This is a genomic window from Kitasatospora sp. NPDC053308 (genome assembly GCF_055585785.1).
Window position 1 is genome coordinate 438,926 of the sequence record NZ_JBVJJY010000005.1, and the last position, 57,671, is coordinate 496,596.

General features: G+C 73.2%; 42 protein-coding genes, 1 pseudogene and 1 riboswitch (1 of these 44 cut by a window edge). Of the genes and pseudogenes, 35 read left to right on the plus strand and 8 right to left on the minus strand.

Annotation, left to right across the window (positions count from 1 at the left end):
* From ACZ6Y7_RS15230 to ACZ6Y7_RS15245, 4 genes are all read left to right on the plus strand, one after another.
* On the plus strand, positions 1–830 hold the 3' portion of the coding sequence (locus tag ACZ6Y7_RS15230; RefSeq protein ID WP_465758345.1) for a L,D-transpeptidase. Its footprint begins 418 nt before the window's first position; only the last 830 of its 1,248 coding nucleotides appear in the window; the start codon falls outside the window, past its left edge; its stop codon occupies positions 828–830.
* A 179-nt stretch (positions 831–1,009) separates the two neighbouring features.
* A complete protein-coding gene (locus ACZ6Y7_RS15235; protein ID WP_465758346.1) occupies positions 1,010–2,224 on the plus strand; it encodes a L,D-transpeptidase in 1,215 nt (404 codons plus the stop codon).
* Between the two features lie 139 nt (positions 2,225–2,363).
* A complete protein-coding gene (locus ACZ6Y7_RS15240; protein ID WP_402225165.1) occupies positions 2,364–2,909 on the plus strand; it encodes an ATP-binding protein in 546 nt (181 codons plus the stop codon).
* 494 nt (positions 2,910–3,403) lie between these two features.
* Positions 3,404–4,342, plus strand: coding sequence for a DMT family transporter (locus tag ACZ6Y7_RS15245; RefSeq protein ID WP_465758347.1), 939 nt, complete (start codon positions 3,404–3,406; stop codon positions 4,340–4,342).
* Between the two features lie 119 nt (positions 4,343–4,461).
* Here the strand turns inward: ACZ6Y7_RS15245 and ACZ6Y7_RS15250 are convergent, their stop codons facing one another.
* The 4 genes from ACZ6Y7_RS15250 to gcvT form a co-directional block, all read right to left on the minus strand.
* The gene (locus ACZ6Y7_RS15250) at positions 4,462–5,829 is read right to left on the minus strand and encodes an L-serine ammonia-lyase (protein ID WP_465758348.1); all 1,368 of its coding nucleotides are present in this window, start codon (positions 5,827–5,829) and stop codon (positions 4,462–4,464) included.
* A gap of 200 nt (positions 5,830–6,029) precedes the next feature.
* Complete coding sequence (gene glyA, locus ACZ6Y7_RS15255) at positions 6,030–7,310, minus strand: serine hydroxymethyltransferase (RefSeq protein ID WP_465758349.1); 1,281 nt, start codon at positions 7,308–7,310, stop codon at positions 6,030–6,032.
* Positions 7,311–7,394: 84 nt separating this feature from the next.
* Positions 7,395–7,772 (minus strand): glycine cleavage system protein GcvH, encoded by a 378-nt coding sequence (gene gcvH, locus ACZ6Y7_RS15260; RefSeq protein ID WP_465758350.1) that lies wholly within the window; start codon positions 7,770–7,772, stop codon positions 7,395–7,397.
* 99 nt (positions 7,773–7,871) lie between these two features.
* Entirely contained in the window at positions 7,872–8,993 is a 1,122-nt protein-coding gene (gene gcvT / locus ACZ6Y7_RS15265; protein WP_465758351.1) for a glycine cleavage system aminomethyltransferase GcvT, read from the minus strand.
* Positions 8,994–9,224: 231 nt separating this feature from the next.
* Positions 9,225–9,329, minus strand: a riboswitch (glycine riboswitch).
* A gap of 184 nt (positions 9,330–9,513) precedes the next feature.
* On the opposite strand from gcvT, the gene ACZ6Y7_RS15270 reads away from it, so the two are divergent.
* The 8 genes from ACZ6Y7_RS15270 (at position 9,514) to ACZ6Y7_RS15305 (ending at position 18,760) form a co-directional block, all read left to right on the plus strand.
* Positions 9,514–10,317 carry an enhanced serine sensitivity protein SseB C-terminal domain-containing protein gene (locus ACZ6Y7_RS15270; RefSeq protein WP_465758352.1) on the plus strand — a complete coding sequence of 268 codons (804 nt, stop codon included), beginning with the start codon at positions 9,514–9,516 and terminating at the stop codon, positions 10,315–10,317.
* Positions 10,318–10,433: 116 nt separating this feature from the next.
* Complete coding sequence (locus tag ACZ6Y7_RS15275; protein ID WP_465758353.1) at positions 10,434–11,378, plus strand: enhanced serine sensitivity protein SseB C-terminal domain-containing protein; 945 nt, start codon at positions 10,434–10,436, stop codon at positions 11,376–11,378.
* Between the two features lie 459 nt (positions 11,379–11,837).
* Entirely contained in the window at positions 11,838–12,827 is a 990-nt protein-coding gene (locus ACZ6Y7_RS15280; RefSeq protein ID WP_402225140.1) for an ABC transporter permease, read from the plus strand.
* Between the two features lie 54 nt (positions 12,828–12,881).
* A complete protein-coding gene (locus ACZ6Y7_RS15285; RefSeq protein WP_465758354.1) occupies positions 12,882–14,639 on the plus strand; it encodes an ABC transporter substrate-binding protein in 1,758 nt (585 codons plus the stop codon).
* Between the two features lie 98 nt (positions 14,640–14,737).
* On the plus strand, positions 14,738–15,748 hold the full coding sequence (locus ACZ6Y7_RS15290) for an ABC transporter permease (protein ID WP_402225135.1): 1,011 nt from the start codon (positions 14,738–14,740) through the stop codon (positions 15,746–15,748).
* Positions 15,745–16,815 carry an ABC transporter ATP-binding protein gene (locus tag ACZ6Y7_RS15295; protein WP_465758355.1) on the plus strand — a complete coding sequence of 357 codons (1,071 nt, stop codon included), beginning with the start codon at positions 15,745–15,747 and terminating at the stop codon, positions 16,813–16,815. The genes ACZ6Y7_RS15290 and ACZ6Y7_RS15295 overlap by 4 nt, the downstream gene beginning before the upstream one ends.
* Before the next feature lie 34 nt (positions 16,816–16,849).
* Positions 16,850–17,896, plus strand: coding sequence for an ABC transporter ATP-binding protein (locus ACZ6Y7_RS15300; RefSeq protein ID WP_465758356.1), 1,047 nt, complete (start codon positions 16,850–16,852; stop codon positions 17,894–17,896).
* Between the two features lie 204 nt (positions 17,897–18,100).
* A complete protein-coding gene (locus tag ACZ6Y7_RS15305; RefSeq protein WP_402225129.1) occupies positions 18,101–18,760 on the plus strand; it encodes a trimeric intracellular cation channel family protein in 660 nt (219 codons plus the stop codon).
* Here the strand turns inward: ACZ6Y7_RS15305 and ACZ6Y7_RS15310 are convergent.
* On the minus strand, positions 18,666–19,433 hold the full coding sequence (locus ACZ6Y7_RS15310; protein ID WP_465758357.1) for an IclR family transcriptional regulator: 768 nt from the start codon (positions 19,431–19,433) through the stop codon (positions 18,666–18,668). The two genes, ACZ6Y7_RS15305 and ACZ6Y7_RS15310, sit on opposite strands and share 95 nt — an antisense overlap.
* A 207-nt stretch (positions 19,434–19,640) precedes the next feature.
* Here ACZ6Y7_RS15310 and ACZ6Y7_RS15315 point away from each other — a divergent pair, with 207 nt between their 5' ends.
* Both ACZ6Y7_RS15315 and mnmA read left to right on the plus strand, forming a co-directional pair.
* Positions 19,641–20,822 carry a cysteine desulfurase family protein gene (locus tag ACZ6Y7_RS15315; protein ID WP_465758358.1) on the plus strand — a complete coding sequence of 394 codons (1,182 nt, stop codon included), beginning with the start codon at positions 19,641–19,643 and terminating at the stop codon, positions 20,820–20,822.
* 48 nt (positions 20,823–20,870) lie between these two features.
* A complete protein-coding gene (gene mnmA / locus ACZ6Y7_RS15320; RefSeq protein WP_465758359.1) occupies positions 20,871–22,007 on the plus strand; it encodes a tRNA 2-thiouridine(34) synthase MnmA in 1,137 nt (378 codons plus the stop codon).
* Positions 22,008–22,284: 277 nt separating this feature from the next.
* Here the strand turns inward: mnmA and ACZ6Y7_RS15325 are convergent, their stop codons facing one another.
* Entirely contained in the window at positions 22,285–22,797 is a 513-nt protein-coding gene (locus ACZ6Y7_RS15325; protein ID WP_465758360.1) for a hypothetical protein, read from the minus strand.
* Positions 22,794–23,729 (minus strand): class I SAM-dependent methyltransferase, encoded by a 936-nt coding sequence (locus ACZ6Y7_RS15330; protein ID WP_465758361.1) that lies wholly within the window; start codon positions 23,727–23,729, stop codon positions 22,794–22,796. Before ACZ6Y7_RS15330 ends, ACZ6Y7_RS15325 begins: the two co-directional genes overlap by 4 nt.
* A gap of 82 nt (positions 23,730–23,811) precedes the next feature.
* Between ACZ6Y7_RS15330 and ACZ6Y7_RS15335 the strand changes: the two genes are divergently transcribed.
* The 18 genes and pseudogenes from ACZ6Y7_RS15335 to ACZ6Y7_RS15420 all read left to right on the plus strand — a co-directional run bounded on the left by ACZ6Y7_RS15335 (position 23,812) and on the right by ACZ6Y7_RS15420 (position 51,290).
* Positions 23,812–24,336 carry an LOG family protein gene (locus ACZ6Y7_RS15335; RefSeq protein ID WP_465758362.1) on the plus strand — a complete coding sequence of 175 codons (525 nt, stop codon included), beginning with the start codon at positions 23,812–23,814 and terminating at the stop codon, positions 24,334–24,336.
* A gap of 13 nt (positions 24,337–24,349) precedes the next feature.
* Complete coding sequence (locus ACZ6Y7_RS15340) at positions 24,350–25,039, plus strand: SDR family oxidoreductase (RefSeq protein ID WP_465758363.1); 690 nt, start codon at positions 24,350–24,352, stop codon at positions 25,037–25,039.
* A gap of 69 nt (positions 25,040–25,108) precedes the next feature.
* Positions 25,109–26,119 carry a methionine synthase gene (locus ACZ6Y7_RS15345; RefSeq protein WP_465758364.1) on the plus strand — a complete coding sequence of 337 codons (1,011 nt, stop codon included), beginning with the start codon at positions 25,109–25,111 and terminating at the stop codon, positions 26,117–26,119.
* 19 nt (positions 26,120–26,138) lie between these two features.
* The gene (gene ligA / locus ACZ6Y7_RS15350) at positions 26,139–28,427 is read left to right on the plus strand and encodes an NAD-dependent DNA ligase LigA (protein WP_465758365.1); all 2,289 of its coding nucleotides are present in this window, start codon (positions 26,139–26,141) and stop codon (positions 28,425–28,427) included.
* Positions 28,428–28,812: 385 nt separating this feature from the next.
* Positions 28,813–30,366, plus strand: a pseudogene (locus tag ACZ6Y7_RS15355) (putative bifunctional diguanylate cyclase/phosphodiesterase); the annotation flags it as partial.
* Positions 30,367–30,784: 418 nt separating this feature from the next.
* A complete protein-coding gene (gatC, locus tag ACZ6Y7_RS15360; RefSeq protein ID WP_380654524.1) occupies positions 30,785–31,081 on the plus strand; it encodes an Asp-tRNA(Asn)/Glu-tRNA(Gln) amidotransferase subunit GatC in 297 nt (98 codons plus the stop codon).
* Positions 31,082–31,086: 5 nt separating this feature from the next.
* The gene (gatA, locus tag ACZ6Y7_RS15365; RefSeq protein ID WP_465758366.1) at positions 31,087–32,580 is read left to right on the plus strand and encodes an Asp-tRNA(Asn)/Glu-tRNA(Gln) amidotransferase subunit GatA; all 1,494 of its coding nucleotides are present in this window, start codon (positions 31,087–31,089) and stop codon (positions 32,578–32,580) included.
* Entirely contained in the window at positions 32,577–32,837 is a 261-nt protein-coding gene (locus ACZ6Y7_RS15370; RefSeq protein WP_465758367.1) for a hypothetical protein, read from the plus strand. The genes gatA and ACZ6Y7_RS15370 overlap by 4 nt, the downstream gene beginning before the upstream one ends.
* An 82-nt stretch (positions 32,838–32,919) precedes the next feature.
* Positions 32,920–34,431: an Asp-tRNA(Asn)/Glu-tRNA(Gln) amidotransferase subunit GatB gene (gene gatB / locus ACZ6Y7_RS15375; RefSeq protein ID WP_465758368.1), complete on the plus strand. Its 1,512-nt coding sequence runs from the start codon at positions 32,920–32,922 to the stop codon at positions 34,429–34,431.
* Between the two features lie 281 nt (positions 34,432–34,712).
* Positions 34,713–34,871 (plus strand): hypothetical protein, encoded by a 159-nt coding sequence (locus tag ACZ6Y7_RS15380; protein ID WP_402225094.1) that lies wholly within the window; start codon positions 34,713–34,715, stop codon positions 34,869–34,871.
* Positions 34,872–35,005: 134 nt separating this feature from the next.
* Positions 35,006–38,074 (plus strand): helix-turn-helix transcriptional regulator, encoded by a 3,069-nt coding sequence (locus ACZ6Y7_RS15385; RefSeq protein WP_465758369.1) that lies wholly within the window; start codon positions 35,006–35,008, stop codon positions 38,072–38,074.
* A gap of 468 nt (positions 38,075–38,542) precedes the next feature.
* Positions 38,543–41,476, plus strand: coding sequence for a putative bifunctional diguanylate cyclase/phosphodiesterase (locus ACZ6Y7_RS15390; protein ID WP_465758402.1), 2,934 nt, complete (start codon positions 38,543–38,545; stop codon positions 41,474–41,476).
* 325 nt (positions 41,477–41,801) lie between these two features.
* A complete protein-coding gene (locus ACZ6Y7_RS15395; protein ID WP_465758370.1) occupies positions 41,802–43,652 on the plus strand; it encodes an acetolactate synthase large subunit in 1,851 nt (616 codons plus the stop codon).
* 76 nt (positions 43,653–43,728) lie between these two features.
* The gene (gene ilvN, locus ACZ6Y7_RS15400) at positions 43,729–44,253 is read left to right on the plus strand and encodes an acetolactate synthase small subunit (protein WP_097236150.1); all 525 of its coding nucleotides are present in this window, start codon (positions 43,729–43,731) and stop codon (positions 44,251–44,253) included.
* A gap of 136 nt (positions 44,254–44,389) precedes the next feature.
* A complete protein-coding gene (gene ilvC / locus ACZ6Y7_RS15405; protein ID WP_449793135.1) occupies positions 44,390–45,388 on the plus strand; it encodes a ketol-acid reductoisomerase in 999 nt (332 codons plus the stop codon).
* A 240-nt stretch (positions 45,389–45,628) separates the two neighbouring features.
* The gene (serA, locus tag ACZ6Y7_RS15410; RefSeq protein ID WP_465758371.1) at positions 45,629–47,209 is read left to right on the plus strand and encodes a phosphoglycerate dehydrogenase; all 1,581 of its coding nucleotides are present in this window, start codon (positions 45,629–45,631) and stop codon (positions 47,207–47,209) included.
* Between the two features lie 285 nt (positions 47,210–47,494).
* Positions 47,495–47,656, plus strand: a complete 162-nt coding sequence (locus ACZ6Y7_RS15415; RefSeq protein WP_465758372.1) for a hypothetical protein — start codon at positions 47,495–47,497, stop codon at positions 47,654–47,656.
* 280 nt (positions 47,657–47,936) lie between these two features.
* Positions 47,937–51,290 (plus strand): S8 family serine peptidase, encoded by a 3,354-nt coding sequence (locus ACZ6Y7_RS15420; RefSeq protein ID WP_465758373.1) that lies wholly within the window; start codon positions 47,937–47,939, stop codon positions 51,288–51,290.
* Between the two features lie 410 nt (positions 51,291–51,700).
* Here the strand turns inward: ACZ6Y7_RS15420 and ACZ6Y7_RS15425 are convergent, their stop codons facing one another.
* The gene (locus ACZ6Y7_RS15425) at positions 51,701–54,187 is read right to left on the minus strand and encodes a YfhO family protein (RefSeq protein ID WP_465758374.1); all 2,487 of its coding nucleotides are present in this window, start codon (positions 54,185–54,187) and stop codon (positions 51,701–51,703) included.
* Between the two features lie 157 nt (positions 54,188–54,344).
* Between ACZ6Y7_RS15425 and ACZ6Y7_RS15430 the strand changes: the two genes are divergently transcribed.
* The 3 genes from ACZ6Y7_RS15430 to ACZ6Y7_RS15440 all read left to right on the plus strand — a co-directional run bounded on the left by ACZ6Y7_RS15430 (position 54,345) and on the right by ACZ6Y7_RS15440 (position 57,436).
* Entirely contained in the window at positions 54,345–54,911 is a 567-nt protein-coding gene (locus ACZ6Y7_RS15430; protein WP_465758375.1) for a Uma2 family endonuclease, read from the plus strand.
* 63 nt (positions 54,912–54,974) lie between these two features.
* Positions 54,975–56,012: a 3-isopropylmalate dehydrogenase gene (locus ACZ6Y7_RS15435; protein WP_465758376.1), complete on the plus strand. Its 1,038-nt coding sequence runs from the start codon at positions 54,975–54,977 to the stop codon at positions 56,010–56,012.
* 311 nt (positions 56,013–56,323) lie between these two features.
* Positions 56,324–57,436 (plus strand): branched-chain amino acid aminotransferase, encoded by a 1,113-nt coding sequence (locus ACZ6Y7_RS15440; RefSeq protein WP_465758377.1) that lies wholly within the window; start codon positions 56,324–56,326, stop codon positions 57,434–57,436.
* Positions 57,437–57,671: the final 235 nt, after the last annotated feature.

The window sequence follows — 57,671 nt, forward strand, 5'->3', positions numbered from 1 at the left end:
AGGCCAAGGACGCCGAGGGCCTGGTGGCCGCGTCCACGACCTCGTTCACCACCCTGACGCCGGAGAAGAAGATCTCCACCAACGACAACATCAGCGACGGCGCCACCTACGGCGTCGGCATGATCGTCTCGGTGGAGTTCAACAAGCCGGTCAAGAACAAGGACGCGGTGGTCAAGGGCATCAGCTTCGAGGCCTCCGACGGCACCGTGGTCAAGGGCCACTGGTTCGGCGACACCCGGGTGGACTTCCGCCCGGAGCAGTACTGGAAGCCGGACACCAAGGTCACGATCCACTACCGGCTGAAGAACGTCGAGGTCTCGCCGGGCGTCTACGGCGACGTCGACAAGGACGAGCCCTTCACCATCGGCCGCTCGCAGATCTCCACGGCGGACGCCAAGTCGCACCAGATGACCATCGACCGGGGCGGCCAGACCACGACGGTGCCGGTCACCCTGGGCGCGGACGCCACGCCGTCCTGGGGCGGGACCATGGTGGTCATGTCCAAGGAGAAGGTCACCCGGATGAACTCGCAGACCGTCGGTCTCGGCGGCGAGTACGACATCCAGGACGTCCCGCACGCGATGCGGCTGACCACCTCCGGCACCTTCGTGCACGGCAACTACTGGGCGAGCCCCTTCGGCAAGACCAACGCCAGCCACGGCTGCGTGTCGATGCAGGACGTCAAGGGCGGCAGCGACACCTCGGTGGCGGGCAAGTTCTTCAACGACTCGATGGTCGGCGACGTCATCAAGATCGTGAACACCAAGGAGAAGACCGTCGCGCCCTCCAACGGGCTCGGCGGCTGGAACGTGGACTGGGCCAACTGGTAGGCCCTACCCCGCAGTCCAGTGGGTTTCACCGAGCGGCCCGATCCTCACCCGTTGGGGTCGGGCCGCTCGGATTCCCGGGGTGGGGAGCCGCTCGTGTGGCGCAACCTTTCCGGTGGCCGGGTGCGTGTACCCGGTCGGGTCCGTCGTGGGTTCGGGGATGTCAGAGGGAGGGGATCGGCGTGAGGTCGATACGCAGAGTGGTGGCCGTCGGTCTGGTCGGCGGGGCGATGGCGCTCACCGCGGCGTGCGGCGGGGGCGGCGGGGGCGGCGGCGCGGCCAAGGCCGATCTGGGGGCCGGCGCGGCCACCGCCAAGCCGGCGGCGGCGCCCACCAGCGCCGTGCCGAAGGTCTCGAAGGCCGCGGTGAGCATCGAGCCCGCGGCCGGTGCGGTGGACGTGGCGCCGAGCGCGCTGAGGATCGGCGCGACCGGCGGCAAGCTCACCACCGTGAAGGTGAGCGACCGGACGGGCAAGGAGGTCCCCGGCACCATCTCCGCCGACGGCGCCTCCTGGACGCCCTCGGCCGCCCTGGCCGTGGGCACCGCCTACCGGGTCAGCGCGATGGCCGCGGACGCGGACGGCGCGGTCGCCACGGCGGACAGCGACTTCACCACGCTGACCCCCACGGCGCTGGCCAAGGCCTCCGACAACGTGGACAACGACGCCACCTACGGCGTCGGCATGATCGTCTCGGTGAACTTCAGCAAGGACGTCAAGAACAAGGACGCGGTGGTCAAGGGCATCAGCTTCGAGGCCTCCGACGGCACCGTGGTCAAGGGCCACTGGTTCGGCGACCGCCGGCTGGACTTCCGTCCCGAGCAGTACTGGGCCGCCGGGACCAAGGTGGTCGTGCACTACCGCCTCAAGAGCGTCGAGATCGCCCCCGGGGTGTACGGCTCCGACCGGGACGAGCCCTTCACGATCGGGCGATCCCGGATCTCGACGGTTGACGCCGCCGCGCACCGGATGACGGTGGTGACCGCCGGGCAGTCGAACGACATCGACATCACCTCCGGCTCGCCCGAACACCCCACCTGGAACGGGACGATGGTGGTCATGGCCAAGGAGGGCGTGGTGCGGATGCAGTCCAGCACCCTGCCCGGCATGACCGGTGCGCCGTACGACCTGCAGGTGCCGCACTCGATGCGGCTCACCGACTCCGGCACCTACGTGCACGGCAACTACTGGAGCAACGCCTTCGGCGAGGACAACGTCAGCCACGGCTGCGTGGGCCTCAAGGACGTCAAGGGCGGTGGGGACTCCACCTCGATGGGCACCTACTACGACGGTTCCCTGGTCGGGGACGTGGTGATCGTGAAGAACTCGACCAAGAAGGAGACGCTCGACCCGTCGAACGGGCTGAGTGGCTGGAACCTGCCGTGGAGCGCCTGGTAGGAGCCGTCGGGGGTCAACCCGGGCTTGACGTGAGCCGGTCCGGGTCGGCCCCGCCATGCACCCGGCATATGCCGACCCGCGCGAGATCGTTTGCTCATTGTCCGTACGCGGCTGCTTGCGTTCCGCAATGATGGTCCGCATGGCGGGTTGGGGCGAAACAGATCAGTCATCGGTTCCCGGGGCCGGCACGGTCGCCGAGGCGTCCTGGAGCGACGTCCAGGGAGGGCTCTCGGCGCTGGAGCGGCTCAGCTCCGAGGAGCTGGAGGAGATGTATTCGGGCAGGCTGTGCGATCAGTCCTCGCCGAACGAGGTGCGGCTGCCGTCCCGGCCGGAGTCCGGCCCGGTGGCGCGCCGCCTGGTGCTCTCCGTCCTGGAGTCCTGGGACCTCCACCAGCACCTGGAGGCCGGGGAGTTGCTCACCAGCGAGCTGGTGTCGAACGCGGTGCGGCACGCCGCCGGTCGCACCATCGGTCTGCACGTCAGCCGGAAGCCCGGCTGGTTGCGGGTCGAGGTCCGCGACTCCTCCCGCGCGCTGCCCTGCATGATCCTCGCCGAGCCCAAGCCGGTGAACGAGCGCGGGCGGGGACTGAAGATCGTCGACGACCTCTCCGACCGCTGGGGCGCGGACCTGCTGCCGCGGGGCAAGGGGGTCTGGTTCGAGCTCAAGGTGCGGGAGCGGGGCTGAGCGGGCTCCGGAAAACACGCGGGGCCCCCGGTGTTCGCCGTGGTCCGGCGGATGGGGGCCCCTGCAAGTCATCGCGTCGGCCAAGGGGGTGCGTGCCGTGCGATGGGCGTCGGCAGTGCCAGGTCGGGCCCGCCGAAGTATGCCTCGACTATCGCACGGATCTCAGCATGCGGGCAAACTGGATGGCTGGGAATCCAAGGTTTGTAACCTAGTTCACCTTTGGATATTGCATAGGTTCACGCCGATGCCTGTGAATATTCATGATCGTGGAGAATTCGCGACATCGGCCGGGAGCCCTGGGTAGCATCGGGCCCGTGGACCTCTACTGGCACGTCGTCCTGCCACCTCTCGGCGCCTGACGGGCGCGCATCGGTGGCTTGACCCCCCTGCCCCGCTTCCGGCCCGCTGAGGCCGCCGCGGGGCTGTGACGTGCGTCCGTTCTCGGAACCCCTGACGGTCTTCGACGACGGAAGTTCACGACTGTGCCGAATCGTTTGTCCGAGCCTGTGCGCTCGATCCCCGCTTCCCGCGCGCCCCGCCCCGCCCGCCGTACCGGCGCGCTCGGCGGACCGGTCCCGATCCTGGGGGCGGCGCTGCTCTGGGGCACCACCGGGACCGCCGCCTCGCTGGTGCCCGCGGGCGCCCCGGCGGCGGGTGTCGGGGCCGCCGCCCTGGTGCTCGGCGGGATGCTGCTGTTCCTCTCCGACCGCTCCGCCCGCCGACTGCCCCGGGCGTGCGGGCCGGTCGAGCGCCGGCTGCTCGCGCTCGGCGCCGTCGCGGTGACGGGCTATCCGCTCACCTTCTACCCGGCGGTGACCCGGACCGGGGTCGCGGTCGCGACGGTGATCGCGCTGGGCAGCGCCCCGGTGTTCACCGGGCTGCTCGGCCGGCTCGCCCGGCAGGGCCGGCCGAGCGGGCGCTGGGCCGCGGCCACCGCGCTGGCCGTGCTCGGCTGCGCGGTGCTGGTGCTGGGCCCCCAAGTCGCCGGGCACGGCGCCGCGGTGGACCCGCTCGGGGTGCTGCTGGCGGCGCTCTCCGGGCTCTCGTACGCGGTGTACTCGCTGATCGGCGGGCGGCTGATCGCGGCCGGGCGGCCGTCCGCCGGGGTGATGGGGGCGATGTTCGGCGGGGCGGCACTGCTGGTGCTGCCGGTGGTGGCGCTGGGCCCGGTGGGGTGGCTGCTGTCGGTCCGGGGAGCGGGTGTCGTCCTGCACCTCGCCGTCGTCACCACCTACCTGGCGTACCGGCTGTTCGGCCTCGGCCTGCGGCACGCCACCGCCCAGACGGCCACCGCGCTGACCCTGGCGGAGCCGGCCGTCGCCGCCGTGCTGGGCGTGCTGGCGCTCGGGGAGCGGCTGCCGGCCGTCTCCTGGTGCGGGCTCGCGGTGCTGGCCGGCGGGCTGGCCCTGCTCGCCCTGCCGGCCCGTCGGTAGCCGCGCTCACGGGCTTCCCGACGACCCGTCGGTCGGAGGGGTGGGCGAAAGCCCCCGGGGTGGAGGGGAACTCCACTCCGAGGGCCGGGGCGCGGGACCGGCGCCCGCTCAGCGCGCGATCAGCACTCGATGACGTTCACGGCGAGCCCGCCGCGCGAGGTCTCCTTGTACTTGATCTTCATGTCGGCGCCGGTCTCCTTCATCGTCTTGATGGCCTTGTCCAGCGAGACGTGGTGCCGGCCGTCGCCGCGCAGCGCCATCCGGGCCGCGGTGACGGCCTTGACCGAGGCCATGCCGTTGCGCTCGATGCAGGGGATCTGGACCAGGCCGCCGACCGGGTCGCAGGTGAGGCCGAGGTTGTGCTCGATGCCGATCTCGGCGGCGTTCTCGACCTGCTCGGGGGTGCCGCCGAGGACCTCGGCGAGGCCGCCCGCGGCCATCGAGCAGGCCGAGCCGACCTCGCCCTGGCAGCCGACCTCGGCGCCGGAGATGGAGGCGTTCTCCTTGAACAGCATGCCGATGGCGCCGGCCGCGAGCAGGAAGCGGACGATGCCGTCGTCGTCGGCGCCCGGGATGAAGTTCAGGTAGTAGTGCAGGACGGCCGGGATGATGCCCGCCGCGCCGTTGGTCGGCGCGGTGACCACCCGGCGGCCGGAGGCGTTCTCCTCGTTGACCGCCATCGCGTAGAGGGTCACCCACTCCATCGCGTTGGCCGGGCCGATGCCCTCGGCGCGCAGCGCCCGGGCGCCCGAGGCGGCCCGGCGGCGGACCTTGAGGCCGCCCGGCAGGATGCCCTCGCGGGTCATGCCGGCCCGCACGCACTCCTGCATCACGGACCAGATCTCCAGCAGCCCGGTGCGGATCTCCTCCTCGCTGCGCCAGGCCTTCTCGTTCTCCAGCATCAGACCGGAGATGGACAGCCCGGTCTCGCGGGTGAGCCGCAGCAGTTCCTCGCCGGTGCGGAAGGGGTAGCGCAGCACGGTGTCGTCCGGCTTGACCCGGTCGGCGCCGATCGCGTCCTCGTCGACGACGAAGCCGCCGCCGACCGAGTAGTAGGTCTTCTCCAGCAGCGTCGAGCCGTCCGCGGCGAACGCCCAGAGGGTCATGCCGTTGGCGTGGTACGGCAGCGAGCGGCGGCGGTGCAGCACCAGCTGGCTGTCCGGGTCGAAGTCGATCGGGTGCTCGCCGAGCAGGTTGATCCGCTTCTCCGCGGTGATCCGCTCGACGTCCTTGTCCGCCTGGTCGACGTCGACGGTGCGGGGCGAGTTGTTCTCCAGGCCGAGCAGGACGGCCTTCGGCGTGCCGTGGCCGTGGCCGGTGGCGCCGAGCGAGCCGTACAGCTCGGCGCGCACACCCGTCACCTGGGCCAGCAGGCCTTCGGACCGCAGTCGGCGGGCGAACATCCGGGCGGCGCGCATCGGGCCCACGGTGTGGGAGCTCGACGGGCCGATGCCGATGGAGAAGAGGTCGAAGACACTGATGGCCACGGGGGACGTCCTTGTCGGGTCTCGTGGAGGGGCTTGCGGGCGGGGCGTGGGGCGGAGCGGGGCTACGGACGGGCGGGGGCCGACACGGGACGGGGCACCGCGCGCACTGTCCAGTGTGCGCGGTGCCCCGGGGCCCCAGGTGCGCCGGCGGGGTGACGCCGGTCACCTGCGGCCGGTCGTCCGCTTCCGGCCGCCGCGGACTACTCCTGGTTGGCCAGGTTCGGGTACAGCGGGTACTTCTCGGCCAGCGCGGTGACGCGGGCCTTCAGCGCGGCGGCGACGGTCTCGTCGAAGGCGGGCTTGAGCGCCTCGGCGATGATGTCGGCGACCTCGCGGAAGTCCTCGGCCCGGAAGCCGCGGGTGGCCAGGGCCGGGGTGCCGATCCGCAGGCCCGAGGTGACCATCGGCGGGCGCGGGTCGTTGGGGACGGCGTTGCGGTTGACGGTGATGCCGACCTCGTGCAGGCGGTCCTCGGCCTGCTGGCCGTCGAGCTGGCTGTTGCGCAGGTCGACCAGGACCAGGTGGACGTCGGTGCCGCCGGACAGGACGGACGCGCCGGCCTCGGCGACGTCGGCCTGCAGCAGGCGCTCGGCGAGGATCCGGGCGCCCTCCAGGGTGCGCTGCTGGCGCTCCTTGAACTCCTCCGACGCCGCGACCTTGAAGGCCACCGCCTTGCCGGCGATCACGTGCTCCAGCGGGCCGCCCTGCTGGCCGGGGAAGACCGCGGAGTTGATCTTCTTGGCGTACTCGGCCTTGGACAGGATGACGCCGCCGCGCGGGCCGCCCAGGGTCTTGTGGGTGGTGGTGGTGACCACGTCCGCGTAGGGCACCGGGTTCGGGTGCAGCCCGGCGGCCACCAGGCCGGCGAAGTGCGCCATGTCCACCATGAGCAGCGCGCCGACCTCGTCGGCGACCCGGCGGAACGCGGCGAAGTCCAGCTGGCGCGGGTAGGCGGACCAGCCGGCGATGATCAGCTTCGGCTGGTGCTCCTTGGCGAGGCGCTCGACCTCGGCCATGTCGACCTGGCCGGTCTTCTCGTCCACGTGGTACGCGACCACGTTGTAGAGCTTGCCGGAGAAGTTGATCTTCATGCCGTGGGTCAGGTGACCGCCGTGGGCCAGGTTCAGGCCCAGGATGGTGTCGCCCGGCTGGATCAGCGCGAACATCGCGGCGGCGTTGGCCTGCGCGCCGGAGTGCGGCTGGACGTTGGCGTGCTCGGCGCCGAACAGGGCCTTGATCCGGTCGATCGCGATCTGCTCGACCACGTCGACGTGCTCGCAGCCGCCGTAGTAGCGACGGCCGGGGTAGCCCTCGGCGTACTTGTTGGTGAGCACCGAGCCCTGGGCCTCCATGACCGCCACCGGGGCGAAGTTCTCGGAGGCGATCATCTCCAGGGTGGTCTGCTGGCGGTGCAGCTCGGCGTCGACCGCGGCGGCGATCTCCGGGTCGAGGGCGTGCAGGGACTGGTTGAGAACCGTCATGGTGTGGTCTTCCCGGGGGAGGAGGGACGGGGGCCGCGGTGCGGGCGGGCCGGCGTGCGCGCGGCCCGCCCGGTCACGAGCGGGTCAGCTGCTGTGGGTGAGCGCGTCGTACTCGTCGGCGCTGAGCAGCTCGTCGGTGGCCTCGACGCGCACCTTGAACAGCCAGCCGCCCTCGAAGGGGGCGCTGTTGACCAGGCCGTTGTCGTCCAGGACGTCCTGGTTGACCTCGGTGACCTCGCCGGTCACCGGGGAGTACAGGTCGCTGACCGACTTGGTGGACTCCAGCTCGCCGCAGGTCTCGCCGGCGGTCACGGTCTCGCCCACCTCGGGCAGCTGCACGTAGACGATGTCACCGAGCGCGTCCGCGGCGTGCTTGGTGATGCCGACCGTCGAGACACCGTCCTCGGCGGCGGTCAGCCACTCGTGCTCCTTGGTGTACTGCAGGTGCTGGGGGTTGCTCATGGCGTCATTCTCCAGGATGGGAAGCGGGTACGACGAAGCGGGCCGCCGCTCGGACGGCTACGACCTGCGTCTATGGGAAAACGGGGGCTGGCCGGGCGGTCAGCGGGCGCGCTTGTAGAAGGGCAGCGCCACGACCTCGACCGGCTCGTGCTTGCCGCGCACGTCCACCGCGACGGTGGTGCCGGGGGCGGCGTGGGCGGCGTCGACGTAGGCCATCGCGATCGGCCGGCCCAGCGTCGGGGAGGGCGCGCCGGAGGTGATCCGGCCGATCGGGGTGGCGTCGGTGGAGACCACGGTGTACTCGGCGCGCGGAACGCGCTTGCCCTCGGAGACCAGGCCGACCAGCACCCGCGGCGGGTTGGCCTCGGCCGCGGCGGCGGCCTGCTCCAGCGCCTTGCGGCCCACGAAGGCGCCCTCGTTGGTGGTCTTGTCGAAGCGGACGACCCGGCCCAGACCGGCGTCGAACGGGGTGAGGTCGGTGGACAGCTCGTGCCCGTACAGCGGCATGCCCGCCTCCAGGCGCAGCGTGTCGCGGCAGGACAGCCCGCACGGGATCAGGCCGCGGCCCTCGCCGGCGGCGGTCAGCGCCTGCCAGATCCCCTCGGCGTCGGCCGGGCGGCAGAAGATCTCGAAGCCGTCCTCGCCGGTGTAGCCGGTACGGGCCAGCAGCACCTCGTGGCCGGCCACCGTGGCCGGGAGGATCGCGTAGTACTTGAGGCCGGGCAGGTCGGCGTCGGTGGTCCCGGCGAGGATCGCGGTGGACTCCGGGCCCTGGACGGCGATCAGCGCGTAGGTGTCGCGGTCGTCGGTGACGACGGCGTCGAAGCCCTTGGCGCGGGCGATCAGCTCGTCGAGGACCAGCTGGGCGTTGGAGGCGTTGGCGACCACCAGGTAGGCGTCCTCGCGCAGGCGGTAGACGATCAGGTCGTCCAGGATGCCGCCGTCCTCGGCGCAGATCATGGTGTAGCGGGCGCGCAGCACGCCGAGCGCGGAGACGAAGCCGACCAGCGCGTGGTCCAGCATCTCGCCGGCCTGCGGGCCGGTGACGGTGATCTCGCCCATGTGGGAGAGGTCGAACAGACCGGCCTTGGTGCGGACGGCGAGGTGCTCCTCGCGCTCGCTGCCGTAGCGCAGCGGCATGTCCCAGCCGGCGAAGTCGGTCATGGTCGCGCCGAGGGCGCGGTGCAGCGCGTCGAGCGCGGTCAGGCGGAGGGACGACATGGCCAGGAACTCCTCGGTCGGGGCACTCGGGGGTGCACGCACCGGACCGGACCCGCTCGGGGGCCGACCCTGCGCGCGGGCATGCGGCGGCGTGGGTCTCCCCATCTGTCGTCGTACCTGAGAGCTTCACCGCCCCGCCGGCCCGCAGCCGTTTCCAGCTTGGGGGACAGCATGGCGGCTTGCACCGTGGGTGGGCGCGCGACATGGCCGTGCGCCGCTTTCCAGATGTGCCTAACCCGTGCGGTAGGGGGGCCTGAGAGATTCCGGGGAGGACTTGCTCCTTCGGCGCCGGCCGTGCCGCCGAGGCGGCACTCCGGGCTCTCCCGCGCGGGTTCGAGCGGCCGGTATGGAGTTGTGGGGCCCGCGGCGCATGCCGTCGGACGCGCACATCATGGCACGTCCGCGCGGAGGAGGGGAGGGGGGACCCGGTCACACGGGCCGACCCGGACGCGGGCCCTAGACTGCTCCGCGTCGGCGCAGCAGAGGGCGGCCGACCGGCAGAGGGCGGAATCGGCGGCGCATGGGGTACCCGGTGGAGCAGCAGCAGGGGTGGGGCGGTCCGGACGGGATGCCCGCGGGCGGCGCGTGGCCGGCCAACGAGCTTGAGCAGGTGCTGACCTCGGCCCTCGGCGACTCGGGGGCGACGCCGCGGGTGATCGAGGTGCTGGGCCGCAGCCGGGTGTGGGTGCCGCTGCCCGCCGGGGCGGACCCACAGGGGCAGTCGCTGGACCTGCCGATCATCGAGCTGGGCGGCGACCCGTACGTCCCGGTGTTCTCCTCGCAGGAGGTGTTCCTGCAGCACGCGCCGGGCCTGGCCTTCGCGATCGCGCCGGTCTGGGAGTTCGCGCGCGGGCTGCCGCTGGGCGTGGGCATCGCGGTGAACCCGGAGGCGCCGGTGGGCATCCCGGTGCCGCCGCAGGGCGTGGCCGAGCTGCGCCGGGGTCCGCGCGAGGACCGCTGGGAGGGCGCCGAGGACCCGGCCGCGCCGACCGGCGGCCGGGTGGCGCTGCGCGAGCCGGTGCCGGGTGAGGACCCGGAGCACTTCCTGGCCGCCTGCCGGGCCGAACTCTCGGCCCTTCCCGGGGTGTTGACCGCCCGCCGGGCGCTGGCCAGCATCGAGGGCGAGCCGACCGTGATGTTCGTGGGCGTCCAGTTGGATCCGGCGGCCCCGGCGGACCCGGCCGCGGTGAACGACGCGCTCGGCCGCGCGCTGGGAACCGCGCCGCTGCCGGGCGGCGTCCACCTCGTACTGCTCGACCTCGCCGACGACCCGGTGGTCGAGTGGCTGCTCACCCGGGTCATGCCCTTCTACGCACGGGCGTGAGCGGGGTTTGTTCGTAGGCACGTCGCCGTGGCGGTGGCCGGTGCCGCGCCATAGGGTGCGTGCAGACGGCCGACGGGCCGGCGGGTTCGAGGAAAGAGGCGCGGCGAGGTGGGCGCATGAGTGCGGGAACGGGAGCGGGCGGGCCCTGGGGCCAGGCGCCGGCCGGGCACCCGGGAGCTGACCCGGGCGCGTTGGAGCAGGCCCTGCGCGAGGTCGCGCCGGAGCGCTACGACGCGTACGAGCGGCTGCTGCACGCGCTCGCCGAGGGCCGGGTCTGGATGCTGCTCTGGCACGGCACGCCGGGCAGTCCGGACGCGCAGTACGGGAACATGGAGATCAGCGGCCACGGCTACGCGCCGGCCGTCACCTCGCCCGAGCAGCTCGCCGCCTCCGGCTGGGCGCGGGCCCACGAGGTCATCTCCGGCCGGGAGATCGCCGCTTCGCTGTACCGCACCCGCTGGGGCCTGTGGCTCAACCCGCACGCGCCCGGCGGGGGCGTCGGCGTGCCCTGGGCGGACCTGCGGCGGATCGCGGCGGGCCTGGACCGGCTGCCGGCCGGGCCGCTGAAGCTGAGCGAGCCGCAGGTCAACGCCCAGCAGTTCTTCGCGCTGCTGGAGCGCCAGGCGAGCGAGGTGCGCGCGGTGCGGGCGCTGCGCCGGGCCTGGGTGCAGCCGGCCGTGGGGGAGCCGTACCTGGCGATCGGCCTGGACCTGTACGAGAGTTCGCCGCCGGCGGTGGAGGCGGTGCGCGCGCTGATGCAGCGGGCGATCGCGGTGGCGCCGGAGGGGCTCGCGGTGTCCACGGTGGCGATGTCGGACGAGTACGACCCGGTGGCGCTGTGGATGCGCGCCCACGCGCGGCCGTTCTTCGACCGGGAGGCCGGACGCCCGGCGACCGGTCCCTACCCGCCGGTGCCGCCGCCCGCGTACCCGGCCCACTCGATGCCGGGACAGCCGGTACCGGGGCAGCCGACGCCCGGGTGGGCGTACGGCACGCAGCCGCCCGCGCCGGGCTGGCAGCAGCAGCCCCAGCGGCCGTGGCCCGGCTACCCCGGGCGCTGACCGGAAAACCGCCGCTCGCCGAAATCCCCACCCGAAGCCGACTTGATTGTCCGTCAAGTCGGCTTCGATGCTTTCCGGACGAATTTCCGCTTGGTCCCCGCGGTCATCTTGACATGCTTGTAACAGCCATGTGAAGAGGTATATGCCGGAGATCGGGGAGGTGCATGCCTGCAGATCACAGTTGGGCATCTGTCGGTTGTCAGGTCTGGCGTAAGCCAAGTCGCATGGCAGAGAGTTCTGCGCAACGCACCGCGCATTGGAACCCCACAAAGGTGAGCGCGAACGCCGACCCGCTCGCCCACGCGACGCCCATCCCGCGTGGTGGCAGCACCTGTGCACGACGCGCTGCCACGAAACACCCGCTCCTCCTAGCACCTTTCGCACGTCCGCAGCCGCACCGCCGAAGCCGGCGACCGGCACCCGTGGGCCGGCCACCGTCGGCGAGGGGACCAACTGACCATGACCGCATCCGTGACCACCGCCGGGAACGAGCCGGAGGCAGCAGCCGCCGCCGGCCCGGCCAAGAAGATCGAGGGCCGCTCCCTCGGCCAGATCGCCTGGACCCGCTTCAAGCGGGACAAGGCCGCCGTCGCCGGCGGCGTCGTGGTGATCCTGCTGATCCTGCTCGCCGTGCTGGCCAAGCCGATCGAGTCGGTGTTCGGGCTCGACCCGGACGCCCTCCACCAGGACCTGCTGGACCCCGACCTGGGCGGTCTCCCGCTCGGCGACTGGGGCGGCATGAGCGGGGACCACCCGCTCGGCATCGACCCCCTGCAGGGCCGCGACCTGCTCACCCGGGTCATCGAGGGCTCCTGGGTCTCCCTGCTGGTCGCCTTCGGCGCGACCGTGCTGTCCAACACCATCGGCACCGTGCTCGGCATCATGGCCGGCTACTACGGCGGCTGGGTGGACACGCTGATCAGCCGCGTCATGGACGTCTTCCTCGCCTTCCCGCTGCTGCTGTTCGCGATCGCGATCTCGACCTCGCTGCAGGGCGGCGCGTTCGGCCTGCACGGCCTCCCGCTGCACATCATGGTGCTGATCTTCGTGATCGGCTTCTTCAACTGGCCCTACATGGGCCGGATCGTGCGCGGTCAGACGCTCTCGCTGCGCGAGCGGGAGTTCGTGCACGCGGCCCGCAGCCTCGGCGCCCGCGGCCCGTTCATCCTGTTCAAGGAGCTGCTGCCGAACCTGGTCGGTCCGATCCTGGTCTACTCGACCCTGCTGATCCCGACCAACATCCTCTTCGAGGCGGGCCTGAGCTTCCTCGGCGTCGGCATCCAGCCTCCGCAGGCCTCCTGGGGCGGGATGCTCCAGGACGCGATCCGGTACTACCAGGTGGACCCCCAGTACATGGTGGTCCCCGGTCTGGCGATCTTCATCACCGTGCTCGCCTTCAACCTGCTCGGCGATGGGCTGCGCGACGCCCTCGATCCCAAGAGCAACTGACCCAGCGTCAGGAACCTCCACCGCCTCCACATCCTCAAGGGGTTGATCTCTCCCATGCGTAGGTCCCGTACCGTCGCCCTGACCGCGGCGGCAGCCGCCGCGGTCCTGGTCGTGACCGGCTGCAACAGCTCGACCAAGAAGAGCGACGACAGCTCGTCCTCCGCTGCCGGCGGTGGCGCCAACGCGGCCACCAAGGGCATCGTCAACGCCTCGGACAAGAAGGGCGGGACGGTCACCTTCGAGATGAAGGGCACCCCGGACTCGCTCGACCCGGGCAACACGTACTACGCCTACATCTACAACTTCTCGCGCCTGTACGCCCGCCCGCTGACCACCTTCAACCCGGCCGCCGGCGAGGAGGGCAACAAGCTCGTCCCGGACCTCGCCGAGTCGATGGGCCAGCAGAGCGCGGACGGCCTGACCTGGACGTACAAGCTGCGCAAGGGCCTGAAGTACGACGACGGCACCCCGATCACCTCGAAGGACGTCAAGTACGCCGTCGAGCGCTCCAACTTCGCGCCGGACGTGAACTCCAACGGCCCGACCTACTTCCACGACCTGCTGGTCGACAACCCGACGCCGTACGCGGGCCCGTACAAGGACAAGGAAGGTGACCTGAAGTCGATCGAGACCCCCGACGACACCACGATCGTCTTCCACCTGCAGCACCCGTTCGCGGACTTCGACTACCTGGTCAGCGCCCCGCAGACCGCGCCCGTCCCGCAGGCCAAGGACACCGGTGCCGACTACGTCAAGCACATCGTGTCCTCGGGCTCCTTCAAGTTCGAGTCCTACGAGGACGGCAAGCAGGCCGTCCTGGTCCCGAACACCAACTGGGACAAGAGCACCGATCCGATCCGCAAGCAGCTGCCGGACAAGATCGTGCTCAAGATGAACATCGACCAGGCCACCATCGACAAGGACCTGCTGGCCGGCAACGCCCAGGTCGACCTGGTGGGCGGCGGCGTCGACCCGCAGACCCAGGCGCAGATCCTGCAGAACCCGAAGCTGAAGGCCAACACCGACAACGCCTACGGCGGTCGCCTGGTCTACATGGCGATCAACTCCAAGGTCGCGCCGTTCGACAACGTCGACTGCCGCAAGGCCGTCCAGTTCGCGATCGACAAGGTCTCGGTGCAGACCGCCGTCGGCGGCCCGATCCGCGGCCAGATCGCCAACACGGTGCTCCCGCCGGACATCCCGGGCCACCAGGACTTCAACCTGTTCGAGACCAAGGACAACAAGGGTGACGAGGCCAAGGCCAAGGACGCCCTGAAGGCCTGCGGCAAGGACAGCATCAACACCGTCATCTCGGCCCGCACCGAGCGCGCCACCGAGGTCGCCGCGGCCACCTCGATCCAGGCCGCGCTGAAGAAGGTCGGCATCAACGCCGAGATCCAGCAGTACCCGCAGGGCAAGTACCTGACCGACAGCGCCGGTGCCCCGCAGTTCACCCAGGACCACAACATCGGTCTGATGATGATGCAGTGGGGCGCCGACTGGCCGACCGGCTACGGCTTCCTGCAGCAGATCGTCGACGGCCGCGCGATCAAGGCCTCCGGCAACAGCAACCTGTCCCAGCTGAACGACCCGGCGGTCAACAAGCTGATCGACGACGCCGCCGTCAACCCGGACAAGGCCGCCCGCGAGAAGATCTACGGCGACATCGACAAGAAGGTCATGGAGCAGGCCGTCATCGTCCCGCTGACCTACTTCAAGGTCTTCCTGTACCGCCCGGACAACGCCACCAACCTGGCCTCCACCGCGGCGTTCTCGGGTGAGTACGACTACCTGAACATCGGCACCAAGTAAGAGCCTGGCTCCGCATCCCTGAAGGCAGGTGAAGGCAGCGGCGCCCGCCGCCGTCCGGAGGATCCCGGACGGCGGCGGGCCGCCGGAGCCGCCCAACTGTGTTTGCCTACATCATCCGCAGGATCTTCGCGGCGGTGCTTCTGCTGCTGGTCGTCAGCGCGGTCACCTTCGCGATCTTCTTCCTGCTCCCGCGCGTCGCCGGCGAGACGGCCGACCAACTGGCCGCCCAGTACATCGGGAAGAACCCCTCACCCGAGGCGATCGCCGCGGTCAAGCAGAACCTCGGCCTCGACAAGCCGCTGTACGCCCAGTACTGGGACTTCCTCAAGGCCCTGGTCAGCGGCGCCGAGTACAAGTTCGGGCCGGAACCGGCCACCTGCCACGTGCCCTGCTTCGGCTACTCCTTCAAGAACCACCTGGAGGTCTGGCCCGAGCTGTCCAAGCGGATCCCGGTCACCATCTCGCTCGCCATCGGCGCGGCGGTGCTCTGGCTGGTCTCGGGCGTCGCCACCGGCGTCGTCTCCGCCCTCAAGCCGCGGTCGATCTTCGACCGGCTCTCCATGGGCGTCGCCCTCGCCGGCGTCTCGCTGCCGGTCTTCTTCACCGGCGCGCTGCTGCTCACGCTGTTCAGCTACGAGTGGCCGATCCTGGACAACCTGCAGTACGTGAACTTCACCGACGACCCGCTGATGTGGGCCCGCAACCTGATCCTCCCGTGGATCTCGCTGGCCTTCCTCTACTCCGCGCTCTACGCCCGGCTCACCCGCGCCGGAATGCTGGAGACCATGAGCGAGGACTACATCCGCACCGCCCGCGCCAAGGGCCTGGTCGAGCGCAAGGTCGTCACCCGGCACGGGCTGCGCGCCGCGCTCACCCCGATCGTCACCATCTTCGGCATGGACCTCGGGCTGCTGCTCGGCGGTGCGCTGATCACCGAGCAGGTCTTCTCGCTCCAGGGCGTCGGCCAGTTCGCCGTCCAGGCGATCTCCGACAACGACCTGCCCAAGATCCTCGGCGTCACCCTGCTCGCCGCCTTCTTCATCGTCGCCTGCAACCTCGTGGTCGACCTCCTGTACGCCCTCGTCGACCCCCGCGTGAGGCTCTCGTGACCGACCTCCAGAAGACCCCGTCGGACGCCGCGCAGAACCCGACCGGCGAGCCCTTCCTCTCCGTGCGCGACCTGCGGATCCACTTCGACACCGACGACGGCCTGGTCCGCTCGGTGGACGGGGTCAGCTTCGACCTCCACAAGGGCCGCACCCTCGGCATCGTCGGCGAGTCCGGCTCCGGCAAGTCCGTCACCTCGCTGGGCATCATGGGCCTGCACCGCTCCAAGCGGGCCCGGATCAGCGGCGAGATCCGGCTGAACGGCGAGGACCTGATCGCGGCCGGCCCGGACCGGGTGCGCCAACTGCGCGGCCGCGAACTCGCGATGATCTTCCAGGACCCGCTGACCGCGATGCACCCCTACTACACGGTGGGGCAGCAGATCGTCGAGGCCTACCGGGTGCACCACCCCCAGGCCACCAAGAAGCAGGCCCGGGCGCGCGCCGTCGAGATGCTCGACCGGGTGGGCATCCCGCAGCCCGACCGCCGGGTCGACGACTACCCGCACCAGTTCTCCGGCGGCATGCGCCAGCGCGCGATGATCGCCATGGCCCTGGTCAACGACCCCTCACTGCTGATCGCCGACGAGCCCACCACCGCCCTGGACGTCACCGTCCAGGCGCAGATCCTGGACCTCATCCGCGACCTCCAGGAGGAGTTCGGCTCCGCCGTCATCATCATCACCCACGACCTCGGGGTCGTCGCCGAGCTGGCCGACGACATCCTGGTCATGTACGGCGGCAAGTGCGTCGAGCGCGGACCGGCCGAGACCCTCTTCGACGCGCCCGAACACCCCTACACCTGGGGCCTGCTGGGCTCGATGCCGCGCCTGGACCGGGAACTGCAGGACCGGCTCGTGCCGGTCAAGGGCACCCCGCCCAGCCTGATCAACGTGCCGACGGGCTGCGCCTTCCACCCGCGCTGCCCGTACGCCGAGCTGACCGGCGGGCGCTCCACGAGCGAGGTCCCGGCCCTGGCCGAGGCCGCGCCCGGGCACTTCGCGGCCTGCCACCTGCCGGCCGCGGAACGGCACCGCGTCTTCGCCGAAGAGATCGCCCCCCGGCTGTGAGCCCGGCCTCGTACCACCCTTCTGGAGAGAACCGATGACGGACACTCAGGCGGCACCGATCCCGTCGCCGGCCCCCGCCCCCGACCGCGAGCCGCTGCTCAGGGTGACCGGCCTGACCCGGCACTTCCCGATCCGCAGCGGGCTGCTGCGGCGCCAGACCGGCGCGGTGCGGGCCGTCGACGGCATCGACTTCACCGTCAACGCCGGAGAGACGCTCGGCGTCGTCGGTGAGTCCGGCTGCGGCAAGTCGACCATGGGCCGACTGGTCACCCGGCTGGACGAACCGACCGGCGGGAAGATCGAGTTCGAGGGCACCGACATCACCCACCTGAGCGTCGGGGCGATGCGGCCGCTGCGCCGCGACATCCAGATGATCTTCCAGGACCCGTACTCCTCGCTGAACCCGCGGCACACCGTCGGCACCATCGTCGGCGCGCCGTTCAAGCTGCAGGACGCGGTGCCGGAGGGCGGGCTCAAGAAGGCCGTCCAGGAACTGCTGGAGCTCTGCGGCCTCAGCCCCGAGCACTACAACCGCTACCCGCACGAGTTCTCCGGCGGCCAGCGCCAGCGCATCGGCATCGCCCGGGCGCTCGCGCTGAAGCCGAAGATGATCGTCGCGGACGAGCCGGTCTCCGCGCTGGACGTCTCCATCCAGGCCCAGGTGGTCAACCTGCTGGACGACCTCCAGCAGGAACTCGGCCTGACCTACCTGATCATCGCGCACGACCTCTCGGTGGTCCGGCACGTCTCGGACCGGGTGGCGGTGATGTACCTCGGCAAGGTCGTGGAGATCGCCGACCGGGACTCGCTCTACCGCAGCCCGATGCACCCGTACACCAACGCGCTGATGTCCGCCGTGCCGGTCCCCGACCCGCGCCGCCGCCAGCGCGCCGGCCGCGAGCGGATCCTGCTCACCGGCGACGTGCCGTCCCCGATCAACCCGCCCAGCGGCTGCCGCTTCCGCACCCGCTGCTGGAAGGCGCAGGACGTCTGCGCCGCCCAGGAGCCGCCGCTGGTGGCACTGAAGACGGGACACCAGGTGGCGTGTCACTTCCCTGAGCGCAGCGAAGGGAACGACTAGCGCGGCCCCGGGCGCAGCGAGGGGGCGGCCGGCGCGGCCCCGGGCGCAGCGAGGGGGACGACTGGCGCGGCCCCGGACGCAGCGAGGGGATCGCCCGGCGCGGCCCGGAGAACCCCTGAGACCGCCCCCGGGAGGACGCCGGAGGCGGTCGCCTCCTGCGACCGCACGTGGAGGGGAGGATTCCGGACAAGTCATAGTTGTGCGGTGACCTCGCAGATCTTCCCCTCCGACGTGCAGCAGTCGCTGGACCTCGCCGGCATCTTCGTCTTCGCCCTCTCCGGGGGGCTGCTCGCCGTCCGCAAGAACATGGACATCTTCGGGATCTGCGTGCTGGCGGAGGCCACGGCGCTCGGCGGCGGGGTGATGCGCGACCTGGTGATCGGGGCCACCCCGGTCGCCGCGTTCACCAACCTGGGCTACTTCCTGACCCCGCTCGCCGCCGCGCTGGTGGTGTTCTTCCTGCACCCCGAGGTCGAGCGGATCAACCGCGCGGTGCAGGCCCTGGACGCGCTCGGGCTCGGGCTGTTCTGCGTCACCGGCACCGCCAAGGCGCACGACTACGGCCTCGGCGCGGTCGCGGCCATCGCGCTCGGCATGGTGACCGCGGCCGGCGGCGGCGTGATCCGCGACGTGCTGGCCGGGGAGATCCCCTCGCTGCTGCGCTGGGACCGCGAGATCTACGCCGTCCCTGCCCTGGTCGGCGCCGCCCTGGTCGCGACCCTGATCGCCGCCGACCGGCTCACCGGCCTGACCGGGACCGCCGCCGCGCTCACCGCCTTCGGGCTGCGGATGCTCGCCCTGCGGTACGGCTGGCGCGCCCCGCGGGCCTGGCACCGCAACGGTTCTCGCACCAGCGAGGAGTAGGCGAGCCGCCGTACGCGAGCGAGATCGCCTCGGCCGTGCAGAGCAGCTCCGGCACCATCCGGGCCAGTTCGGCCGCCGCCACCCGGCCGGCCGGAGCGCTCAGCGCGCAGGCCGCGACCGTCCGGCCGCCGCTGCCCGCGACCGGCGCGGCCACGCAGGTCACCGCCTCCCGGTGCTCGGCGGACTCGGCCGCCCAGCCCCGGCGGCGCACCGCCGCCAGCTCGGGCTCGTCCCGCTCGCCGTCCGCCGGCAGGCCGGCCAGCAGCACCCGGCCCACCGCCGTGCCGGTCACCGGGGCGCGGCGCCCGATCCGGGACGGCCCGGCGTCGGCCGGCCCGGCCACCTCGTCCAGGTACAGCACCTCGCCGTCGTGCAGCACCGCGAGCCGGACGGTGAACCCGCAGCGGGCGTTGAGCGCGGCCAGGTACGGTGCGGCCACCTGCCTGACGTCGAAGTCCTCCAGCGCCCGTTCGGCCAGCGACAGCACCCGGCCGCCGAGCCGGTAGCGCAGGTCGGGCTGGCGGCGCGCGAAGCCGTGCTCCTCCAGGGTGCGCAGCAGCCGCAGCGCGGTGGACTTGTGCACTCCGAGGCTGCTCGCGGCCTGGTCGAGCGAGAGCGGGGCCTCGCCGAGCGCGCCGAGCAGGGTCAGCGCGCGGTCGACCGACTGCGACATGGCGCCCCCGTGGATCCGCTGAGAGGTGGGGCGTCAGGCTAACCGCTGGGGGGCGTAGTGGTACAAACCGGCGCCGGACGCCGACGTCCGGCATTGGTACAGACCACTGGCGAGGTGCCGGCCGGTGACCGGCCCGTTCGCGCGGTGGCCGGATCGATGCGCAGGACTGGAGGGCCGCGCCCCGCTGCCCTCTACAATCGGATGGTTATGCCATACCTGGACCATGCGGCGACCACGCCGATGCTGCCCGAGGCGATCGCCGCGATGTCGGCGCACCTGGGGGTGGTCGGCAACGCCTCGTCCCTGCACGCGGCCGGCCGCCGGGCCCGCCGGGTGGTCGAGGAGGCCCGCGAGTCGCTCGCCGACTCGCTCGGCGCCCGCCCGAGCGAGATCGTCCTCACCGGCGGCGGCACCGAGTCCGACAACCTGGCCGTCAAGGGCCTCTACTGGGCCCGCCGGGACGCCGACCCGGCCCGCACCCGGGTGCTGTGCAGCCCGGTCGAGCACCACGCCGTACTGGACGCGGTGCACTGGCTCTCCGAGCACGAGGGCGCCGAGGTCGAGTACCTGCCGGTGGACGAGTACGGCCGGGTGCACCCCGAGGCCCTGCGCGCGGCGATCGAGCGCGACCCCTCCTCGGTCGCGCTGGCCACCGTGATGTGGGCCAACAACGAGGTCGGCACCGTCCAGCCGGTGCGCGAACTCGCGGCCGTGGCCGCCGAGTACGGCGTCCCGATGCACGCCGACGCGGTGCAGGCGCTCGGTCAGGTCCCGGTCTCCTTCGCCGACTCCGGGCTCACCGCGCTCACCGTCACCGGCCACAAGATCGGCGGCCCGTTCGGCATCGGCGCGCTGCTGCTCTCCCGGGGCGCCACGCCCGTGCCGCTGCTGCACGGCGGCGGCCAGGAGCGCGACGTCCGCTCCGGCACCCTGGACGCCCCCGGTGCGGCCGGCTTCGCGGCCGCCGCGGCGGTGGCGGTGGAGAAGCGGGCGGAGCAGGCGGCCACCCTCGGCGCGCTGCGGGACTCCCTGGTCGCGCAGGTGCTGGCGGCGGTGCCGGACGCGGTGCTCAACGGCGATCCGAAGGGCGAGGGCCGGCTGCCCGCCAACGCCCACTTCTCCTTCCCCGGGTGCGAGGGCGACGCGCTGCTGATGCTGCTGGACGCGGCCGGCATCGAGTGCTCCACCGGCTCGGCCTGCACGGCCGGGGTGCCGCAGCCCAGCCACGTGCTGCTCGCGATGGGCGTCGACCCGCTGCTGGCACGCGCCTCGCTGCGGTTCTCGCTCGGCCACACCTCGGTGCGGGCGGACGTCACGGCGCTGGCGCAGGCCATCGGCCCGGTGGTGCAGCGGGCGCGCAACGCGGGCCTGGCGTCGGTCCGGCGGTAGGTTCTTCCGGTCGGGCACGTCCCTCGGCCACGTACTCTTGTACTCACCATGACTGACTTCCCGGGTGCCCCGACCACTCCGTCCACCGGCCGCCTGCGCGTGCTCGCGGCGATGTCCGGCGGAGTCGACTCCGCCGTCGCCGCCGCCCGCGCCGTCGAAGCGGGCCACGAGGTGACCGGCGTCCACCTGGCGCTGTCCGCCAACCCGCAGTCCTTCCGCACCGGCGCCCGCGGCTGCTGCACCATCGAGGACTCCCGGGACGCCCGGCGGGCCGCCGACGTGATCGGCATCCCCTTCTACGTCTGGGACCTGGCGGAGCGGTTCCGCGAGGACGTCATCGACGACTTCGTCGCCGAGTACGCCGCCGGGCGGACCCCGAACCCCTGCCTGCGCTGCAACGAGAAGATCAAGTTCGCCGCGCTGCTGGACAAGGCGGTCGCGCTGGGCTTCGACGCCGTCTGCACCGGCCACTACGCCCGGATCGTCGACCTGCCGGACGGCTCGCGGGAGCTGCACCGGGCCGTCGACGCGGCGAAGGACCAGTCGTACGTGCTGGGCGTGCTCGACGCCGACCAGCTCGCCCACTCCCTCTTCCCGCTCGGTGACACCACCAAGGAGGAGATCCGGGCCGAGGCCGAGCTCCGGGGCCTCGCGGTGGCGAAGAAGCCGGACAGCCACGACATCTGCTTCATCGCCGACGGCGACACCCAGGGCTTCCTGGCCAGGCACCTCGGCACGGCGACCGGCGACATCCTCGACGTCGACGGCACCAAGCTCGGCGAGCACGACGGCGCGTACGGCTTCACCATCGGCCAGCGCAAGGGCCTGCGGATCGGCCGCCCGGCGGCGGACGGCAAGCCGCGGTACGTGCTCGACATCTCCCCGGTGAACAACACCGTGACGGTCGGCCCGGTCGAGGGCCTGGACGTCACCGGGCTGACCGCCATCCGCCCCCGCTGGTGCGGCACCGAGCCCCTGGCCGACGGCCGCTACACCGCCCAGCTCCGCGCCCACGGCGAAGAGGTGCCGGTCTCCGCCTCGGTGGTCGACGGCGAACTCCGAGTCCAGCTCGACACCCCGGTCCGCGGCATCGCCCCCGGCCAGGCCGTGGTGCTCTACGACGGCACCCGCGTGGTCGGCTCCGCGACCATCGCCACGACCGAGCGCCCGGCCGTCAAGGCCTGAGAAGCGGCTGCCCGGAGAAGGAGCGCGCCGGCGGGCCCGGGTCCGGGAACCGGGCCCAGCCGTACGGCTGTCGCGTGATCAGGCGGAGCGCGCCGCCGGGACGGTGGCCCAGGAGGACCAGCGGCCCTTGTTGTAGTCGGCCGCCAGGGTTTGGACGGTGCCGTCGGTGCTGACGCCGTAGACGTACATCACGTTGTTGAGACCACCGTCCCGGAGCCGTTCGGCGTCACGCTGAGCCTGGCGAAGCTCGTCCCGCCTCGGAAGCTGACGCCCGGTGCTACTGCACCTCGCGGTACCAGCGGCGGTGCACGACGGGCTCGACGCACAGGACCGCCGCACCGGCGACGGCGCCGACCAGCAGTGCCGCCGCGCCGCCGCCGTTGAGGAGCGCGCCGAGGCAGGCGGCCGCGACGGCCACCGGCCGCAGCAGGGTCAGCGGGCCGAGGCCGATGACCATGGCCAGGGTGCCGGCGCGGAAGGGCAGCGCGAAGTAGGCCGCCAACGAGAGCAGCACGGCGACGGCGTACAGGCTCAGCGGGAGCAGGTAGCCCCAGCCGCCGGTGGCGAGGGTGTCGTACGCCCGTGCCCGGTCGGCGGAGGCCAGCAGCACGAGCGCGGCGACCGCCGCGGGCGCGAGCAGCAGCGGCGCCCCGACGGCGAGACCGCGCAGCGCGGCGCGGAGGTTGCGCCGATGCTTGCGGATGCGGGCGTCGCGCCCGGCGTAGGCGCGGAAGCCGCTGAAGGCGGCGTCGACCAGGCCCAGCAGCAGGAGCGGCACGGCGGGTGTCATCGGGCGCCCCCGTCCAGGTGCTCGGGCCCGACGAGCCGGCGCGACGCCCGCCCCATGGCCGCCCGCAGCGGTGCCTCCAGCTCCGGACGTATCCCGAGGACGGGCCGCAGCGTGGTGCAGAACGGGTTGGCGAGCCCGCGCGGTTCGTACATCAGCGCCCGCATGCCGGGCACCGCCGCCGCGCGCAGCAGCACCTCGTCGGGGTGCGCCCGCCGCGCGGAGGCGACGCCGTCGTGGCGGCCGAGCGGGTGGCGCATCCGGGCGCGGTGGAAGACCCAGGCGCCGACCGGGGCGAGGCGGGTCGCGGCGATGTCGTAGTGGCAGAAGGCGAGCGCGGGCGAGGCGGCCTGGGCCCGGAAGAACTCGCCCAGCCCGGGGGCGCTGAAGTGGTGCAGCACGCCGGTGGAGAGGTAGACCGTCGCGGCTTCCGGCAGTTCGAAGGCGTTGCCGTGGACGAAGCGGCAGTCGAGCCCCTCCGCGCGGGCGAGCCGGTCGGCCTCGCCGACGAGTGCGGCGTTGAGGTCGACGCCGACGAGTTCGACGTCGGGCCCGAGCGCGCCGGTGGCGGCGAGCCGGCGGACCAGGTAGCCGAGGCCGCAGCCGACGTCGACCAGGCGGTACGGCCCGGGATGGCCACCGGTCGCCCGGATCGCGGTGAAGAGCGGGCCGAGCAGGTGGACCAGGCGGGTGCCGATGCGCAGTTCCTCGCTCAGCCGCTGGAGTTCGGTGTGCACGCTGATGAGCAGGCGGTCCACGGCTTCGGGGACGAGGGCGCCGCGGTCATCGACGGGCAGCCCGGCGACGACCCGGGCCGCGCGTTCGTCCCCGTGCTCGCGCAGCTGCCGGAGGATCTCGTCGCGGCGGACCGGGAGCCGACGGCCGTCGCGCGGGTCCACGGCCGTGATGAGGTCGGATATCTCGAGATGGCGCACGCGCAGCAACCTAGCTGCTGCCGGTGCCCGGGCGTCATGGCGGTGAACCCGAGCCGCACGGCGTGATAGACCATTCAGCACTATGAACATCACGGTCTTCTGCTCCGCGTACTCGCTCGACGCCCGTTACTCCGCTCCCGCCGCCGAGTTCGCGCGGCTGCTCGGGGAGGGCGGGCACACCCTCGTGTGGGGCGGCTCCGACGCCGGGCTGATGGGCCTGCTCGCCGACGAGGTGAAGGCGGCCGGGGGCAGGCTCGTCGGCATCATGGTCGAGATGCTGAAGCACAAGGGGTACGTCGGGGCGGACGAGCTGGTGATGACCGGCGACCTCGCCGAGCGGAAGGCGCTGCTGGCCTCGCGGGCGGACGCGATCGTCGTGCTGGTCGGCGGGCTGGGCACGATGGACGAGGTCACCGAGGTGCTGGAGCTCAAGAAGCACGGCATGTTCGAGAAGCCCGTGGTCGTGCTGGACACCGAGGGCTTCTACGCGGGCCTGCGCACCCAGTTGGAGCGGATGGACGCCGAGGGCTTCCTGCCCCGGCCGCTCACCGAGCTGGTCACCTTCGCGGACACGCCCGCCGAGGTGTTCGCGCAGCTCAAGGCCTGAGAGGATCGGGGCCATGGCTGCACACCTGATCACCGGCGCCGGCTCCGGCATCGGCGCCGTCCTGGCCACGAAGCTCGCCGAACGCGGCGACGACCTCTGGCTGCTGGCCCGCGACGCCCGCCGGGCCGCCGAGCTGCGGGAGCGCTTCCCCGGGGCGCGCACCCTGGTCGGCGACCTCGGCGACCCGGCCAAACTGTCCTGGGCCTTCGGCCACCAGCAACCGCCCGGCGAGCTGGACTCGCTGCTGCACGTGGCGGGCGTGGTCGAGCTGGGCACGGTCGGCGACCTGCCGGTGAAGTCCTGGCAGGAGACGCTCAACGTCAACCTGGTCGCGCCCGCCGAGCTGACCCGCCTGCTGCTGCCCTCGCTCCGGCTCGCCAAGGGCCACGTGGTCTTCGTGAACTCCGGCGCCGGCCTGTTCGCCCACGCCGAGTGGTCGGCGTACGCGGCGAGCAAGCACGGGTTGAAGGCGCTCGCCGACTCGCTGCGCGCCGAGGAGCACCCGGCCGGCGTCCGGGTCACCTCGGTGTACCCCGGGCGCACCGCCACCCCGATGCAGGTCAAGGTGCACCAGCAGGAGGGCAAGGAGTACGACGCCGGCCGCTGGATCGAGCCGGAGTCCGTCGCCAAGGCCGTCCTGGCCGCGCTGGACGCCTCGCGGGACGCGCAGATCACCGACATCACCGTCCGCCCCGGGTACTGAGGCCACCCGGGCCCCGCGTCCCCCCGGGTACCGACCGACCGGCCCGCGCCGCGCACTAGGCTCGGACGGGTGAGCACTCCACACCCCTTCCCCGACCTGCGCGGCGCCGCGACCGGCGTCGGCTCATTGCCCGGTACCGACGCCCGCGAGGCGGCCAAGACCGCCACCGGGGCGCTGGAGCACCTGCCGTTCCTGCCCGAACTGCCCGCGCGCGGACCGGGCGCCGACATGATCGGGCGCGGCGCCGGCCTCCTGGTCGAGCTGTTCGCGCAGACCGAGCCCAGCGGCTGGCGGTTCACCGACCGCCCCGGCCGGGACACCCGGCGCGCGCACTCCTGGCTCGGCGAGGACCTGGACGCCCTGGAGGAGTTCACCCAGGGCTACCGCGGCGCGCTCAAGGTCCAGGCGGTCGGCCCCTGGACGCTGGCGGCGGGCATCGAGCTGAAGCACGGCGAGAAGGCGCTCTCCGACCACGGCGCCTGCCGGGACATCGCCGGCTCGCTCACCGAGGGGCTGCGCCGCCACCTCGCGGAGGTCCGCAGGCGCGTCCCCGGCGCGGAGCCCGTCCTGCAGCTGGACGAGCCCTCGCTGCCCGCCGTGCTGGCCGGCGCCGTCAAGACCGCCAGCGGCTTCCAGCGGCTGCGCGCGGTGGACCGGCAGGTCGCCGAGGAGGTGCTGCGCGAGGTGGTCCGCGGCCTGGACGCACCGGTGGTGGTGCACTCCTGCGCCCCCGAGGTCCCGATCCCGCTGCTGCGCCGCGCCGGGGTGGCCGGGATCTCCCTCGACTTCTCGCTCCTCACCGAGCGGTCGGACGACGACCTCGGCGAGGCGGTGGAGGCGGGCACGGTGATCCTCGCTGGTGTCGTCCCCGCCACTGACCAGGCGGTGTCCGACCCGGCCGGTAGTGTCCAGGGTGTCAGGACCTGGTGGCGCAGGCTGGGGTTCGCCCCGGAGCTGCTGGGCCGCCGCGTGCTGGTGACGCCGACCTGCGGGCTGGCCGGGGCCTCCCCGGCGTACGCGCGCAGGGCGTTGGCCCAGAGCGCGCGGGCGGCGCAGAGCCTGGTGGACGACCCGGAATGAGAACGTAGGAGGGCTTGCGGTGACGGCTGTCGAGGGCTGGGAGGACGTGCCGGCGGAGGTGCGCCGGCGGCACGCCGAGCTGGCGAAGGAGATCACCGACCACCGCGTCCGGTACTACGAGCAGGACGCCCCGGTCGTCAGCGACGCCGAGTTCGACGCGCTGATGCGCGAGCTGGAGGCGCTGGAGGCCGAGCACCCCGCGCTGGTCACCCCCGACTCGCCGACGCAGCGGGTCGGCGGCGCCCCCACCGCGCTGTTCGCCGAGGTCGAGCACCGCGAGCGCCTCCTCAGCCTCGACAACGCGATGGACGACGAGGAGCTCGCCGCCTGGGCCGAGCGGGTCGCCACCGAGCTGCACGGCATCGACTACCACTACCTGTGCGAGCTCAAGGTGGACGGCCTGGCGGTCAACCTCACCTATGAGAACGGCCAGTTGGTGCAGGCGGCGACGCGCGGCGACGGCCGGGTGGGCGAGGACATCACCGCCAACGTCCGCACCATCAAGGAGATCCCGCACCGGCTCAAGGGGGACGACGTCCCCGAGCTGGTGGAGATCCGGGGTGAGGTCTACTTCCCCACCGAGGCCTTCGAGGCGCTCAACGCCTCCTTCGTGGAGGAGAACGAGCGCCGCCGCCGGGAGAACGAGGAGCGCGCCCGGGAGGGCAAGCGGCCCCGGGCGATGATCCGGCTGTTCATGAACCCCCGCAACGCCGCCGCCGGTTCGCTGCGCCAGAAGGACCCGCACGTCACCGCCTCGCGCCCGCTGCACATGGTGGTGCACGGCATCGGCGCCCGGGTCGGCTTCGACATCGACAACCAGTCGCACGCCTACGACCTGCTGCGCGAGTGGGGCCTGCCCACGGCCCGGCACAACAAGGTGGTCGGGACGCTGGACGAGGTCCGGGCCTTCATCAAGCACTTCGGTGAGCAGCGCCACTCGGTCGAGCACGAGATCGACGGCGTGGTCGTCAAGGTGGACGAGATCGCCCTGCAGGGCCGGCTCGGCGCCACCTCGAAGTCCCCGCGCTGGGCGATCGCCTGGAAGTACCCGCCGGAGGAGGTCACCGGCAAGCTGGCCGAGATCAGGGTCGGCATCGGCCGCACCGGCCGGGCCACCCCGTACGCGGTGCTGGCCGAGCCGGTGAAGGTGGCCGGCTCGATGGTGCAGTACGCGACGCTGCACAACCAGGAGGTCGTCAAGGCCAAGGGCGTGCTGCTCGGCGACACCGTCGTGCTGCGCAAGGCCGGTGACGTCATCCCGGAGATCCTCGGCCCGGTGGAGGACCTGCGGGACGGCACCGAGCGGGAGTTCGTGATGCCCTCGCACTGCCACGAGTGCGGGGCCGAGCTGCGCCCGATGTCCGAGGGGGACATCGATCTGCGCTGCCCCAACGCCCAGTTCTGCCCGGCCCAGATCCGCGAGCGGATCGCCTTCCTCGGCGGCCGGTCGAGCCTGGACGTCGAGGGCCTCGGCTACGTCGCGGCGACGGCGCTGACCCAGCCGCTGGAGCCGGCCGAGGCGCCGGTGAAGGACGAGGGCGACGTCTTCGGGCTGACGATGGAGCAGTTGCTGCCGATCCAGGTGCTGGTCCGCGACCCGAAGACGGGCATGCCGAAGCTGGACGACCGCACCGGCAAGGAGAAGAGGGCCACCTTCTTCGCCAACCAGAAGGGCGAGCCCAAGAAGACCGCCGGAGTCCTGCTGGAGAACCTGGAGAAGGTGAAGGACCGTCCGCTCTGGCGGTTCCTCAACGGCCTCTCGATCCGGCACGTGGGGCCGGTCGCGGCCCAGGAGCTGGCCCGGGAGTTCCGCGACCTGGACCGGATCTTCTCGGCCACCGAGGAGGAGCTGGCCGCGGTCGAGGGCGTCGGGCCGATCATCGCCCGGTCCGTGGTCGAGTGGTACCAGGAGCAGTGGCACCGCGACATCCTGGAGAAGTGGCGTGCCGCCGGTGTCCGGTTCACCGAGGAGTTCGCGGACGAGGAGGAGGCGGAGCGCCCGCTGGAGGGCCTGACCGTGGTCGTCACGGGCACGCTCTCCGGCCACACCCGGGACGGCGCCAAGGAGGCGCTGACCTCCCGCGGAGCGAAGGTGACCGGTTCGGTTTCGAAGAAGACCGATTTCGTCGTGGCCGGTGACAACCCGGGATCGAAGTACGACAAGGCGCTTCAGCTCGGACTGCCCGTCCTGGACGACGCCGGCTTCGCCGTCCTGCTGGCCGACGGGCCGGCCGCCGCCCGCGCCCACCTGGGACTTCCGGATCCGGAGGAGGCCGGGCCGGCGCAGGAGGAGCCGGTCGAGGGCTGATCCGCCGGCGCCCCGAGCAGGGGGTGGCCGAATCCGTGTTGTTATCGTCCTGATGCAACGTCACCGGGTGCCGTCCGGTGAAAGCGGGCATTGTGTCACTGTGTGACACCAGGGCGCGGTGGCGCGTTTCCGGTTGTCCGAAAGTCTGCCCACCGGGTCGGCCCCGGCATACCCTGGTGCGCAACAGAGTGTCAGCAGGGGTGGGGGCACCGGCTGAGCCGGTGCTCCTCGGGGTCGCTCCATGCCCGGCAGCTGTCGGTACCGGCACGGTGCCTCACCGTAAGGCGGCCTGACGGGGCGGGCCCGACGGAGGACAGGGCTTATGGATCGTACGACCGGCGGTGCGCCCACACGCCCGCCGCAGGGGGTGGCGGGTGCGGTCCTGCTGCTCGGCGTGCTGTTGGCCGGTGCCGCGCCGCTCATCCCGCTGGCCGTCCTGGTCTACCGGTACGAACCCGAGCTGCTGCCGCTGTTCGCCGTGCCCCTGGCCGTGCTGGTGGCGGCCTGGCGGATCGCCCGGGACCGCGCCCGTGACCAACTGACCGACCCGCTGACGGACCTGCCCAACCGTCAGGCCCTGCTGCTGGCCGCCCAGGAGGCGATCGCCGAGTGCGACCAGGGCTACAGCGTCGGTCTCATCCTGCTCGACCTCGATCGCTTCCGCTCACTCAATGACACACTCGGTCATACGGCCGGTGACCGCCTGCTGGTTCACATCTCCCGCCGCCTCCACCGGGCGCTGCGCTCCGGCGGCCCGGCCGGCAGCGCCACCCGGGAGTCCATCGACGACGTCTTCGCCGGGCTGCCCCGGCACTACCGGCGCGGCCGCCCGATGGTGGCCCGGATGGGCGGCGACGAGTTCGCCGTCCTGCTGCCCGGGATCAACTGCCCGGACAGCCTGGAACGGGTCGCCAAGGCGCTGATCGCCGAACTCGCCGCCCCGATCCGGCTGGACGGGCTGCTGCTCGTCCTGGAGGCCAGCGCCGGCGTCTGCGTCTACCCGCAGCACGCCCAGGACGCCGAGTCGCTGCTGCGCCGGGCCGACGTCGCGATGGGCCACGCCCAGCAGAGCTGCGCCGGCGTCGCCCAGTACGACGAGACCCAGGACGCCGACACCCCGTACCGGATCGGACTGCTCGGGGACCTGCGCCGGGCCCTGGAGACCGGCGAGGTGCAGCTGCACTACCAGCCCAAGGTGGCCTTCGACGGCCGGGTGGTCGGGCTGGAGGCGCTGCTGCGCTGGGAGCGCCCCGGCCAGGGCCGGGTCTCGCCGGACGAGTTCGTCGGGCTCGCCGAGTCCAGCGGCCTGATGCCCCGGCTCACCGACTACGTGCTGGAGGCGGCGGTCGGCCAGCTCGCCTACTGGCGCGACCAGGGCCTGCAGGTGCAGGTCGCGGTCAACGTCTCGCCGCGGGACGTGCTCAACCCCGGCTTCGCCCAGCGCGTGGCCGGCCACCTCGTGCGCCACCAGGTGCCGGCCCACGCCCTGCAGCTGGAGATCACCGAGCGGCTGCTGCTGGACGACTCCCGGCGCGCCGCCGACACCCTGGCCGAGCTGCGCGGCTACGGCGTCGGGATGTCCCTGGACGACTTCGGCACCGGGCACTCCTCGCTGGTGCGGCTGCGCAGCCTGCCGGTCGGCGAGCTGAAGATCGACCGCTCCTTCGTCTCCCGGATGGTCGCCGACGACCACGACGCGGCGGTGGTCCGCTGCTCGGTGGAGCTCGCCCACTCGCTGGGCCTGACCGTGGTGGCCGAGGGCGTCGAGGACGACGAGACCTGGGAGCGGCTGCACTGCATGGGCGTGGACGCCGTCCAGGGCTGGCTGGTGTCGGCCGCGCTGCCAGCCGAGCAGGCCACCGCCTGGCTGCGGGTGCACCGCACCGGGGCCCCGCCGGTCGAGCGGCTGGGCGCGCCCCCGCAGCTGCCCCCCGGGCTCCAGCCGCTCCAGGGCGGCACGCCGGCGCAGGGGAAGCCGGTCGTCCAGCAGGCCGTCCCGCCGGTGCTGCCGCCGACGCTCCCGCCCGTCCTGCCCCCGGTGGTCCAGGCGGTGCAGGCCGCGCAGATGGAGGTCAAGGCGCCGGGTGCGCAGAGCTGGGCCCGCTACCGGCCGCAGTGACGGCGGCAGTGCCGGTGCCGGTGACGGCGGTGGCGACGAGGGCGGCGACGAGGGCGGCAACGGGGGGCGGTGACGGGCACCGCGGGTCACTCGTTGGCCGGTGGACGGGCGGGGCCCCATAGGATGGGGTGCAAAGACCATGAGGACGGAGCGCCGGACCCGGCTGCTCCTGCCCGGGCCCGGCACCGCCCGCAAGGCACCGCCGGGTCTCACCAGAACTCACCCTGAGGATCGCTGCATGCCTGGCATCACGCGCGAGGAGGTCGCCCACCTCGCCCGGCTGTCGCGTCTTGAGCTGAAGCCCGAAGAGCTGGACCACTTCGCCGAGCAGCTCGACGTGATCATCGGCGCGGTCGCCCGCGTTTCCGAGGTCGCCGGACAGGACGTCCCGCCGACCTCCCACCCGCTGCCGCTGACCAACGTCATGCGCGCGGACGAGGTGCGGCCCTCGCTCACCCCGGAGGAGGCGCTGTCCGGCGCCCCCGCCGCCGAGGAGCAGCGTTTCCGTGTGCCGCAGATCCTCGGGGAGGACTGACCGAGATGACCGAGCTGATCAAGTACACCGCGGCCGAGACGGCCGCCGCCATCGCCAAGGGCGAGGTGTCGGCCGTCGAGGTCGCGCAGGCGCACCTGGACCGCATCGAGGCCGTCGACGAGAAGGTCAACGCCTTCCTGCACGTCGACACCGAGGGCGCGCTGGCCGCCGCCAGGGCCGTCGACGGGAAGCGCGCCAAGGGCGAGGAGCTGGGCCCGCTGGCCGGCGTCCCGCTCGCGCTGAAGGACGTCTTCACCACCAAGGGCGTCCCGACCACCTGCGGCTCCAAGATGCTCGAAGGCTGGATCCCGCCGTACGACGCCACGCTGACCACCCGTCTCAAGGACGCCGGCGTCGTCATCCTCGGCAAGACCAACATGGACGAGTTCGCGATGGGCTCCTCCACCGAGAACTCCGCCTACGGCCCGACCGGCAACCCGTGGGACCTCACCCGCATCCCCGGTGGCTCCGGCGGCGGTTCGGCCGCCGCGCTGGCCGCCTTCGAGGCCCCGCTGGCGATCGGCACCGACACCGGCGGCTCGATCCGCCAGCCGGGCGCCGTCACCGGCACCGTCGGCGTCAAGCCGACCTACGGCTCGGTGTCCCGCTACGGCCTGGTGGCGTTCTCCAGCAGCCTGGACCAGGGCGGCCCGTGCGCCCGCACCGTGCTGGACGCGGCGCTGCTGCACGAGGCCATCGCCGGGCACGACCCGCTGGACTCCACCTCGATCGACGCGCCCGTCCCGGCCGTGGTCGAGGCCGCCAAGATGCGCGACGTCCGCGGCATGCGGATCGGCGTGGTCAAGGAGTTCGCCGGCGAGGGCTACCAGGCCGGCGTGATGCAGCGCTTCAACGAGTCGGTGGAGCTGCTGCGCGAGCTGGGCGCCGAGGTCGTCGAGGTCTCCTGCCCGTCCTTCACCCTGGCGCTGCCGGCCTACTACCTGATCGCGCCGAGCGAGTGCTCCTCCAACCTGGCCCGCTTCGACGCCATGCGCTACGGCCTGCGGGTCGGCGACGACGGCACCCGCTCGGCGGAGGAGGTCACCGCGCTGACCCGCGAGGCCGGCTTCGGCGACGAGGTCAAGCGCCGCATCATCCTGGGCACCTACGCCCTGTCCTCGGGCTACTACGACGCCTACTACGGCTCGGCCCAGAAGGTCCGCACGCTGATCTCGCGCGACTTCGACACCGCCTTCGCGGGGGTGGACGTGCTGGTCTCGCCGACCACGCCGACCACGGCCTTCCCGATCGGCGAGCGCGCCGACGACCCGATGGCGATGTACCTGGCCGACCTGTGCACGATTCCGTCGAACCTGGCGGGCAACGCGGCCATGTCGCTGCCGGTCGGCCTGGCGCCGGAGGACAATCTCCCGGTCGGCCTGCAGATCATCGCACCCGCGATGGCGGACGACCGCCTGTACCGTGTGGGCGGCGCCGTCGAGGCCGCACTCAACGACAAGTGGGGGCACACCCTGCTGGAGGAGGCACCGGCACTGTGAGCAAGATCGAGAAGGCCAAGGCCCAGTCCGCTTCTGTGAAGGGGTGGAAGCACTCGAAGCCCGGCCTGTGGCTGTCCATCGGCACCAGCGCGTTCGGCGCGATCTCCATCGCCAAGGACGTCCGCAAGGCCCGCGAGGAGAGCGACACCCTCAAGCTGGTCAACGCCCTGGTCGGCGCCGCCGCGCTCGTCACCGGCACCGCCCTGCTGGTGCGCGAGCTGCGCCGGCTGGGCTCCGACGACGTGCTGCTGGGCTGAACCGAGCTCTCAGGCCCGGCCCCGCGCCCAGGCACGGCGGCCGGGCCCGTACCTCCCAAGTCTTTAGTTGAGAAGGGACGCTGTGAGCGTCATGACCCTGGTCTCCTACGAGGACGCTCTGGCGTCGTACGACCCGGTGATGGGCCTTGAGGTCCACGTCGAGCTCGGTACCAAGACCAAGATGTTCTGCGGTTGCTCCACCGAGCTGGGCGCCGAGCCGAACAGCCAGACCTGTCCGACCTGCCTGGGCCTGCCGGGCTCGCTGCCGGTGGTCAACGCGGTCGGCGTGGAGTCGGCCGTCAAGATCGGCCTGGCGCTGAACTGCGAGATCGCCGAGTGGTGCCGGTTCGCGCGGAAGAACTACTTCTACCCGGACATGCCCAAGAACTTCCAGACCTCGCAGTACGACGAGCCGATCGCCTTCAACGGCTACCTCGACGTGCAGCTGGAGGACGGCACGACCTTCCGTGTGGAGATCGAGCGCGCCCACATGGAGGAGGACACCGGCAAGTCCAGCCACGTCGGCGGCGCGACCGGCCGCATCCACGGCGCCACCCACTCGCTGCTCGACTACAACCGGGCCGGCATCCCGCTGATCGAGATCGTCACCAAGCCGATCGAGGGGGCCGGCGAGCGCGCCCCCGAGGTCGCCAAGGCGTACGTGGCCGAGCTGCGCGAGGTGATCCGCTCGCTGGGCGTCTCCGAGGCCCGGATGGACAAGGGCCAGATGCGCTGCGACGTCAACCTGTCGCTGCGCCCCAACGGCACCTCGACCTTCGGCACCCGCTCGGAGACCAAGAACGTCAACTCGCTGCGCAGCGTGGAGCGGGCGGCCCGCTACGAGATCCAGCGGCACGCCACCGTGCTGACCGACGGCGGCACGATCGTCCAGGAGACCCGGCACTTCCACGAGGACAACGGCACCACCACCTCGGGCCGGATCAAGGACAACGCCGAGGACTACCGCTACTTCCCGGAGCCGGACCTGGTGCCGGTGGCTCCCAGCCGCGAGTGGGTCGAGCAGCTGCGCGCCGCCCTGCCCGAGCTGCCGCGGGTGCGCCGCGCCCGGCTGCAGGCCGAGTGGGGCCTGTCCGACAAGGACATGCAGTCCGTCCTCAACGCCGGTGCGGTGGAGCCGATCCAGGAGACCATCGCGGCCGGTGCCCCGGCCGACCAGGCCCGCAAGTGGTGGATGGGCGAGCTGGCCCGTCGCGCCAACGAGACCGGCACCGAGCTGAGCGAGCAGCCGATCACCCCGGCGCAGGTCGCCCGGGTCGCCGCGCTCGTCGCCGAGGGCAAGCTGAACGACAAGCTGGCCCGCCAGGTCATCGAGGGCGTGCTGGCCGGCGAGGGCGAGCCGGACGAGATCGTCGAGAAGCGCGGCCTGGCCGTGGTGTCGGACGACTCCGCGCTGGGCGCGGCCGTCGACCAGGCCATCGCCGAGAACGAGGCGATCGCCGCCAAGATCCGCGACGGCAAGGTCCAGGCCGTGGGCGCGCTGGTCGGCGCGGTCATGAAGGCCACCCGCGGCCAGGCCGACGCCGCCCGCGTGAAGGACCTGATCCTGGAGCGGCTCGCCGCGGCAGGACAGTGAGCACGGCCTGGAGAAGGCGGGGCCTCGGCTGAGGCGCCACCCAGGCCGTCCATCCCGCCTTCCTAAGGCATCTAAGGCATCTAAGGCCCTCTAAGTAAGGCCTAAGGCCCGGTCTCACCTCTGTATTGGGGTGAGGCCGGGCCTCAAACCTTTCGAGGGGCGGGATCTAAGGCATCCCGGCCCGGGAAGATCGGGCAGGCTCCCGATGTGGCACCCCCCACTGGGGGAGGAAGCTCTTACTCGTCAGGGAAACGCAGTGAGACCCACAAGGGGAAGCCCAAATGATCGAGTACCAGACCTTCCAGCAACAGGCCCACGAGCTCGTGGTCCGCGCCGAGCACGAGCGCCTGGTGCGCGAGGCCCGGGAGGCGAACCGCCTGCGCCGCCGTCCGGTGGCCGCCCGCTTCCAGCGGCGCCCCGTGCGTCGGCCCGAATGCTGACGGGGCGGCACCGGCGCGGTGCCGAAGGAGTCCGGGAGGGGGAGACGCTGCGAGTGAGCGTCTCCCCCTCCGGGCGTTCGCCGGGGGAGATAACCCCTGACCCGGCCCCCACCGGCTATGGCATGCTCGCCTCCATGCAGCAGATATCGGTCAGCCCCGTCTTCGTCGGCCGTGGCAGCGAGATCACCGAACTGACCGACGCGCTGCGCCGGGCGGGCACCGGCAGCCCGCAGGCCGTGCTGATCGGCGGCGAGGCCGGCGTCGGAAAGACCCGGCTGCTGGAGGAGTTCCTGCAGCGCGCCGCGGACCGGGGAGCGGTCACCTCGCTCGGCGGCTGTCTGGAAGTCGGCGCCGAGGGCCTGCCGTACGCGCCGCTGGCCGCCGCGCTGCGCCGGCTGCACCGCTCGCTGGGCACCGAGTTCGAGGCCGCCGCGGCCGGCAGCGAGGGCCATCTCGCCCGTCTGATCTCCGAGTTCGGCGAGGCGGACGGCGAACCGAACGACGAGTACGGCCGGGCCCGGCTGTTCGAGCACACCGCGAGGCTGTTCGAACGGCTCGGCGCGGACCGTACCCTCGTCCTCGCCGTCGAGGACCTGCACTGGTCCGACCGCTCCACCCGCGAGCTGCTCGCCTTCCTGGTGCGCACCCTGCACCGCTCCCGGGTGCTGCTGGTCGCCACCTACCGCAGCGACGACCTGCACCGCCGCCACCCGCTGAGGCCCTTCCTCGCCGAACTCGACCGGCTGCGCACCGTCCAGCGGCTGGAGCTTGAGCGGTTCGACCGCCGCGAGGTGGCCGCCCAGCTGGCCGGCATCCTCGGCACCGCCGACCCCGACCACCAGCTGGTGGACCGGATCCACCGCCGCTCGGAGGGCAACCCCTTCTTCGTCGAGGAGCTGGCCACCGCCTTCCACGACGGCTGCGGCGCCGGGCTGACCGACTCGCTGCGGGACATCCTGCTGGTGCGGGTCGAGGGCCTGGACGAGGAGGCCCAGCGGGTGGTCCGGATCGCCGCCGAGGGCGGCTCGCACGTCGAACACGCCCTGCTGGCCGCCGTGCTGGACGACGACGAGGAAGCGCTGATCGAGGCGCTGCGCTCGGCCGTCGGCGCCAACATCCTGCGCCCGGACAGCGAGGGCGAGGGCTACCGGTTCCGCCACGCGCTGGTCCGCGAGGCCGTCTCGGAGGACCTGCTGCCCGGCGAACGGCACCGGATCAACCGGATGTTCGCGCTCGCCGTGGAGGCCCAGCCGCAGCTGCTCGCCCCCGACGCGCTGCCGGCCCGGCTGGCCAACTACTGGTACCACGCGCACGATCCGGCCCGGGCCCTGCCGACCGCCCTGGACGCCGCCCGCGCGGCCCGCCGCCGCAACGCCTTCGCCGAGCAACTGGGCATGCTGGAAAGGGCCCTGGAGCTGTGGGACATGGTCTCCGAGGACGTGCTGGCGCACACCCTGCGCCCGTACGACTGGGCCGAGACCTACCCGCCCGGGTCCTGCGACCACAGCGCCGCCGACGAGGACTGCGACCGGATCCAGCTGGAGGACGTGCTGGCCGAGGCGGTGGTCGCGGCCCGGCGCTGCGGGGACCGCGAGCGCGGCCTGAGCCTGGCCAAGCGCGGGGTGCGGCTGGTCGACGAGACGGTGCACCCGGTCCGGGCGGCCTGGTTCCGGATCAACCGGGCCCGGATGCTGGGCAGTCTGCGCCGCTCCGGCGACGAGGAGGAGATCGCCCACGCGCTGCGGCTGGTGGCCGAGCTGCCGCCGTCCGCCGTCCAGGCGGAGGTGTTCGCGCTCGGAGCCGGTTCGGCGCTGCTCAAGAAGCCCGGGCCCGAGCACCTCGAACTCGCCGAGCGGGCGATCCGGATCGCCCGGGAGGTCGGCGCGCACTCGGTCGAGGTGCACGCCCGGATGACGCTCGGCAGCCTGCGTCACGACGTGCACGGCGACGCCGAGGGCGGGTTGGCCGAACTCGCCGGAGCGGTCGAGCGGGCCCGCCGCCTGGGCGTGCCCGACCTGCTGCTGCGCGGCCTCAACAACCTGGCCAGCCTGCAGCGCGGGCTGGGCCGGGCCGAGGAGGCCGTCCGGCTGGCCCGGGAGGGCCTGGAGTTCGCGGACGGCAACGGCCTGCAGCGCAACATCGGCGCCATCCTGACCGGCAACCTGGTCGAGGCGCTGATCGACCTCGGACGGCCCGGGGAGGCCGCCGAGGTGCTTGCCGCCTGCGAGCTGGGCAGCCCGAGCGGCACCCATGCCGAGTTCCTGGACCGGCTGCGCGGCGAACTCGCCCTGATGGAAGGCGACCTGACCACGGCGGCGACCATGCTGGCGCAGGCCCGGGCGGCCAACCGGGTCGGCCAGGCGCAGCACAGCGTGCCGATCAGCCGGCTGGCGGTGCGGCTCGCCGCCCTCGGCGGCCGGCCGCTGGACGCCCGGGGCGAACTGCTCGCCGCCCTGGCGGAGGAGGGGCGGCTCGGCTACGAGTCCGACGTCTACCCGCTGCTGGTCGAGGGCGCCGGGGTGGAGGCGGACAGTCGGGGCCTGCCGGAGGCCGGGGCCGGGCGGGCCGGCGCGCTGGCCGCGATCGCCGGGGCGGCCGCCGCGCTGCGGCCCCGGGCGCCCCTGCACCACGGCTGGGCCCGGCTCCTGGAGGCCGAACTGGCCCGCGCCGAGGGCGCCGACACCCCCGGGCAGTGGGCCGCTGCGGTCGAGGTGCTGCGCCCCACCGGCCTGCCGTACCCGCTGGCGCTCGCCCTGCTGCGGGCCGGCGAGGCCGAGGTGCTGGCCGGACGGCGCGAGGCCGGCGCCGAACTCCTGCGCGAGGCGGCCGAACTGGCGGCCGTGCGCGGTGACCGGATGCTGGCGGAGCAGATCGCGGGCCTGGCCGAGCGGGCCGGGCTGAGCCTCGCTCCCGCCGAGCGGTCCGCGGCGCAGCCGGCCGGGCCCGGCGGGGCCGGGGCATCCGGCGGTTCCGCGGTGGACTCCTTCAACCTCACCCCCCGTGAGCGGGACGTGCTCCGGTTGCTCGCGCGCGGCTGGACCAACCGGCAGATCGCCGAGGAGTTGTACATCTCTCCGAAGACCGCAAGCGTGCACGTCTCCAACATCCTGGGCAAGCTCGCGGTCGGCGGCCGGGGCGAGGCGGCCGCGCTGGCGCACCGGTTGAGGCTGTTCCCGGACGATCGGGCCGCCGCGGGCCGCTGAGACCCGCCCCCGTCCCCGCGGGCCGGGAGCCGCCCGCCGCGGCGGGGGCCCGCCGCCGTGCTCCCGTGCGCGCCGCGTGAGCCCCCGCCCGCGCGCCTCCGCCAACCGGGCCGATCCGTCGGAATCGGGGGCATTTCCCCATCCTTGCGCCATTACTCTAAGTTGAGTGTGTGTGTCATTGAGTGACGGAATTGGTGTAGGGTCCATTGCGGGAGCATCGGTGCGGTGCGGCGGCCGGCAGGCCGCCCACCCCCTGGGCCACCGTCCTGACGGGGCGCCAGGCCACCGCGTACGGCCGAGAGGTGCGCGGCCGGTGGTCCGTGGCCGGGGCGCGAGGCCCCGGGCCGGAGGGGGAGAGGCCGAGTGAGCTCCACCGATACGGTGCTGCCCGGAGCCGGACGCCCGGGCGCACCGCCCGCCGACACGTCCGCCGTCGACGCCGTGCCCGCGCCCGTCCGCCGCGGCCCGCTGCGCCGGCTCCTGGAGAGCCGCACGCTGCCCGGACTCATCCTGGGCGCGCTCTGCCTGGCCTACGCCCTGGGCGCGGCGGCCGGCTGGGGGTCGCGCCAACTGTCCGTCTTCATGGGTGACTTCGGCCTGGCGGCAGCCGCCCTGGCGGCGGCGCTGTCCTGCCTGGTGTACGGCTGCACGGTCGGCGGGCACGCCCGCCCGGCCTGGCTGCTGTTCGGCCTCTCCTCGCTCATGGTCGCCTTCGGCAACGGCACCTGGGGCTGGTACGAGCTGGTCGTGCGCACCCCGCTGCCGCGCGTCTCGCTGGCCGAGTACGCCTTCCTGCTGTTCGCCCCGCTCGCCATCACCGGCGTCCTGGTGCTGGCCCAGCGCCCGCGCTCGGCCGCCGGGTGGCTCTGCCTGCTGCTCGACGGCTGGCTGATCGCCGGCTCGCTGTTCACCCTCAGCTGGAGCCTGGCGCTCGGCCGGATCGCGGCCGGCGAGGACGGCTCCCCGCTGCGGCTGGCCCTCAACCTGGCCTACCCGGTGCTGGACATCCTGCTGGTCAGCCTGGTGGTCGGCCTGCGCTTCGGCGGCCGGGACGGCAACCGGGCGGCGGTCCACACCGCGATGGTGGCGCTCGCCGTCACCGTGCTCTGCGACGCCCTGTTCACCTCCCCCCAGCTGCGCAGCAGCTACCACTCCGGCGAACTGCTGGACGCCGGCTGGTTCTCCGGCAGTCTGCTGCTGGCCTGGGCGCCGTGGTCCCCGCGCTGGCGCCGCCCGCTGCGCGAGCACCCCTCGGCCGGCGGCCTGCCGCGCCGCCGGGTGGCCACCACCTTCAGCGCGCTCACCCCGTACGCGGCGGCCGCGGTCTGCACCGCCGGAATCCTCTACAACGCCCTCGGCGGGCGGGAGCTGGACCGGGTGGTGGCCGCCGCCGCCTGCACCGTCGGGCTGGCGCTGATCCTCAGGCAGGGCGTGATGCTGCTCGACAACCTGTCGCTGGCCCAGGAACTCGCCCACAAGGAGGCGCACTTCCGGTCCCTGGTGCAGGGGTCCAGCGACGTCATCATGATCGCCGGTGCCAACGGCGTGCTCTCCTACGTCTCCCCGGCCGCGCTCGGCGTGTACGGGCGGGACCCGGAGGAGCTGGTGGGAGGCAACCTGCTGGACCTGGTGCACCCCGAGGACGTGGACCGGGTGCTCTCCGAGGTCCGCCGCTACCTCGCCAGGGTCCGGCTCACCGCGCACCGCGTCCCGGGCACCGCCGAGCCCTCGGCCCGGGTGGAGTGTCGGATCAGCTCCGGCTGCGGCGAGTGGCTGCACGTCGAGTCCACCGTCAGCCGGCACCGCGACGGGCTGCTGCTGAACAGCCGCGACGTCACCGAACGTGTCATGCTGCAGGCCCAGTTGCAGCACAACGCCTTCCACGACCCGCTCACCGACCTGCCCAACCGGGCACTGTTCACCCAGCGGCTGCGGGCCGCCCTCGGCGCCCGCGGCCAGCAGGGCGGGACGGGCACCGGGGTCGCCGTGCTCTTCCTCGACCTGGACGGCTTCAAGGCGGTGAACGACTCCGCCGGGCACCAGGTCGGCGACGAGCTGCTGGTGCAGGCCGCCCGCCGGCTGCAGGGCGCGGTGCGCTGCGGGGACACCGTCGCCCGGTTCGGCGGCGACGAGTTCGCCGCGCTGGTCTGCGGCCCGCTCGGCCGCCTCCAGGTCCAGGAACTGGCCGAGCGGCTGCGGGTGGCGCTCTCCGAGCCGTACTGGATCGGCGGCGCCGAGCTCGGGGTCGCCGCCAGCATCGGCATCGCCTTCGGCACCCCCGAACGCGGCCCGGCAGCCGACCCCAGGGCCGCCGCCGACGAACTGATGCGCAACGCCGACCTCGCGATGTACCGGGCCAAGTCCGCGGGCAAGGGCCGGGTGGTGCTCTACAGCCCCGCGATGCGGGCCGACCTGGAGCGCCGCACCGAGCTGGAGGAACGGCTGAGACTCGCCGTCCGGGAGGGCGGCTTCACGCTGCTCCACCAGCCCGTGGTGGACCTCGCCGGCGGCGCCGTGGCCGCTGTCGAGGCGCAGGCCCGCTGGCGCTCGGCGGGCGGCCTGCTGCTCACCCCGGCCGAGTTCCTGCGCTCCGCCGAGCACGGCGACGCCGCCACCCGCTTCGCCCGCTGGCTGGTCCAGGAGGCGGTCGCCGCGGCCGCCGCCCGGCGCGGCCTGTCCGGCCGCGGCCGGGGCGCGCCGGAGCCCGTCCCGGTGGCCGTCCGGCTCTCCGCCGAGCGGCTCTGCTCGCCCGGCCTGTACGAGACGGTGGCCGCCGCGCTGCGCGACAGCGGGCTGCCGGCCGGCGAGTTGGTGATCGAGGTGGCCCGGATGGGCTCGGACCCGCTCGCCGACGAACTCGGCCGCCGGCTGACCGCGCTGCGCCGGCTCGGCGTCTCCACCTGGCTGGCCGGCTACGGCGCCGGCGGAGGCTCGCTCAGCGCCCTGGGACGGCTGCCGCTGGACGGCCTCAAGCTGGACCGCACGCTCGTCCAGGACCTCGGCGAGTCCTCGGTGGCCCGCACGCTCGCCGGGCACGCCCTGCGGCTCGGCCGCGACCTCGGCCTGACCACCGCCGCCGAGGGCGTGGACCTGCCCCGCCAGGTCACCGTGCTGCAGGAGCTGGGCTGCGGGCAGGCCCAGGGCTCGGCCTTCGCGCCGCCGCTGGACGAACCCCGGCTGCGCCGCGCGCTGGTCCGCCGCGGCTACCCGCTGCCGAAGCCGCCCGGCCCGCTCTCCGCGCGTCGCGCCCACCTGGCCGCGGACACCCGGACGAGTGGCCGCCCGGACGCCGCGCCAGGACGTGGCGTACATCACCACGACGGCTCTGACCAGCCCGAACACCCTGCGGTTGCCGGTCCGGCGGGCGGTCCGCATGGCGAGACGGTCATCCCACCTGCTTGACACGCCACCCCGGACGGGAGGATGGTCGTTGCCATGCGCACCCGAATTCTCGTACTTGGCGGGCGCGTCGGCTGACAGGGCTCGCACGCCCTGCTCGTGACAGACCGACGCGCCACCCCTCGCATGCCCTTGGGCACGAGGGGTTTTTTGTTGCACTGACGCTGTTCCACCCCGCAATACCCCTGGCCTCGGTCGCCCGAGAACGTCCGACTTGTCGGAATGAGCGGGACGATTGAGGCAGAGCCGGCGATCGACCCGGACCGGGACCCCACCCTCGCAGCAGGGGCCCGCAGCCGGGTCGGCAAAACCGAGAAGAGACAGGCAGATGACTGAGCACGCCGCATCCCCCCGCCGCGGGGACAACCCGGCCGCCAACGCTCCCGCTCCCCAGCACGTCGTCGAGACCATGACCGGCGCCCAGTCGCTCATCCGCTCGCTGGAGGCCGTGGGCGCGGACACCGTCTTCGGCATCCCGGGCGGGGCCATCCTTCCCGCGTACGACCCGCTGATGGACTCCGCCAAGGTGCGCCACATCCTGGTCCGGCACGAGCAGGGAGCCGGCCACGCCGCCACCGGCTACGCCCAGGCCACCGGCCGGGTCGGGGTCTGCATGGCCACCTCCGGCCCGGGCGCGACCAACCTGGTCACCCCGATCGCCGACGCCTACATGGACTCCGTGCCGATGGTCGCGATCACCGGACAGGTCTCCTCCAAGGCGATCGGCACCGACGCTTTCCAGGAGGCGGACATCTGCGGCATCACGATGCCGATCACCAAGCACAACTACCTGGTCACCGACCCGGCCGAGATCCCCCGGGTGATCGCCGAGGCCTTCCACATCGCCGCCACCGGCCGCCCCGGCCCCGTCCTGGTCGACATCGCCAAGGACGCGCTGCAGGCGACCACCACCTTCCGCTGGCCGGTCGAGACCTCGCTGCCCGGCTACCGCCCGGTCACCAAGCCGCACGCCAAGCAGATCCGCGAGGCCGCGAAGATGCTGGTCAGCGCGAAGCGCCCGGTGCTGTACGTCGGCGGCGGCGTGATCAAGGCGCAGGCCACCGCCGAGCTGCGGATCCTCGCCGAGCTGACCGGCGCCCCGGTGGTCACCACCCTGATGGCGCTCGGCGCCTTCCCGGACAGCCACCCGCAGCACCTGGGCATGCCCGGCATGCACGGCTCCGTCCCGGCCGTCACCGCCCTGCAGAAGTCCGACCTGCTGTTCACCCTCGGCGCCCGCTTCGACGACCGCGTCACCGGCAAGCTGGACGGCTTCGCCCCGTACGCCAAGGTCGTCCACGCCGACATCGACCCGGCCGAGATCGGCAAGAACCGCCCGGCGGACGTCCCGATCGTCGGTGACGCCCGCGAGGTGCTCGCCGACCTGATCGTCGCCGTCCAGGCCGAGTTCGACGCCGGCCACAAGGGCGACTACGCCGAGTGGTGGCAGAAGCTCGACGAGTGGAAGAAGACCTACCCGATCGGCTACGAGCCGGCCCCGAGCGGCCAGCTCTCGCCGCAGCAGGTCATCTCCCGGATCGGGCAGCTGGTCGGCCCGGACGCGATCTACGCCGCGGGCGTGGGCCAGCACCAGATGTGGAGCTCGCAGTTCATCCAGTTCGAGAAGCCCGGCACCTGGCTCAACTCCGGCGGCGCCGGGACGATGGGCTACGCCGTCCCCGCGGCGATGGGTGCCAAGGCCGGACGGCCGGAGACCGCGGTCTGGGCCATCGACGGCGACGGCTGCTTCCAGATGACCAACCAGGAGCTGGTCACCTGCGCCCTGAACGACATCCCGATCAAGGTCGCGGTCATCAACAACGGCTCGCTGGGCATGGTCCGGCAGTGGCAGACGCTGTTCTACAACCAGCGCTACTCCAACACCGTGCTGCACGCCGGCCCCGGCCACGACGGCATCGAGCCGCCGGCCCAGGGCACCCGGATCCCCGACTTCGTCCTGCTGTCCGAGGCGATGGGCTGTGTGGGCCTGCGCTGCGAGCGCCCCGAGGACCTGGACGCCGTCATCAAGCAGGCGATGGAGATCAACGACCGCCCGGTCGTCATCGACTTCATCGTCCACCAGGACGCCATGGTCTGGCCGATGGTCGCGGCCGGGACCAGCAACGACGAGATCCAGTTCGCCAAGGGCGTCCGTCCCGACTTCGGCGACGACGACTGACCGCCCGCCCGTCGCCCACCGCCACCCCTCTCGGGACCGGCTACGCCGGACACCCCTCGTGCGACTGAGGAACCCCATGTCCAAGCACACCCTCTCGGTCCTGGTCGAGAACAAGCCCGGCGTGCTCGCCCGCATCGCCGCGCTGTTCTCCCGTCGGGGCTTCAACATCGACTCCCTCGCCGTCGGCCCGACCGAGCATCCGGACGTGTCCCGGATGACGATCGTGGTCAACGTCGAGGACCTCCCGCTGGAACAGGTCACCAAGCAGCTCAACAAGCTCGTGAACGTGATAAAGATCGTCGAACTCGACCAGGCCGCTGCGATCCAGCGGGAACTGGTCCTGGTGAAGGTCCGCGCCGACAACGAGACCCGGTCGCAGATCGTCGAGATCGTCCAGCTGTTCCGTGCCAAGACCGTCGACGTGTCGCCCGAAGCGGTGACGATCGAGGCCACCGGCAGCTCGGACAAGCTGGAGGCCATGCTCCGGATGCTGGAGCCTTACGGCATCAAGGAGTTGGTCCAGTCCGGCCTGGTCGCCATCGGCCGCGGCGCCCGTTCGATCACCGACCGGTCGCTGCGCGCCCTGGACCGCAGCGCGTGAACAGCGCGAGACGGACCGGCGCGTGACGGCGACCCGCCCCGTCTCAAACCCTGAAGCAAAGACCCCACACCCGCCGGGACCGCATACGGTGAACACCGCGAAACCCGGCACCCATGATGCAAGGAGATGTGCCCCCGTGGCCGAGCTGTTCTACGAAGACGACGCCGACCTGTCCATCATCCAGGGCCGCAAGGTCGCGGTCATCGGCTACGGCAGCCAGGGCCACGCCCACGCGCTGTCCCTGCGCGACTCCGGCGCCGACGTCCGGGTCGGCCTGAAGCCGGAGTCCAAGTCCCGTGCCAAGGCGGAGGAGGCCGGCCTGCGCGTCGTCACCCCGGCCGAGGCCGCGGCCGAGGCCGACGTCATCATGATCCTGGTCCCGGACCCGATCCAGGCCGACGTCTACGAGGCGGACATCGCCCCGCACCTCAAGTCCGGCGACGCCCTGTTCTTCGGCCACGGCCTGAACATCCGCTTCGGCTTCATCAAGCCCCCGGCGGACGTCGACGTCTGCATGGTCGCCCCGAAGGGCCCGGGCCACCTGGTCCGCCGCCAGTACGAGGAGGGCCGCGGCGTCCCGGCGATCGTCGCCGTCGAGCAGGACGCCTCGGGCAACGCCTTCGCCCTGGCGCTGTCGTACGCCAAGGGCCTGGGCGCCACCAAGGCCGGCGTCATCAAGACCACCTTCACCGAGGAGACCGAGACCGACCTGTTCGGTGAGCAGGCCGTCCTCTGCGGCGGCACCGCCGCCCTGGTCAAGGCCGGTTTCGAGACCCTGGTCGAGGCCGGTTACCAGCCGGAGATCGCCTACTTCGAGTGCCTGCACGAGCTGAAGCTCATCGTCGACCTGATGTACGAGGGCGGCCTGGAGAAGATGCGCTGGTCGGTCTCCGAGACCGCCGAGTGGGGCGACTACGTCACCGGCCCGCGGATCATCACCGACGCCACCAAGGCCGAGATGAAGAAGGTCCTCGCCGAGATCCAGGACGGCACCTTCGCCAACACCTGGATCGCCGAGTACAAGGCCGGCCTGCCCAAGTACAACGAGTACAAGAAGGCCGACGAGGACCACCTGCTGGAGACCACCGGCAAGAAGCTGCGCTCGCTGATGAGCTGGGTCAACGAGAAGGCCTGAGCCTCCCGGCCCGCCCGCGGTACCGGGCCCTCGTTCCGCAGGGCCCTTGTACAAGTAGGCTGCTCTCGTCCGAGTGATTTCGCCGGACGGGAGCAGCCTCGTACCTTGCCCGTCGATACACTTCCGAGTGCGCGTCAGGCCCACAGCGTCGTGCGTCTACCTACGCGGCATGCCACCTTCCCCCGCCCTCACACGCCACCTCCGTGCGCCGGGGAACCGGACAGTTAAGGACACACTGTCGTGAGCAAATCCGTCGTTCTGATCGCCGAAGAGCTGTCGCCCGCCACCGTCGACGCCCTCGGCCCCGACTTCGAGATCCGCCACTGCAACGGTGCGGACCGCACCGAGCTGCTCACCGCGATCGCCGACGTCGACGCGATCCTGATCCGCTCCGCCACCAAGGTCGACGCCGAGGCGCTGGCCGCCGCCCGCAAGCTCAAGGTGGTCGCCCGGGCCGGCGTCGGCCTGGACAACGTGGACGTCGCCGCCGCCACCAAGGCCGGTGTGATGGTCGTCAACGCGCCGACCTCCAACATCGTCACGGCCGCCGAGCTCGCCTGCGGCCTGCTGATCTCCGTCGCCCGCAACATCGCGCCGGCCAACGCCGCGCTCAAGCAGGGCGAGTGGAAGCGCAACAAGTACACCGGCGTCGAGCTGAGCGAGAAGACCCTCGGTGTCGTCGGCCTCGGCCGGATCGGCGTCCTGGTCGCCCAGCGGATGTCCGCGTTCGGCATGAAGATCGTCGCGTACGACCCCTACATCCAGGCCGCCCGCGCCGCGCAGATGGGCGTCAAGCTGGTCAGCCTGGAGGAGCTGCTGGAGGTCTCGGACTTCATCACCGTCCACCTCCCCAAGACCCCCGAGACCATCGGCCTGATCGGCGACGAGGCGCTGCACAAGGTCAAGCCGACCGTGCGCATCGTGAACGCCGCCCGCGGCGGCATCGTGGACGAGGAGGCGCTCGCCAGCGCCCTGCGCGAGGGCCGGGTGGCCGGCGCGGGCCTGGACGTGTACGCCAAGGAGCCGTGCACCGACTCCCCGCTGTTCGCCTTCGACAACGTGGTCGCCACCCCGCACCTGGGCGCCTCCACCGACGAGGCGCAGGAGAAGGCCGGCATCGCGGTCGCCCGCTCGGTGCGCCTCGCACTGGCCGGCGAGCTGGTGCCGGACGCCGTGAACGTCCAGGGCGGCGTGATCGCCGAGGACGTCCGCCCGGGCCTGCCGCTGGCCGAGAAGCTCGGCCGGATCTTCACCGCGCTGGCCGGCGAGGTGGCCGTCCGGCTCGACGTCGAGGTCCGCGGCGAGATCACCCAGCACGACGTGAAGGTGCTCGAACTGTCCGCGCTGAAGGGCGTGTTCGAGGACGTGGTGGCGGAGACGGTGTCCTACGTCAACGCCCCGCTGTTCGCCCAGGAGCGCGGCGTCGAGGTCCGCCTGACCACGTCCAGCGAGAGCCCCGAGCACCGCAACGTGATCACCGTGCGCGGCACGCTCGCGAACGGCGAGGAGATCGCCATCTCCGGCACGCTGGCCGGCCCCAAGCAGACCCAGAAGATCGTCGGCGTGGACGCCTTCGACGTGGACGTCGCGCTCACCGACCACATGGCGTTCTTCAAGTACGAGGACCGCCCCGGGGTGGTCGGCGTGCTCGGCCGCCACCTCGGCGACGCGGGCATCAACATCGCCGGCATGCAGGTCGCCCGCGACGGCGGCGGCGCGCTGGCCTCCATCACCGTGGACACCGAGATCCCGCAGGACGTGCTCTCGGCGATCGCCGCCGAGATCGGCGCCCGCTTCGCGCGCTCGGTCGACCTGGGCTGACCCCCCACGCCCCGCGGGGCCCGGACCGCCGTTCGCACGGTGGTCCGGGCCCCGCTGCGTTCTCCCGGGGGACTGCCGTCTCAGATAGTAGGAAATCCAAGTATTCGTGCAGACACGGCCGGGGCCTGGTCGTACCGTGGAAGAGCCATACGGTGTGCCGCCCCTGTAGCCAGGGCGCGCGGCCCGTGTGCGCGTGCGCCCTCACGGGCAGGCGACCCCTGCTCCCGCGCGTACCCCTCCCACCCTCGCGCTGACGTCCGCAGCGCCGCTTCCAAGGAGCCCGGTATGCCCACCACCGCCGACCGCCACGCCGCCCCCGCCCCCGCCGCCACCCCCGTCCGCGCTCCGCGCCGCCGCCGGGCCGCCGAGCGGAACCCCTTCGCGGCCGCCGCGCTGCAGCGCTCGCTGGACCGCCGGGACAACGGCGGGGCCACCGGACATCACTGACCGGTCACCGCCGGCCGGCCGCCTCCGGCCAGTCGCCACCGGCCGACCCTCTCCGGTCGACGCCGCGGGTGGCGTTCATCGGCCTACTGCGCCGAACGGGCTGACGGGGCGTCACCCCGTAGAGTGCAAGCCCGGGCCATTCGAGGGAAGTTGCTCGTGGGCGCCGCGCGATCATCCTAATTTGGGGCCCCCGGAAGGGTGATCGACGTCCGCGCGGGCGGGCGTCAGCGACCTCCTCGGTATGCGGATCATTCCCCCTTGCCGGGGGAGAGGGTCCCTCGTGCGCCTGCCACCCGTCCGCCGTCCGCTCGCCCGGATCGGCCTCACCCTGACCCTGCTGGCCGGGGGCGTGGCCCTCGCCGCCGCCCCGGCGGCCGCGGGCCCGTCGCCCGCCGGACCGCCGGGCCCGGCCCGAACCGCGTCCGTGCTGCTCGAACTCACCACCGAGGCGGCCGGCCCCGCCTGGCGCCGGGCCGCCGACGGGGCCCGGCGGGACCGGCGCTCCCCGGAGGCCGTCCGCCAGGAGGCCGCGCGGGCCGGCGCCGCCCAGCGGGCCCGGGCCGGGGACGCGCTCGACCGGCTCGCCGGTGCCGTCCACCGGGCGGCGCCCGCCGCCCGCGAGCTCTACCGCACCCGCACCCTGTTCGCCGGCCTCGCCGTCAGCGCGCCCGCCGACCGACTGCCCGCGCTGCGCGCGCTGCCGGGCGTCCGGGCCGTCCACCCGATCGTCGACAAGCGGCGCGACAACGCCTACTCCGTGCCGCTGACCGGCGCCCCGCAGGTCTGGGCCGGCGGCTCCGGGCCCGCGGCCTCCGTGCCCGGCAACACCGGGCAGGGCGTGCGGATCGGGATCATCGACAGCGGCATCGACTACACCCACGCCGACTTCGGCGGCCCCGGCACCGAGGAGGCGTTCCGCTCGGTCGAGCGCGGCAAGCCCGCGCCGCCCGCGCTGTTCCCCAACGCCAAGGTGGTCGGCGGCAAGGACCTGGTCGGCGACGACTACGACCCCGACCCGACCTCCCCGCACCACCAGCCGGTCCCGCACCCCAGCGACAACCCGATCGACTGCGTGCGCAACGGGCACGGCACCCACGTCGCCGGCACCGCCGCCGGGTACGGCGTCACCGCCGACGGCCGCCCGTACACCGGACCCTACGGGCCCGGACTGGACCCGGCCGGGTTCCGGATCGGCCCCGGCGCCGCCCCCGGCGCCCAGCTGTACGCGATCCGGGTGTTCGGCTGCGACGGCTCCACCGACCGGCTCGCCCAGGCCCTCGACCTGGCCGCCGACCCGAACGGCGACGGCGACCTCACCGACCGGCTGGACGTCGTCAACCTCTCGCTCGGCAGCCGCTTCGGCACCGCCGACGACACCGACGCGCTGGCCGTCGACCGGCTCGCCGCACTGGGCACCGTCGTGGTCGCCGCCGCGGGCAACGAGGGCGACGTGTACGGCGTCGGCGGCAGCCCCGGCACCGCCGCCCGGGCGATCACCGTCGCCGCCTCCGTCCACGGGCACGCCGACGTGGACGGCATCACCGTGCTCGCCCCCGCCGCCGCGGCCGGGGTCGTCCCCGGGCACTGGAGCGAGCGGTACACGGGCTGGGCCACCGCCGACGTCAGCGGCGAACTCGCCCTGCCCGTCGACCAGTCGGACGGCTGCGCCGACTTCAGCGCGGCCGACCGGCAGCGGCTGGCCGGCCGGATCGCACTGCTCGCCTGGAAGACCTCCGACGCGGACCGCGCCTGCAACTCCGGCCCGCGCGCCGACCACGCCGCCGACGCCGGTGCGATCGGCGCGCTCTACGCCGCCGACAGCGACCACCTCGCCGAGATCGCCGGCAACGACCGCATCCCGGCCGTCCTGCTGGCCCGTGCCGACGGCGAGCGCCTGCGGCAGGCCGCGGCCGCCGGGCCGACCAGGGTCCGGCTCGCCGCCCCCGGCAACCCGCTGCACGGCTCCGTCGCGCAGAACCAGCCCGCCCGGGCCGACACCCTCACCGACTTCACCTCGCGCGGCATCGGCGTGCCCGGCGTGGTCAAGCCCGACCTCGCCGCACCCGGCGAGACCATCTGGTCCGCCCTGGTCGGCAGCGGCACCGGCGGCCAGCGCGAGAACGGCACCTCGATGGCCAGCCCGCACGTGGCCGGGCTCGCCGCGCTGGTCCGCGCCGCGCACCCGGACTGGCCGGTCGAGCAGCTCAAGGCCGCGCTGATGAACACCACCACCGACACCTTCCTCGGCGACGACCACAGCGGGCCGGTCTACGGGCCGGAGCGCACCGGCGCCGGGCGGGTCCGGGCGGAGCAGGCGGTCCGCACGCCCGCCGTCGCCTACGCGGCGGGGGAGGGCGCCGAGGAGGGCGGCGTCGGGGTCTCCTTCGGACCGGTCGAGGTCGGCGGACCGACAGCGCTCGGACGGGACATCGAGATCAGCAACCACTCGGACGCGCCGGTGGGTTACCGCACCGGCTACGCGGCCGCCACCGAACTTCCCGGGGCCTCCTTCGAGGTGACGCCGGACCGGGTGGACGTCCCGGCGGGCGGCACCGCGCGGGTGCGGGTGACGCTGTCCGTCCCCGGGGAGCTGGGCCGCGCGCCCGACCCGACCATCGACACCGTGCAGGGCGGAAAGGCGCGCGCGTACCGGGGCGAACTCTCGGGCCGGGTGCTGCTGACGCCGGTCGCGGGCGACGGCCTGCCGCAACTGCGGGTCCCGGTGCTCGCCGCCCCGCGACCGGCCGGCGACCTCGCCGCGACCGCCACCGTCCGTACCCCGCGCAACGGCGCGCTCGTCACCCTCGGCGGCACCGCCGCCCCCGGCGGGACACCCGGCCTGGTCACCGCCCTCGCGCTGGGCGGCGAGGCGGCCCGCTGGGCCGACTGCCCGCCCGGCCGCGGCACCGCCGTCGGGCCGGGCACGGGCATCCGGCCGGAGGACACCGCGGAGCAGCCCGACGCCGCGCCGGAGGTCTGCGTCGAGCACCCCGGCGACCGGGCCGCGAACCTCCGGGAGGTCGGCGCCGCCGTCGACCCCGACCTGCTGTACGTCGGCGCCCGGTCGTGGGCGCCCTCGGCCACCCCGGTCGGAGTGTTCGCCGTGCGGGTCGCGCTGGACACCGACGGGGACGGCACCACCGACGTCATCCTCAAGGCCGACCGGCTGCGCGGCAGCGACGTCCTGGTCTCCCGCGCCCTCGACGCCCGCACCGGGGCCGAACTCGACGTCCAGCCGCTCAACGCCCGCTGGGGCGACACCGACACCGCGCTGCTGGACAGCGAGACGGTCGTGCTGCCCGTCCGGCTCAGCGCCCTGCCCGGCATCGCGCCCGGCCACAGCACCGTCCACTACGGCGTCTGGACCGGCGTGGCCGGCCCCGGCACCCCGGACCCGGGCGAGGCCTACGCCGCCATCGGCCTGCGCGGCACCCGCCCGGCCGTCCCGCTGGACGTCCTGCACCCGGCCCTCGCCGTCCGGGCCGGCCTCGACGGCCCCCCGGCGGTGCTGGCCCCCGTCGGCCCGGGCGCCGTCCTCGACGTGCGCCGCACGGTGGGCGACACCTCCAGGCTCCTGCTGCTGCACCACCTCAACCCGGGCGCGCGGCGGGCCCAGGTGATCACGCTGCCCTGACCCGCGCACCGCACCCCCAGGGGCGGCCCGCCGAGCCACGGCGGGCCGCCCCTCGCGCATCGCGTCACACGGCGGGGCGCGGGGCGGCGGTCGGCGGCCGACGGTCGGCGGCGCCTCGGGCGGGTGCGGCCGGTGGCCGAGGACGGGGGAGGGGCTCGGGAGCCCGTCGTGCCTCGGGGCGGGCTTGGAGGGCTCGGGTGGCGGCTCCGGGGGTGTGCGCTCGCGCCGCCTTCCGCACTCGGGCGGGGGCGGGTCTCGGGTGGTCGGCCGCGCCTGAGCGGCGGGGGTCCGGCGGGCCCGGGTGCCGCCGTCGCGGGTGAGTTCGGCTGGGCGCCTCCGAGGCTCCTCGGCGCACCCGCTCCGGCCGCCTCCCCGGCTCGGGCCGACGGCGCCGCCGCCGGACCGTCCCGCTACGGCGCGGGGGTGGAGCCGGCCGCGCGGCGGGCCCGGCGGGGGGTGTGGGCGGGGCGGCGGCGGGCGAGCCGGGTGAAGGCGGTGACCAGGGCGAGGACGGCGGCGACGGCGGAGGTGACGGTGAGGCCCTCGCTGAGCCCGGGCGGGCGGAAGGTGCAGGCCACCCGGGAGGCGCCCGAGCCGAGCGGGACGCCGATCATGCCCAGGACCCGGGTGGGGACGGCGGGCCGACCGCCGTCGACCGCGCAGGTCCAGCCCACGGTGGCGGGGACGGCGATCAGCGCGGTGCCGGTGGCGCCCGCCGGGAGGACCGCCGCGAGGGTGTGCCCGCCGGCCTCGACCCGGGTGGCGCCGGTGGCGGTGCGGCGGGCGACGGCCGCCTCCAGCGCGTCGGCGCGCAGGCAGCCGATCGGGCGGGCGGGGACCTGGCTGACGGTGTCGGAGCGCAGCGTCACCCGGACCACGCCGTCCGCCGGGACGGTGCCCAGCCGGTGGATCGGCACGGCCGTGGTGGGCTGCTCGCCGTCGCTGCGGTAGCCGGTGCCGAGCCCGCTGACCGTGCCCCGGTACCAGACGCCGTGGAAGTACGCCGTCGAACCGGGCGTGCAGGCGGCGGTGAGGACGGTGCCCTCGTCGCCGGACGGCACCGACCAGCCGCTGGTGCCGTGCAGGGTGGGCGCCGGCCCGCCGGCCGGGACGGGCAGCGGCGCGTCGTACACCTGGCCGCCGAGCAGCGACTCCTGCCGGGACCAGACCGAGCCGGTCTCCGGGCGGCTGTCCGGCGGCAGCACGGTGACGACCGGCGGTGCGGCGGACCGGACGGAGGTGAAGCCGTACGGCGGCGGGCCGCCGTCCAGGTGGGCGCGGACGGCGAACAGCGCCTGCCCGACCGGGTCGGTCACGCTCGCGGTCTGCCGCCCGCCGGCCGTCCAGCCCGCGCCGAGGTCGTGCAGCAGCAGTGCGGCGACGGTCGGCAGGTAGCCGCTGAAGTAGCCGCCGCCCTGGCCGCCCAGCAGCAGCGGGTCGTTGCTGGTGTAGGCGTGCGGGCCGGGGTCGCTGCGGCCGCGCGGCCAGTCGTCGGCGGCGCGGACGGCCGCGTGCCCGGCCCGGACGGCCGCTGCCGGGACGCTGCCGGAGGGCGCCGCGCCGAGCGCCGCGTACCCGGACCAGACGGCGTTGCCGAGCACCGCACCGCCGATCACCCAGGTGGCGACGGTGTTCGCCCGGCGGTCCGGGTGCCGGCGGTCCAGGATCCACAGCGCCGCGAGCAGGACGGCACCGCCGACGGTCAGCAGCACCCAGGTGGCGGGGTGCACCGAGTGCCGGCTCGCCGCCACCCCGGCGATCACCGCGACCACCGCGGCCCCGCCGAGCAGGGTGACCGGGTCCGGCCGGTGCGCCAGCGACACCCAGCCGGCCAGCACCAGGAGTCCGCTGAGCACGAAGGCGACCCGGTACGGCCCGCCGGCCGGGATCGCCAGGCCGTGCCAGACGAGCACGGTCGGGGTCCAGACGAAGCCCAGCACCACCAGCACCAGCGCCGCGCACCACAGCGCCCGTTCGCGCGGCCGCACCCGCCGGTTGAACGGCAGCCCGCACACCAGCAGCAGCCCGAACAGGCCGATCGCCACGTCCGGTAGCGCCCGGCCGCCGTGGGTGGCGGGCAGCAGTTGGGCGAGGTGGCCGCCGAGACCGGACGGGCCGAGCGGCTGCACCGGGGACTCGGGCTGCGCCTCCTGCTCGGCCCGGACGGCGACGAACAGCACCGGTGAGGCCAGCAGCACCCCGGTGACGGCCATGGTGACCGCCCGGCCGGTGGCCCGGACCCGCCGGCGGAACGGCCGCGGGGCGGCGAACAGCCGGACGGCGAAGAGGAGTCCGGCGGCCAGGGTGGCCAGGGCGGCGGTGTAGAGGTTGCCGGCCCAGGCCAGGGTCACGCACAGGGTGCCGGCCACCCAGCGCCGCTCGTGCAGGCACCAGTCGGTGGCGAGGCCGAGCAGCGGCAGCGAGACCAGGCCCCAGAGCCACATCGGCGCGGCCCCGCCGACGTCCAGCACCCAGGCGCACAGCCCGTACCCGACGGCGGCGAGCGCCCGCAGCCGGCGCGGGCCGGGGTGCAGGCGGCCGAGCAGCCGGGCCATCAGGGCGGTGCCGAGGCCGATGGTGGCGAGGGTGACCAGGAGGACGGCGAGCTCGCCCCGGTCCCGGGGGAGGAGGGCGGTGAGCCAGGAGAACGGGTTCATCAGGTACGCGAAGAAGTCCGCCAGGAAGGGGACGCCGTACCCGCTCTGCCAGTTGAACAGGAGGTCCCCGGTGGCCTCCCCGTGCAGCAGGTCCCACAGGTGGGCGTGGTACGGCACCGCGACCGCGTCCGCCCCGGCCGGCCACCGGCCGCGCAGGCCGGCCGCCAGCGCGTACCCGCCCGTCGCCAGCCCGGCCGCACCCCCGCAGACCAGCACCTCCCGCCGCCGCTCGGCCCTCACCCACGCGCCCCGTTCTGCCAGTGACCCCGGACCTCGCCACCCTAAGCGCGCCCCCGGCGCGGACTCCGACGTACGCGCTCCTTCGAAGGAGTGGCGTCCGCGGACTCCCCGCCGAGTAGCCTGGGAAGGCCGTCAGGATGCCCGTATGGGAGGAACCATGAGCATCGCGCCGTACCCCGACTGGATTCGGCCTCCTGTCAGCGGCTACGTCGCCGAGGACCTGGACCGGCTGCCTGATCTCCCGCCGCACACCGAGCTGCTCGACGGGAGCCTGATCTTCATGAGCGCACAGACCAAGTTCCACATGCGGACGCTGCGCAGGCTGGAACGGGCTCTGGAGAGTGCCGTCCCGGAGGGGTGGGAGGTGTGGCGGGAGATGACGGTCAAGCTGAACTCGCGCAACCGGCCCGAGCCGGACCTCATCGTCGTCGACGAGCGCGGTGACACCGGGCCGAGGCAGACGATGTGCGAGGCGGCGGACGTGCTCCTGGCTGTTGAGGTGGTGTCCCAGGAGTCGCAGGAGCGCGATCGCGACACCAAGCCCCGGAAGTACGCGGCGGCGGGCATCCTGCACTTCTGGCGCGTCGAGAGCGACGACGAGGGCCGGCCGGTCGTCTACGTGTACGAGCTGGACCCGGCGACCCGGGCCTACGGCCTGACCGGCATCTACCACAAGCAGCTGAAGGTCGATCAGCCGTTCCCGGTCGAGATCGACCTGACCTGACCGATCCGTCCGAATAGTGGACGCCAGGTGTCACCCCCTGGGACGGCGGAGTAGGGTCCGAACATGTCTCGCACCATTCGTCTCGCAGTTGTTCCCGGTGACGGCATCGGCCAGGAAGTGGTGGCCGAAGGCCTCAAGGTCCTGGGCGCGGTGCTCCCCGCCGACGTGAAGCTGGAGACCACCGAGTACGACCTCGGGGCCCGGCGCTACCACCGGACGGGGGAGACGCTGCCGGACGACGTGCTGGCGGAGCTGAAGTCGCACGACGCGATCCTGCTGGGCGCCATCGGCGACCCGAGCGTTCCGTCCGGGGTGCTGGAGCGCGGGCTGCTGCTGAAGCTGCGCTTCGCCTTCGACCACCACATCAACCTGCGTCCGGGCCGGCTCTTCCCCGGGGTGAAGTCCCCGCTGGCGGGCGAGCCCGACATCGACTTCGTGGTCGTCCGCGAGGGCACCGAGGGCCCGTACGTCGGCAACGGCGGCACGCTGCGCACCGGGACGCCGCAGGAGGTGGCCACCGAGGTCAGCCTGAACACCGCGTACGGCATCGAGCGCGTGGTGCGCGACGCCTACCGCCGTGCCCAGGCGCGGCCGCGCAAGAAGCTCACCCTGGTGCACAAGAACAACGTGCTGGTGCACGCCGGCCACCTGTGGACGCGGATCTTCGCCGAGGTCGGCCGGGAGTTCCCCGAGGTCACCACCGACTACCTGCACGTGGACGCGGCGACGATCTTCTTCGTCACCCAGCCCGAGCGCTTCGACGTCATCGTCACCGACAACCTGTTCGGCGACATCCTGACCGACCTGGCCGCGGCCGTCACCGGCGGGATCGGCCTCGCCGCGAGCGGCAACATCAACCCGAGCGGGGAGTTCCCGTCCATGTTCGAGCCGGTGCACGGCTCGGCGCCGGACATCGCCGGCCAGGGCAAGGCCGACCCGACCGCCACCGTGCTGTCGGTCGCCATGCTGCTGGAGCACCTCGGCTTCGCCGCCGAGGCCGCCAAGGTCGAGGCCGCCGTCGCGGCCGACCTGGCCGAGCGCTCCGGCACCCGTAGCACCTCCGAGGTCGGCGACGCGCTCGCCGGCCGAGTATCCGGCTAGCGGGCCGGATCCGAAGAGCGGAGTTCCGGCTAGCGGGCCGGATCCGAAGAGCGGAGTTCCGGCTAGCGGGCCGGATCCGAAGAGCGGAGTTCCGGCTAGCGGCCGGATCCGACAAGGTTCCGGCCGCGCGGGCCGGACCGCATAACCGCAGCTGATGGCTACCGTAGGAGCCGGTGGCTGTTCGGCACGGCCCTCTGGATGCGAGTATCGACAGTGGGCCGTGCCGTTGTGCGTTCGTTCCGGCGTTCGATCGTCGGAACGACCCTGCGGCGGTCGCGGCCCTGACCAACCCCACGGTGAAGGAAACAGCCATGAGCACGCCCACCCAGGCGCCCATCACGTTCGACCTCAAGCCCTCGGCTCACCCGCTGCCGGCAGCGGAGCGCGAGGCCCGGCTGACCAACCCCGGCTTCGGCCGGGTCTTCACCGACCACATGGTCACCATCCGCTGGACCGAGGGCGTGGGCTGGCACGACGCCCAGCTGACGCCGTACGCGCCGCTGGAGATCGACCCAGCGAACATGACCCTGCACTACGGCCAGGCGATCTTCGAGGGCCTGAAGGCCTACCGCCAGGCCGACGGCTCCATCGCCACCTTCCGCCCGGAGGCCAACGCCGCCCGCTTCCAGGCCTCGGCCCGCCGCCTGGCGATGCCGGAGCTGCCGGTGGAGACCTTCGTCGAGGCCGTGGAGCTGCTGGTCCAGCAGGAGCAGGAGTGGGTCCCGAACGAGCCGGAGCAGAGCCTCTACCTGCGTCCGTTCATGTTCGCCACCGAGGTCGGCCTGGGCGTGCGCCCGGCCAACTCCTACCTGTTCATGATCATCGCCTCGCCGGCGGGCGCCTACTTCCAGGGCGGCATCAAGCCGGTCTCGGTCTGGCTGTCCAAGGAGTACGTCCGGGCCGCGCCCGGCGGCACCGGCGCCGCCAAGTGCGCGGGCAACTACGCGGCCTCGCTGGTCGCCCAGGCGCAGGCCGCCGAGAAGGGCTGCGACCAGGTGGTCTGGCTCGACGCCGCCGAGCACCGGTGGGTCGAGGAGATGGGCGGCATGAACCTGTACTTCGTCTTCGGCGAGGGCGAGGACGCGAAGATCGTCACCCCCGAGCTGTCCGGCGCGCTGCTGCCCGGCATCACCCGCGACTCGCTGCTGCAGCTCGCCGCCGACCTCGGCTACGCCGTCGAGGAGCGGAAGATCTCCACCGACGAGTGGCAGCAGGCCAACGCCGACGGCACCCTGACCGAGGTCTTCGCCTGCGGCACCGCCGCCGTCATCACCCCGGTCGGCTCGGTCAAGTCCGCCGCCGCCGACTGGACCGTCGGCACCGGCGAGCCCGGCCCGATCACCATGGAGCTGCGCAAGGCGCTGCTCGCGATCCAGGGCGGCCAGGCCCCCGACACCCACCGCTGGCTGCACAAGATCGTCTGATCCTCGAACGCCCGTACCGCCTCCGGCCCGCCCCGTTCCGCATCGCGAGACGGGCGGGCCGGATCGCGGAGGGGTGTGCCAGACTGCCGGTGTGTCCTCGCTTTCGCTGATTATCGGCAGCAGGCGCGCCGGTCCGCAGTGACCGCTCCCGCAGGACCCGATGCGGAGCGACCACGAGCGTCCAGACCCGCGCGCAGACCTCTCGCACCCGCGAGGGGTCTTTTGCTTTTCGGCG

Bases quoted from the DNA above. Each gene is read 5' to 3' on its own strand.
- ACZ6Y7_RS15240 (WP_402225165.1), top strand. From the start codon at position 2,364: ATGGCGGGTTGGGGCGAAACAGATCAGTCATCGGTTCCCGGGGCCGGC.
- glyA (WP_465758349.1), bottom strand. From the start codon at position 7,310: ATGACGGTTCTCAACCAGTCCCTGCACGCCCTCGACCCGGAGATCGCC.
- gcvH (WP_465758350.1), bottom strand. From the start codon at position 7,772: ATGAGCAACCCCCAGCACCTGCAGTACACCAAGGAGCACGAGTGGCTG.
- gcvT (WP_465758351.1), bottom strand. From the start codon at position 8,993: ATGTCGTCCCTCCGCCTGACCGCGCTCGACGCGCTGCACCGCGCCCTC.
- ACZ6Y7_RS15270 (WP_465758352.1), top strand. From the start codon at position 9,514: ATGGGGTACCCGGTGGAGCAGCAGCAGGGGTGGGGCGGTCCGGACGGG.
- ACZ6Y7_RS15275 (WP_465758353.1), top strand. From the start codon at position 10,434: ATGAGTGCGGGAACGGGAGCGGGCGGGCCCTGGGGCCAGGCGCCGGCC.
- ACZ6Y7_RS15280 (WP_402225140.1), top strand. From the start codon at position 11,838: ATGACCGCATCCGTGACCACCGCCGGGAACGAGCCGGAGGCAGCAGCC.
- ACZ6Y7_RS15285 (WP_465758354.1), top strand. From the start codon at position 12,882: ATGCGTAGGTCCCGTACCGTCGCCCTGACCGCGGCGGCAGCCGCCGCG.
- ACZ6Y7_RS15300 (WP_465758356.1), top strand. From the start codon at position 16,850: ATGACGGACACTCAGGCGGCACCGATCCCGTCGCCGGCCCCCGCCCCC.
- ACZ6Y7_RS15310 (WP_465758357.1), bottom strand. From the start codon at position 19,433: ATGTCGCAGTCGGTCGACCGCGCGCTGACCCTGCTCGGCGCGCTCGGC.
- ACZ6Y7_RS15315 (WP_465758358.1), top strand. From the start codon at position 19,641: ATGCCATACCTGGACCATGCGGCGACCACGCCGATGCTGCCCGAGGCG.
- mnmA (WP_465758359.1), top strand. From the start codon at position 20,871: ATGACTGACTTCCCGGGTGCCCCGACCACTCCGTCCACCGGCCGCCTG.
- ACZ6Y7_RS15325 (WP_465758360.1), bottom strand. From the start codon at position 22,797: ATGACACCCGCCGTGCCGCTCCTGCTGCTGGGCCTGGTCGACGCCGCC.
- ACZ6Y7_RS15335 (WP_465758362.1), top strand. From the start codon at position 23,812: ATGAACATCACGGTCTTCTGCTCCGCGTACTCGCTCGACGCCCGTTAC.
- ACZ6Y7_RS15340 (WP_465758363.1), top strand. From the start codon at position 24,350: ATGGCTGCACACCTGATCACCGGCGCCGGCTCCGGCATCGGCGCCGTC.
- gatC (WP_380654524.1), top strand. From the start codon at position 30,785: ATGCCTGGCATCACGCGCGAGGAGGTCGCCCACCTCGCCCGGCTGTCG.
- gatA (WP_465758366.1), top strand. From the start codon at position 31,087: ATGACCGAGCTGATCAAGTACACCGCGGCCGAGACGGCCGCCGCCATC.
- ACZ6Y7_RS15380 (WP_402225094.1), top strand. From the start codon at position 34,713: ATGATCGAGTACCAGACCTTCCAGCAACAGGCCCACGAGCTCGTGGTC.
- ACZ6Y7_RS15385 (WP_465758369.1), top strand. From the start codon at position 35,006: ATGCAGCAGATATCGGTCAGCCCCGTCTTCGTCGGCCGTGGCAGCGAG.
- ACZ6Y7_RS15395 (WP_465758370.1), top strand. From the start codon at position 41,802: ATGACTGAGCACGCCGCATCCCCCCGCCGCGGGGACAACCCGGCCGCC.
- ilvN (WP_097236150.1), top strand. From the start codon at position 43,729: ATGTCCAAGCACACCCTCTCGGTCCTGGTCGAGAACAAGCCCGGCGTG.
- ACZ6Y7_RS15415 (WP_465758372.1), top strand. From the start codon at position 47,495: ATGCCCACCACCGCCGACCGCCACGCCGCCCCCGCCCCCGCCGCCACC.
- ACZ6Y7_RS15430 (WP_465758375.1), top strand. From the start codon at position 54,345: ATGAGCATCGCGCCGTACCCCGACTGGATTCGGCCTCCTGTCAGCGGC.
- ACZ6Y7_RS15435 (WP_465758376.1), top strand. From the start codon at position 54,975: ATGTCTCGCACCATTCGTCTCGCAGTTGTTCCCGGTGACGGCATCGGC.
- ACZ6Y7_RS15440 (WP_465758377.1), top strand. From the start codon at position 56,324: ATGAGCACGCCCACCCAGGCGCCCATCACGTTCGACCTCAAGCCCTCG.